The sequence below is a fragment of the Psychrobacter sp. TB15 genome (genome assembly GCF_000511655.1).
In the GTDB taxonomy this organism is placed as follows: Bacteria; Pseudomonadota; Gammaproteobacteria; order Pseudomonadales; family Moraxellaceae; genus Psychrobacter; species Psychrobacter submarinus.
Genome location: NZ_AYXN01000017.1, coordinates 1 through 57,671, shown reverse-complemented (window position 1 = coordinate 57,671; position 57,671 = coordinate 1). Strand labels below are relative to the sequence as shown.

The window sequence follows — 57,671 nt, the reverse complement described above, 5'->3', positions numbered from 1 at the left end:
CCGCGTACGTGAGCTGTTGATGTACATCTCTAAAGAGCATAGCCGCCTATTAGATCGAGCGATGCCGCTATGGGAGTGTCACGTCATCGAAGGTATTTTGCCAGAAGCTGAAGGGATGCCTGAGCGTTTCGCTTTATATTTCAAAATCCACCACTCTTTAGTCGATGGTATTGCCGCTATGCGCTTGGTACAAAAGGCTTTGTCACAATCACCCAATGAGCCGGTGACGCTACCTATCTGGTCACTCATCACCCGTCATGGCAAAAAAGCTGAAAACCTACTTCCCACTGCCCGCTCCGCTTCGCGTATCATTAAAGAGCAGCTATCGACTATCAAGCCGGTATTTACAGAACTTATCGATAACTTTAAACACAACGGCAAGCCCGATTATGTCGGTACCTTTGATGCGCCGATGAGTGTGCTCAATCAGCGTATCTCAGCCTCACGTCGTATCGCTGCGCAGTCCTATGATTTACAGCGTTTTCATACTATTGCCGATGCCTTTGGTGTCAATCAAAACGATGTGGTACTCGCGGTTTGTGCCGGCGCTATCCGTCGCTATCTACTCACTATGGAGGCGCTACCGAACAAGCCTTTGATTGCGTTTGTTCCTATGTCTCTACGTAAAGATGAGAGCGCCTCTGGTAATCAAGTCTCCTTTTTGATGGCTAATTTGGGGACACATCTTGAAGACCCCATTAAGCGGATGCAATTGATTCATGACAGTATGAATAGTGGTAAGCGCCGCTTTCGCCGCATGAACAAGGCGCAAGTTATTAACTATAGCGCCATCGCTTACGCTTGGGAGGGTCTCAACGTTCTAACGGGAATATTCCCCAAAAAACAAGCGTTTAACCTGATTATCTCTAACGTACCCGGCTCAAAAGAGCCGCTATACTGGAATGGCGCGCCGCTAAAAGCACTATATCCAGCCTCCATTTTGGTCGATGGCCAAGCGATGAATATTACTTTGGCGACTTACTTAGATAAGATTGAGTTTTGTATCACCGCGTGCAGTAAGCTGCTACCCCGCGTACAGGATATTTTACTGCTTATGGAAGAGGAGCTGAGCTTGCTTGAGAATATCTGCGAAGAGAAGCGCTTAGGCGTTCGCTACTAATTTGACGCCATCAATTCGTTAGTCATTGAGGCTAATGCTTTATCTTGAATCAATAAAAAAGCTGATCTCTATGAGGTCAGCTTTTTGCTAATAGTTTTTACTATTGGTTTTACCGCTTTGCATCAGTTATTTAAACCTAGCGCTGTTTAACTGATGTTAGTTAACTACTGTAGCGCGTCACCCCAGCAAGGGACGACCGTTTGCATGAGTGGTTTTAACAGTTTAACGTTACAGGCAAAGATGGAGCCTGAAGTCATAGAGTTATGAGCGCCAGTGTGATCGACTACTGTGCCGCGAGCTTCAGTGACAATCAGCTCGCCTGCAGCGATATCCCAAGGCTTGATAGACATCTCAAAATAGCCATCAAAACGACCGGCAGCTACGTAGCACAAATCTAGCGCCGCTGAGCCTAGACGGCGTACTTGCCCGCCCGCCTCAGAGATTTTTTGTAAGCTCTCAAAGTGCTGTTTGGCATAAGAGACGACTTCGCCGTTACGATGACGCTCTAAAGGATGGCCGGTAGTGAATAGACCGCCCTCTAAAGTTTTGCGATCGGTGACTTGCATGCGGCGGTTGTTCAAACGCGCGCCTTTGCCGCGGCTGGCTGAAAACATCTCATCACGTACTGGGTCGTAAACGACGCCATGCTCAGTGACGCCTTTGTACTGCACAGCGATAGACACGCAAAACTGCGGTACACCGTGGACAAAGTTCTTAGTGCCATCTAACGGATCGATGATCCAGCACCAGTCCGCATCTTCGCCGCGGCCGTCTTGTCTACCAAACTCTTCTCCTAAAAACGAGTGGTCAGGATAGCTGGCTTTGAGCGTGGCAATCGTTAACTCTTCGCTATAGCGGTCGATACGAGTCACTAAACCATCGAGCCCTTTTGACTCAGTGTCTAGCTCGACTTTGTGACGGTTTTGATGCGCGTATAGTATCTCTTTACCGACTTTTTCGGCAGCACGCGCTGCGATAACGACCATGGGTTCCATAAATAACCTATTTACTTGAGTGATAAAATAATATGTAAAAATTAAAGAAAAAAATACTGAAAAAAACTTAGAGATAAAAACTCTATGATAAAAGCTGCTGGAGCTGCTCGACGACTCCCATGACATCTAGACCACTATCAGCCCACTGCTCAGCTTGCGAGCCATGAGCGATAAACCGATCGGTAATCCCAATGTTGCGCAGTAAAGGCCGCTGCTGTCTAAAAGCGGCAGAGTCGTTAAGGAGATACTCATTAACCGCACTGCCGGCGCCGCCCATAAGCATATGTTCTTCTAAAGTTGCGATATGAGTCACTCCTTGCGCAAGTATTGACTCAATCAGCTCGCTATCTAAAGGTTTGACCCAGCGCATATTGACCACTTGTACTTGCAACGTATCATCGCTGCTACGGCTTTGATCAATGATACGGACTGCGGCCTCTTGCGCTGTCGCGACCATAGTACCAAAAGCCAAAATCGCAAGCTTAGTGGGCGCATTATCATCTCCGAGTACAGACTCTACCACCGCCTGCCCGACTTTGTATTGCTGCAGCGGGTACTCGATGACCGCACCAATGCCCTTTCCTCGTGGATAACGGACTGCAGCGGCACCTTTATACTCATAACAAGTGTTCAATAACTGATAACACTCGTTTTCGTCTTTTGGCGCGGCGATTATCATGTTGGGTACGCAGCGTAAAAACGCAAAATCAAAGACTCCAGCATGAGTCGCGCCATCTTCACCGACAAGTCCAGCTCTATCGATAGCAAAGGTAACATCGAGATCTTGTAGTGCCACGTCGTGTATCAGTTGATCATAGCCGCGCTGCAAAAAAGTTGAATAGATAGCGACGATCGGTTTGACGTCTTGCGTTGCCATACCCGCAGCCAAAGTGACGGCATGCTGCTCGGCAATAGCCACATCAAAAAAGCGCTCTGGGAACTGACGCGCAAAGTCAGTCATGCCTGAACCTTCCTCCATCGCCGGCGTGATAGCCAGCAGACGCTCATCGGTAGCGGCTTTATCGCACAAAAACTGCCCAAAAACTTGCGAATACTTTAAGGCAGAAGTAGCGGCACAATTAACAATAGGCGCTTGTTCAGCACTTTTTTCTTCGTTATGAGTTTGTTGGCTATTGGTGCTATTATTTTGCGTAGCATCAGTCTTAGCACTGGTTTCAACAGGCAGTTTGCTAATAGCGTGATAACCCACAGGATCCGCTTCCGCTGGCGCAAAGCCTTTGCCTTTAGTGGTATAGATATGCACCAGTACTGGACCTGACACTTGCTTGGCCAGTGATAACACACGCACCAGTTCAGGGATATTATGACCATCAAAAGGGCCAAAATAAGTAAAGCCTATCGCTTTAAATAAATTGTCTTCTATCACCGGCACGTCACGATGCTCTTTGTGGCGTTTACGGCGATCAAACCCCTGCATGTCAGGGCGCTGGCAGACGATAGGCTGGCCGGTATCAGAGATATCTACTTGATACCCCGACTCCCATAGCATGGCCAAATGCCGCGAAAACCCGCCAATCGAACAAGATATCGACATGTCATTGTCATTTAAAATCACCAACAAATCGGCATCTTGCTGCACCGCGTCGTTCATGGCTTCAAACGCCATACCGCCCGTCATCGCCCCATCACCAATCACACAAGCGACGGTCTGCTCAAGGCCTTGGTAACGCAGCGCCAAGCTCATACCTAAACCGGCCGAAATCGATGTAGAGGAATGTCCAACGCCAAAGGTGTCATATACGGACTCTACGCGCTCAGGAAACGCAGTTAGCCCATCTTTTGACCGAATACTATGTAGCTGCTCACGGCGGCCAGTCAGGACTTTATGAGCATAAGCTTGATGCCCCACATCCCAAACGATTTGATCGTGCGGCGCATCTAGCAAGTAATGCAGGACAATGGTCAGCTCGACCACGCCTAGGTTGGCACCAAAGTGTCCGCCACTTTGACCGGCCGAATACAACAAAAAAAGGCGCAGCTCATCGGCTAACGCAATCAGCTGAGCGCTACTAAAGGCATTTAAATCAGCAGGCGTATCGATACTATCGAGCAGCGGCGTCTGCGGGCGCACACGTGGGATCGCCGTATAAGTCTGCTGCAGACTGGGCAGCTGAACCGCAGACGTAGTGGCTGACGCAGATACGGACTGAGACTGTGGGGAATAAGGTGACTGCTGCATAAACCGTACGATACCTACCAATCTGCTGACAAGGCATCGCCTTACCATACTGTTATATTATATATGTTACAAGTGACTCTACGAGCGGTATAAAACATAATTAAGCGATGAAGGCGCTATCTCAGCGGCTATCGACATTGACCTAATAGACTCATTACCGTCTCGCCACGCGCTGATAGCATACCCCATTACTTTGCATTTATCGCAAGCAATGTTGACGATGCAGTAGCCTGAGCACAAAGACTTGTCACTGTATCTGTTAAAATAGTATGGCATAATAGCATTTTTTTTAATCTGTCGCTTCAATCATCGTGCATCGTCTGTGAACTTTGTGTGTTTTTCTGCTCAATCGGCATCTACCCTATATTCATTTGCAAATATTAAACAGACCCTAGTATTTTGGATAAAAGCAACAATATAGTCCTATAGACGCAACCACTTTTGAACTCTATATATTAAAATATTAGACTCTATAATATTAGACCCTATGTATTTTTATAGTCGGTGTTTATCTTATAGCAAATAATTATGGGTGCTGACATATCTCTACTTATCATTTGTGTACAGCATCATAAACAGATAAACGAACCTTAATTATAAACCCTCATTGATAATAAAGCCGTTCTTGAATGTGACGAATTTGATTATCCGATGATCGGCCTTTGCAGGACCTAAATGTCATACCAATTTATTACTAGCGCAGCCCTACCTACTCATCATGGCGATTTTGATATTCATGTCTTTGAGAATGAAGATGGTCAAGAGCATGTGATGCTGACCATAGGCTTGCCCATAGATAAGAAAAATAAGCAAGATAATACAGACGATCAGCCGATACCTCTGGTTCGTATTCATTCTGAGTGCTTAACCGGCGATGCTTTTGGCTCTTTGAAATGTGATTGTGGTCCGCAGCTTAATACCGCAATGCAGGCCATTCAAGACAATGGCTGCGGCGCTATCTTATATCTACGTCAAGAAGGCCGCGGTATCGGTTTGACCAATAAGATACGTGCTTACGCGCTACAAGATCAGGGCCATGATACTTTAGATGCCAATTTAATGTTAGGCTTGCCCGCAGATGCGCGCATTTATGATATGTGTCAGCCGATGCTTGCGCACGTCGGTGTGGATGAGGTTCATCTCATTACTAACAACCCCGATAAAGTTGCTTATCTAAGCGAAAACGGTGTCAAAGTCGCCAAGCGCATTCCGCTAGTCGTTGGTATCAATGACGCTAACGCTGACTATTTGGCAACCAAACGCGATCGCATGGGGCATCTATTCGATAAAGAGTTCAATACTGCCATTCATCTTAATAAATAAGCGCTGAGTTGGCACACACAGACCTTGAGCGTCTAAACACACTAGATACTATAGATATTCTTATGAGTCATTCAGATAACACTAGCAGTCATTCTCACCCTGAGCCTGTCACCCCTACTCACGATGATATTGCGCGAGTACGAGCGTTTTTAGTTGAGCTACAAGCGAATATCTGTCAAGCGTTAGAAGCGCAAGAGCGTAAGGGTGGCGGCACTGCTACTTTTGTTCCAGATGATTGGGAGCGTCCTGAAGGTGGCGGCGGCCGCTCTTGTATTTTGGCAGATGGTGAGGTTATCGAAAAAGCAGGCGTGATGTTCAGCCATATCCATGTGCATAATCTGCCAGCCTCAGCGACCGCGCGCCATCCTAATATTGCTGGTCGCCGTGCGCAAGCGATGGGCGTCTCCTTAGTGGTTCATCCCAAAAACCCTAATGTACCTACTAGCCACGCAAATGTGCGTCTGTTTGTCGCTGAGGCCGAAGGCGAAGATCCGATTTGGTGGTTCGGTGGCGGCTTTGATCTGACGCCGTTTTATCCGGTGCTTGCTGACTGCGTACACTGGCATCAGGTCTGTCACGATCTGTGCGCGCCTTTTGGCGATACTGTCTACCCTGACTTTAAGCAGTGGTGTGATGAGTACTTCCATCTGCGTCATCGTGATGAGCAGCGCGGTATTGGCGGGCTGTTCTATGACGATGTCAACTTTGAGAGTCGCGGCTGGGATTTTGAGAGATGCTTTGACTTTATGAAAGCCGTCGGCAACGGCTATCTCGATGGTATCTTGCCTATTTTTGAGCGGCGTCAAGACACGTCCTTTACCGATGAGCAGCGCCAATTTCAGCTCTATCGCCGCGGTCGCTACGTCGAGTATAACTTAGTCTATGATCGTGGTACGCTATTTGGCCTACAGAGCAACGGCCGTATTGAGTCTATCTTAGTGAGTATGCCGCCGCTTGCCAGTTGGCACTATCGTTTTGAGCCAAGCCCCGGCACGGCTGAGTTTGAGCTGACTGATTATTATTTGAAGCCGCGTGATTGGTTGAATTTATAGCTTTTGACGATACAATGAACGCTGCTTTTACCGACAAGTGTTTTATAAACTACTCATGGTACAGTTTATAGCGCGATGCTATTGACAGTGAATATGGTAATCAGCAATATAGTCCGCTATACGTGAAGACTCACTTTTAGGTCAGCTTTTATAGGTCAGCTTTTATAGCTGACCTTTATCGTTACAGAGCCTTTATAACGGATCAATTACACAAATACTCTACACAACTCATCGCTGCACCCTATATATTTAGGGCAATAAGTATAAAAAATAAGGGTGCTTTTATCATACTTTTAGTTTGCACTACTTTTTTTTAGTTGAGAATCACCCTTTAACAACAGCCACTATTTAGGCAAAGCATGAGATAATGCGCCTAACTTAATAGCCATTAAATAAGGAAGTTTGCATATGCTATCCCTTCACCGCAAAACCCCAATAAAATCTATCTTTGGCATCGCTTTGATGTCTGCTGCTCTAGGCCTAACTGCTTGTAGCGCACCTTTAGACCCTGATGTCAAAGCCCGTCAAGATATTATGAAAGATTATGGTGATGCGATGGGTATTATAGGCGATATGGTAAAAGCGCCAGATACCTTTGATGCAGAGCTTTTAAAAGACCAAACCTCATTTTTGGCAGAAGCGTCACAAAACCCTTGGGCACATTTTGAAAACCAAGAAGCTATTGGTAATGCGACCGAAGCCGTTTGGAGCGATAATGCAAGCTTTGTCGCTGAGTCAGAGAAATTTCAACAAGTGACCGCTGAATTGAATAACGCCGCTCAGAGCGCCACTAGCGTCGATGACTTTGCACCTGCCTTTAAAGAAGTAGGCGCTAGCTGTAAGTCATGTCATACCGACTTTAAAGTCAAAACTGACTAAGATTAAAGACTGACGATCCGTTACTGCTAAGAGCAGAAAATAAAACCGCTATATCAGCTGATATAGCGGTTTTTTATTGCCAAAAAATCTCACGCTAACGCAGCTCTTTGAAATAACGCTCTAAGCAAATTACTCTGTCTCCGCTTTTTTGGCATTATCATCATCATTAACATTGTCATCTTGCTCCTTATTTATCTGCTTAACAATAGATTTCACTGAAGGATCGCTCAAATCTATCGTACGTATAGGGAATGGAATATTGATACCGGCTGCATCCAGCGCTTTTTTGACTTCTACGATGACTTGATGAATAGAAGCGACTTTATTAGCCTGAGTGCCGTTATCAATAAACCAACGTACTGTCAGATCCATAGAAGAGCCGCCAAACCCTGTAGCAATCACGCTTGGTGTCGCTTTTTTCGATACGCTTTCAACTTTATCCAAAGCTTGTAGAATCTCAGCCTTTGCTGTTTCGATATCGTCTTCATAACCAATGCCCACCGCCACTTGTAAGCGGCGCTGCTTATAAGCGGTATTGACCGTCAATGCCGAGGTATATAGCTCCGAGTTTGGAATAACCACTTGCCTACCATCATAGGTTCTAATCGTCGTTGCACGAATCTTAATGTCTTCAACGGTGCCTTCGTAGTCCCCTGAGACGATTTGATCACCGATACGAAACGGCTCTGAGATAAGTAACAAAATACCAGATAATAAGTTTTGGAAGATGTCTTTGAAGGCAAAACCAATCGCCACCGAACCAATACCCAGCGCGCCGATTAATTTGGCTGGTGTAAATCCTGGAATAGCGACAACCATGGCGATCATAAAGCCAATAAACAGAATAAGTGCCCCGCCTATCCGCTGAAATACCTTCACCAAATTTTGATGACGCACGCGCGCGCCTAAGGTTTTATGCACGACTTTTTTGAAAATAATCGACAATAGCCAAAAAATCCCCAACACAATGAGCGCCGCTACAAAATATGGAATGCGCTCAATAAAGCCACTTGCCAAGTCTTGCGTGGTATAGACCACTTGTTGATAGACGGTCACACCATCGGTTAGCGTGTTCGATAGGCGACTCACGTCGGGGGTGGGCATAAAGGGTTGCTCCTATTGCTGTTTTAGCGCGCGTTTAAGGGGATAAATAAATAAACATCTCACTGCTGTTTTGCCAGTTATGACATCAAATCAGCTTGTACGATTTCAATCCAGTAGCCATCAACATCTTTGATAAAGGCAATGTTCTTCATGCTGCCATCTTCGGGGCGTTTTTTGAACTCAACATCGTTCTTATCAAACCAAGCGATGGCTTCATCCAAGTTCGGTACACTAAAACAAATGTGTCCAAAGCCTTGAGGGTCTTGGTTGCCATCATGATAGCTAAAGTCAGCTTTTGTCTCAGTGCCATAATTATGGGTCAGCTCTAAGATACCGCGCTGACGGAAAGCAAAGATTTCTAAATCATCACCAGCAGGCAGGTTCTCACGCTCGCTCTCAGTTAGCTTTGCCAAGAAATACAGATCAAATTCCATATCAGGGAATTTTTTGACCGCAAGCAGTGTCATACCCAACACGCCAGTATAAAACGCCAATGACTTGGCAGGATCTTTGACGCGTAGCATAGTGTGATTGAAAGTAAATCCTGTCGTTTGCGTAGAGATTGACTGGACGCCATCTGTACTGATACTGCTCGCAGGCTGTGCGATGGTTGCGTTATTATTACTAGATGGAGTAGACATAATTATCCCAATATAATTTAGAAAATGCAGTTATAAATAAGCGAATCACGATGATCGCAATTCGCTTGGCTCTTTCATCATAATAAAAAATGGCAAAATAATTGATAGGGTTTTGTAAGAATATGAACAAAGTATGTTCATGTTTAGATATATATTAGCTGTCTAAGAACCTCACCTTACCTGTCTCTAGGTCATACTCAGCACCGACAACAAGTAGCTGACCACTGTTAGTCAAGTCCTCTAGTGCACGCGATCCATGTCTGAGCTGACTCACTGACATGCGCACGTTGGCACGGATAGAGCGATCAACCAGCTCATCGGCATCGACGTCTTGACCATTGGCGGTCGCCAGCTCATGCAAGTTATAGACACTTGGGCGAATGCGATCAACGATCGATTGCAAATTAGGTGAATAGTTCTGCTCAGGATTGATCAGTGTCTCGACGCAAGCTGTGACAGCACCGCATTTTGAGTGTCCAAGGACCACCACCAACTGCGTACCGAAAGCTTCGGCGGCAAACTCAATTGAGCCAATCTGTGATGGCGCCACTACATTGCCGGCCACACGTATGACAAACAAATCCCCCAAGCCTTGATCAAAGACAATCTCAACAGGTACTCGTGCATCCGAGCAGCCCAAAATAATGGCTAATGGATTTTGATCTTTGACCAACTCTGGACGACGCTGCATATATTCATCGGTACTGGTGAGACTGTCAACGTAGCGGGCGTTACCTTGCTTCAACATCTCTAATGCTTCAGCGCCTGTTGCTAGGCGGTTCTCGGCTGTCATAAGATATCCTTAAATAACTTTTGGGTAGATATGGGTAGATAATTGGCTACGAGCACAGGCTTCAAAACCCGCTCACTTAGATCATAAAGTAGTCACTGGTAAAGACTTTATTCAACCAGTAATCGTAATAATTGTATAGCAATAAAAAAGCGATTAATAATGAAAATTTGCTTTTTATGGTTACGAGCGGTTTGCTCTTTTATTACAATGACTAACCAGCAAGCTCTTGCAATCGATACTGAACTTGCACTTATTTGCGCAGCGGGTTTGTTATAATAACCCGCACTTGACTCTCGCTATATATGCGATTGATTTGGATAATCAGGACTTTCGTTCATGACTGACTCGCCCGCGCCCACTGCTCAAACCAATAATGCTCAGACTGATAGCACTCAGACTAATAGCACAGATGCTACTGGTAAGACGCTACTGCAACTGACAGGTATCAAAAAGTCTTACGATCAGACCGAAGTTCTCAAGGACATCACGCTCGACATCAAGCATGGCGAGTTTTTGACGCTGCTTGGGCCGTCTGGTTGTGGTAAAACTACCTTGCTGCGTCTGATTGCAGGGTTTGAGCAACCAAGCGTTGGTAAGATTCAACTCGATGGTATGCAAATGGCAGGTTTGCCCGCTGATAAACGTCCGGTCAATACTGTATTTCAGCAGTACGCTTTATTTCCACATATGACAGTTGCGCAAAACGTCGCTTATGGCCTAAAGATTAAAAAAGTGCCTAAGGCGGAGATACAAACCCGCGTGCGTGAGATGTTAGCTATGGTGCAGATGGAGCATCTAGCCAATCGCCGTCCGCAAGATCTGTCTGGTGGCCAGCAGCAGCGCGTCGCTATTGCCCGCGCCGTTATCAATCGCCCTAAACTATTATTACTTGATGAACCACTCTCAGCCCTCGATCATAAGCTACGCTTGCAGATGCAATCAGAGCTCAAACGCCTGCAGCGCGAGCTTGGCATCACCTTTGTGTTTGTGACTCACGATCAAGAAGAGGCGCTGTCTATGTCGGATCGTATTGCGGTGATGAAAGACGGTAGATTCCAACAAATTGGCACCCCTATCCAAATCTATGAAACTCCGGCCAATTTATTCACCGCCAAATTCATCGGCGAGGCCAATCTCTTTGAAGCAAAAGTACACGGCGTCTATCCTGATCAGCCTGATCGCAATGGCCAGATCACCAATGGCCGTATCGAAGTTGAGGTTTGTGAAGCGCAGGATCATACAACTGATGCCCCTCATCTACGAAATCTGCGCCGTCCTGATTTTGCCAATGCCGTGCAAGTCGGTGACAAGGTCAACCTCCTACTACGACCTGAGGATCTGCGGATTTATGATCCTAAAGATGAGACTCACTCTGGATTATTGGGGCGCGTGATTGAAAGTAACTATAAAGGCAGCACGCTTGATTCGATCATTGAGCTTGAAAACGGTCATATCATTAAAGCCTCAGAGTTCTTCGATGAAGAAGATCCAAGCTTTGATTACAAAATGCATGAGGCGGTAAAAGTCTCTTGGGTCGATGGTTGGGAGTGGCTATTACCAAATGACACCTTTACTAGCGATGGTACGGCTGATGACGCGGCTTTCAATCATGCAGCCGCTGAAGCGGTGACCGCCGATACTATGAGAGGCCCTAACGCTATGCAAAAGGATATGGACTAATGGCGGGTAGTAGCTTGACTAGTAAAGGCGCTTTTCGCACGGTTACCTTATGGCTGATATGGGGCTGGCTGCTGATATTTGCGCTACTGCCCAATATCTTAGTCATTGCGGTCAGTTTTTTGACACGCGATACGAGCGATTTTATCAGCTTACCTGTCACTATTGACAGCTATCTACGCTTGCTTGACCCGCTGTATTTTGAGGTGTTTGCCCATTCGTTATGGATGGCGGGTATTACTACTGTGCTGTGCTTATTACTCGGTTATCCGTTTGCTTGGCTGGTCTCTCGTGTTCATCTGCGCTGGCAGCCGTTACTCATGCTGCTGCTGATATTACCGTTTTGGACCAACTCCTTAGTGCGGGTCTATGCGCTCAAGCTGCTACTAGCGACGAATGGCCTTATTAATAAGGCACTACTTGCCATCGGTATCATCGAGACGCCTATCAATATGCTCTACACCCAAGGCGCAGTGATCGTTGGCCTAACTTATCTCCTCTTCCCCTTTATGGTGCTGCCGTTGTACGCGGTATTTACGGACTTGCGTGATGACATGCTCTTGGCGTCACAAGATTTGGGTGCAAGCAGGCGGCAGACTTTTTGGCACATAGTATTGCCACTTACAACGCCCGGTATCATCTCCGGAGTCTTACTCGTGCTGCTACCGGCGATGGGTATGTTCTATGTCGCTGATATCTTGGGCGGATCGCGCAACCTACTCGTTGGTAACATCATCAAAAATCAATTTTTAGATGCCCGCGACTGGCCATTTGGTGCGGCGGCTAGTGTGCTATTGACGCTTGCGATGGCGGTATTACTCTTAGCTTATCGCGCTAGTAGTAAACGCATTGGCAAAACTGACTTCAATGAGGTGGCCTGATGTCTGCTAATTCTGCTAACTCAATGAGTAAAAACCAACCCTCGACAAAAACCAATAAACCGCTAAAACTAGGAAATTTGTTTGCCAAGGGCTATCTAAGCTTAATCTATCTACTGCTGTATTTACCCATTATTGTCCTAGTAGTCATGTCTTTTAATGAGTCTAAGACGGGCTACAACTGGGGCGGCTTTAGCCTAAAGTGGTACGAGTCGCTGTTTAATAATCAAGCGATGCTCGATGCTTTTTGGCACTCTATCGTCTTAGGACTCATCGCAGCGACTGTCTCTACTTTGATCGGTACTTTGACCGCTATGGCGCTACATCGCTATGATTTTCGCGGTAAAGGGCTATTAAATGGCCTATTGTTTGTACTAATGATGTCGCCTGAGATTGTCCTAGCTATCTCACTACTGGCACTGTTTTTATTGATAGGCTTACAGCTAGGCTTTGTGTCTTTACTAATAGCGCATATTACTTTTTGCCTGCCGTTCGTGGTCATTACTGTCTTTGCGCGTTTGAGCAGCTTAGATGAGCGGCTAATGGAGGCGGCGCGTGACTTGGGTGCATCTGAGTCGACGATGATCCGTACGGTACTGATTCCGGTGATTATGCCTGCGGTAATGGCGGGTTGGTTATTGGCTTTTACCTTATCACTCGATGATATGGTGGTCTCGACCTTTGTGACTGGCCCTAGCTATGAAATCCTGCCGCTGCGAATATATTCTATGGTGCGTGTCGGTCTTAAGCCTGAGGTTAATGCCGTCGGCACGCTGTTGTTAGCTGCTTCATTAGTATTAGTGATTATGTCGCAGCTCTTATTGCGTAAGCGTTAAGTTAGTAGGGTCTGTTGTAGGCTGGCGCCTTTAGACTAGCTTTAAAACCTTACAAAAGCTTCTTGGAAATTCTATTTAAAGAATTTCCCTTGCAAAGCTAAAATTGCAGTGCAATTTTTTAACGCTTCTCAGGACTAAAACCTGAGGTCAACGCTGTCGGAACGCTATTGTTAGCCGCGTCCTTGGTATTAGTGATTATCTCACAGCTATTATTACGTCGTCGCTAGAGCAGTTATTAGCTATGAGTGAACTTCAGCACTTTATCGATTATAATGAATGCACTTCATCCTCACTACCGAGCTATTTATGCTAGAGCTTCGTCATCTCAATACCTTAACCGCGCTTAGAGCCCATGGCTCGCTGGCTGCGGCCGCCGATGAGCTGCATGTCACCGCCTCTGCCGTCTCGCATCAGCTAAAAGAGCTGGAAAACTATTATGATATCAGCCTCGTTAATCGCCGCACGCGCCCGCTCACTTTCACGCCAGCAGGTAAAGTCGTGCTAGCCTTAGCGGATAATATCATGCCGCAAGTCACGCGTACCAAAAACGATCTAAAGCGCTTAGCGCATGGGCAAGCCGGTCGCCTGCGTCTGGCCTCTGAGTGCCATAGCTGTTTTGATTGGTTGATGCCGATACTCAATCACTATCGCCGCGAGTGGTCGGATGTCGAGCTTGATTTTGCCACTGGCTTTGAGCCTGAGCCGCATCATTTACTGATGGAAGGTGATATTGATTTATTGATTACTACCAGTAACTTACCGCTTGAGGGTATCAGCTATCAGCCGTTATTTGAGTATGAGAGCCGATTGGTGCTCTCACCCACTCATGATTTGGCTGAGCGAGACTTTGTAACGTCTACAGACCTGATCGATGAGACTTTGATCGCCTATCCAGTCGAAGCCAAACGCCTCGATATTATTGCTAATTTTATGACGCCAAGCGATGTGAGCTTTGCCGATATTCGCACCACGGAGCTGACCGCAATGCTCATCCAGCTGGTCGCCAGCGAGCGCGGCGTGGCAGCATTGCCTGATTGGGTAGTAAGCGAGTATGAAAAAAAAGGTTGGGTGGTCTCTCGGCCATTGGGGGACGGCGTGTATTGTCAGCTTTATGCAGCAACGCGCACGGCGAACCAAGATATGGCGTATATGCAGGGGTTTGCGAGTTTACTTGATGGGATTGTTAAGCCGGTTTAGAGCTTTATTTGTCATAACGCCCGTTATGAGAACAATATTTAGTTTTTGAAGATAGTTGCGAGTTGCAGACTAGTCCATACTCTAACTAAATATTACGTCTTTCATAGTATGATTTTTACTAAAGGCTTAGAACACGTATACATTTAAAGAAATACACAGCTGATAATTTGTTGGATTTTTTGAGCAGACAGGGGGATAAGGATTTGATGATAGACTTAGTAAAAGGACTTGAACGTAGAGTTGATACTAAAATAAATTATGAATCATTTCAAAAAAAGGGATAAAAATGAGTAACAATTTAGTTCCTTATCCAATCAAACTGACTTATACCCTCAAACAGCACTTCATAAATATAATTGGCTCGATATTTATATTTATTCTGGGTTGCTTTGTTGCTCCGATCGCTAAGCAAGAAGGAGATTGGATTATAGTTAGTATTGGATGGTTGCTCATAGGAGGTGGTAGCTTTGGTCTTTTACTTTTATCTTATATTTGGTTAGGTAAAAAGCCAATAGTAACGATTGAACAAGCTGGAATTTCTTTTTTTCATGTGTTTAAGTCAAATCAGCAACACTTAATATTATGGCGAGATATCGAAAGGTTAGATTTACACCCTTTAACTCGCGGTCATACTAATCACTGGATATTGACTATCTATCTAAAAGCAGGTAGCTCTATAGGAAAACCATTAAAACCTATGCTATACAATGGATCAATTTTAGACGAGAAGGAAGTTTTTAATCTAATCGAACTAATATTCGATCGACATACAGTATGAAATTTGAATTTTTTATAGAGTGAGGTGGTAAGACAAAAATCCGGTACACCCAAAAATATATGTTTAGCTCAAGCTAAGAATACGGTTCCCTAGTGAGGACTTGAATATTCGGTTGTACGCTATTGTTATCATCACTCCTAGTTATTTATAGTAGCTCCGTGTACACAGTAGTGTCCTTTTTAACATGAAATGGCGGTATATCCATTTCATGTTAAGTCACTGTAGACCATTAAGTATAAGACGGCCTTTAAACCACCAGGCTCCTGATCAACGTTCGATGACTTAAATTAATCTGTATACCATTGTCGTTCGCCTACTTAGCACTAGCACCGATGACTTTATGACTTGAGCCAGCGTGCCATTTGTCTTATTGGGTTTGTGTTAAGCACGGCAAATTGTACGTGTTCTAGCGAAAATCAAAAAACTCATAATGAATATTTTTGGCAGGAATACCATTTTCTTTCATTAACTCTTGTACTTTTCCTAAAAGCCCTTTTGGACCGCAAAAACTAATCTGAATCTGCTTTGGATTAACTTCACTGGCGACTTGCCGAATGGTTTCAGCCATGGCATTACTGCCACTTGGGTTGGCTACGAAATCTACTCCAGACTGTTCTGTCATCTCCTGCATACGCTCAACACTTGGAAAAACACGCGCAGGATCGAAGCAATATATCAGAGTGGCACGTTCAAAATGACCGATAGTTTTATCCTCTTGCCAAGAAATAAAGGGAGAGATTCCTACTCCGGCACCAATCCAGATTTCACGCTCTGCATTTGATATACGTTTAAAATTACCATGAGGCGCATAAATATCAGCCAACATACCCACTTTGGCTTGTTCATTTAGCTTTTTTGTATAATCACCCAATGCTCGAATCACAAAATGGATGTGTCCAGTATCAGAAGGTGCGTTAGCTATGGTAAAAGGATGCGGCTCGTGCAAACCTGGTTCTTTAAGAGAGATAAAGGCAAATTGACCAGCCTTAAATTGAAACCCTTTACGGACTGGCTCAAACTCCAAGTGTACCGCCGCTTTGCCCTGGGATATAGCGACTAACTTATACTCTCCGGCTTTGGCAATGAATGGGTACAATATCATCTTGTACAATGCTGCAATCACGCCTACAGAACAAAGTAGTGCTAACCAAATACCTGCTGGACTAGTCAGTGTGATGGGAGACTCAAAGCTCAGCCAATGTAGTATAACGATTAAAAAAAGTGGGCCTGAGAACTTATGCAACCAACGCCAGTTGCCATACGGGATTTTGCGATTCAGCGCCAGTAGTATAATCAGACCTAACGCGACAAGGCTGAGTTGACGCATCAAACGCGTCCAATATTTGGACAACTCCAAAATGGGCGCAAGATCCCAAGCGTCTAGCTTGGCTTTGAAGACAAAATGATAGACAGCGAAAATAAGTGCCCATATAGCAATCCACTTATGCGCTTCATAAACCCTGTCCAGACCGCCAAAGAGCCTTTCAATACCGTGCCAACGGCTAGCGAGTATGCATGAGCTTGCCATGCACGCTAAAGCCGAAGCACCCATTATCAAACTGACTGTTGCTGATGTGATCCACGTTTCAGAGGAAATTTGCATGAGTACAGTGATTGAAGTGATCAGTACGACACTACCGATCACTTGCCATGACTTTAAAGCCATAAGAATCTCCCGAAAAATTATTTTATTGCCGTTAAGAAAGCTTGATTTAACAAGTAGGTATTTATTGAGAAGTATGGCTAATAATACAGCCTGATTCTTAAATAATTCTTAAGTGGTGTATATGGCACGACGTAGGCTACCGGTTCGCTGCACAATGATTTACCTGTTTTAACGTCCTAAGCTCACCTTAAGATTTGTTTGTTGTAATAGCGATAAGGCAGATGATGTGATATCTCGTCTGCTTACGATATCTTGCTGATTTTCAGTGTTTAGCAGCGGGTGTTGTCAATAAACAAACAAATGATTAAGGAGTGACAACCATGAGCCAAAAAGACATCATTAATTGGGACGACTCTTCTGCACATGTACCGAACATGCCTAAAGCGAGGCAAGTAAAAGTTTGGGACCTATTAGTAAGAGTGACTCATTGGACAGTCGCAGCTGGTATTATTGCTAATCTGTTTTTTACCGAAGATGGTGGTGAGTGGCATGAGTATGTCGGCTATACCGTTTTGGGACTGGTGGTCATACGTTTACTTTGGGGTCTGGTTGGCACGCGCTATGCACGCTTTACTGGCTTTTTCCCCACACCAAAACGACTCAAACGGCATGTATCAGATTTAAGCGTTCGACGCGTTGATGAGCAGAATCTTGGTCATAACCCCTTGGCCGCACTGATGATGTTATCGTTATGGGCTGTGACTATAGGGTTAGGACTAACCGGTTATCTGATGGAAGCAGGGCTGTTTGGTGATAAAGAGGTGCTTGAAGAGATTCATGAGTTATTAGCAAACAGCTTATATCTACTGGTTCCTCTACATATCATCGCAGCGATTGCCATGAGTTACTGGCAACGCCAAAACCTCATTAAATCAATGATAACGGGCAAAAAAACGGTGACAGACAAGCCGACTACTATGAAATAAGTCAAGCGATGGAGCACTTATGGCACGCATATTATTGATAGAAGACGACAGCACCATCGCTGATGGAATTGTCCTTGGCTTAAAAAGTCATGGCATGATGGTGGATTGGTTTGGTGATGCCAAGCAAGGTGAGATGGCGCTGCAAGATGGCATGTTTGATGCGGTACTGCTGGATTTGACCTTGCCAAAAGGTGATGGCATGACCGTCCTAAAAAACTGGCGGGAAAAACACATAGATACGCCAGTATTGATTATCACCGCTCGCGATGCGATTGCCAATCGTGTGGCAGGACTCAATGCCGGCGCTGATGATTATTTGGTGAAGCCATTTGCATTAGATGAGGTGATTGCCCGTCTACAAGCATTGATGAGACGCAGCCAAGGTCGGTGTCAACCTGAAGTCCGTTATGGCGAAGTGGCCTATCAGCCTCAGAATCAGCAAGTCTCTTATCAAGGCAAAATGGTAGAATTAACCATCAAAGAAGTGGCAATCTTAGAGCAAATGCTGACCCACCCTAAGCAAATCCACAGCCGCGCAAGCTTAGAAGACAAGCTATATGGGTGGCAACAAGATATCGAAAGCAATGCCATTGAAGTACACATTCATCATTTACGTAAAAAACTGGGCAATGATTTTATCTTGACCAAACGCGGTATTGGCTACTATCTCAATCCAGTCCATAACCACCATTAACCACCGTTAGGCATTCAACGGTCTGTTTTTGGTGCCTCCACTTTGTCTGCTACTTGGTGAGCCTATGAAAAGTATTCAGCAACGGCTATTAACATCGCTACTGATTGGTTTACCTTTGCTGTGGGTGCTTACCTCAAGCTTTATTGCGTGGAAGCTTTGGCACGAAATCAATGAGATGAATGACACCCAAATCACTCAAGTTGCCCGTTATTTAATAGGGGTCGCCCCCAAAGAAGAGGACGATAAAGACCATCATAGGCAAAGGGATGATAACAAAAAGCACACGCCCAAAATCTATGCGTTAAAAAGTAAGCAGCTATCAGGTGATCTTGGTGAGGCTGAGGATGACTATATGGGCTTTGCCATTTGGGATAAAAAAGGCCGTCTATTAATGGCTGATGAAAATGGTCAATCATTTGCTTTTTTGCCAGACCAGCATGGGTTTTTAGAAGAGCATGATTCTGCCTATCAGCGCCTCAACCCTTTTAGTAAGCGCTGGCGTTTATTTTACGTCCATGATGATCATGACTATGAAGGTCGGGTCATTGCCGTCGGACAGAACCTCAAATCTCGCCGAGAGATGATTACTGATGCCATGTCCGTGCAAGTGCTGCCGATGTTGATTGGGCTATTTGCATTTATGGGTTTGGTGGTGTGGCTGATCCGGCGGGGGTTTATGCCGTTAACTCAGATTAGTAGTGCGCTTGAACAGCGTCAACCGCAAGATGATAGCCCCATCACAGCGGACGTGCCCAAAGAGATCCAACCGTTAGTGAGCGCCTTAAATGTCTTGTTTGTAAAAGTCGCGGATACCCTAGCACGTGAGCAGCGCTTTACCGCCGATGCCTCACATGAGCTTAGAAGCCCGCTTGCGGCGTTAAAGCTACAAGCTGATTTGTTACAGCAGCAGATATTGCAGTTATCTGGCGTAGAAGACGATAATCAGCTGTTCTATCATGCCCAAAACATTAGCAATGGCATTGAGCGGGCCACTCATTTGGTCGATCAACTGCTGATTTTAGCCAAAATAGAACCGCAACAACAATTACCTCCTGAGCAATTAGAAAGTCCGGATTGGTTGATGCTAACGGATATTGTACTCAGTGATGTCAATCGGCTGGCTCGTGAAAAGCACATGCAATTAAAACGCACTGTGAACTGTGACAATCCTGCTGATATTCTACCCATCCTTATCAATCCAATTTTATTCAAACTGCTCATCCGTAACCTGTTGGACAATGCCATTCGCTATTGTCCCGAGGGCGCTTTGATTGAACTTCAGCTCGACACCAATGCTATTAGAGTGGTCGATAATGGCAGTGGCGTCGAGCCAGAACAACTGACGCGCTTAAGCGAGCGCTTTTATCGCCCAGCAGGTCAAAGCCAATTAGGTAGCGGTCTTGGGCTATCCATTGCCAATCGAATAGCAGAGCTGCACGGTCTGACGTTAGAGTTTGCTAACCGCTCTCAACCAGAAACTGGCTTTATCGTCACGATAAGACATAAAAAAGCGATATCAAGCATCTGATAAAACGATAAAAATTAATCGGCGTGGGCTTAAGGTTGAGTTAATATTTACCCCGTATGCTAGTTGTATTCCCTAATAATATAGACGGAGTACAATCTTATGAGCCTACCTCTATTAAAACCCTTATTATTGACTGTTGGTGCAACCTCATTAGTGTTTTTTGGTGGCGTTATCGCCTTATCTGTCCAGTCGCCCAGCGCTGATGACGCACTATCAGCTGCGAATGCCATGAGTCAAAATACTGACATTACCTCTATATCCTCTGATTTATCGTCCTTTAAAGCCGTGGCAAACCCTCTCACGCAATCCCCATTTGCCAATCCATCACCTCTGGCGGCACTCACAGCCACGCAAGCAACTGCGCTTGCGCAGCAAGACGCGCCCAATTCAGTATTGCAGGCTTCACCCGAGCTCGTCAATTATAACGGCACCGTCGCTTATGAGGTGCTATTAGACAGCGGCGCTACTTATATTGATGCCAGTGTCGGCACTGTACTGAATCCGGTTGCGACCAATGACTATCGTGCTGAGAGATTTGACGATGACGATTATGAAGATAAGCACCACGATGATGATAAACGTAAAGAGGATAAACATCGCAAAGCACACGATAAAAAATACTATAAAGAGAATGATCGCCTAATCGCCATGAGCTATCAGCAACATGATGAGGAGGAATACGATGACTAATACCAAATCACATTCGACACCAGCCGTCAAAAAAACGGCTAAAAAAGCAGATCCTTTTGCCGCTCTTAAAAGCAGCATTATGATGGTCTCGATTGCAGGTACTATGGCAGGATGGCTGGTACTACTCAATCAAGAACAAAAAACTGCCCCTGTGAGCACTGCCATTATAAGCACTGCTGTTGCTGAGTCTGATGAAAGGGCAGTCACGCCAACGCCCATCGCTGATATCAATCAATTGCGACAGGTCAATGCAGTCGCACCTGTTGAGGTAATAAGGGTTGTCGCTCGTACGCGATCTTCTCAATAAATAAGAAAAACCACAGATTATTTAGTTTGAATGTTTAGTCAAGGGAGGGCTTTGAATGCACACAAATATGTCCAATCAAACAACACCGCAACTGGCAACGATTAAACTGTTTGCCATGGGTTGTCACATTCAAATTAGCTTAAATACCACAAGACTGAGCGCGCAACCTTCACAAATGAGAATAGACCAACAAGTCGCTTTTTTGACAAACGATATTCAGCAGCGCTTAGCTGACTGGGAACATATCTTCAGTCGTTTTGATGACAGCAGTGAGCTTATGAGACTGAATAACCGTGGCGACCAATGGTCTGAGGTGAGTTCAGAATTATTTGAGGTGTTGCAGCGTGCCATTCACTTTGTCTCAAAGACTCAAGGCTTAGTAACACCAACGTTATTGCACCCTCTATGGGACGCAGGCTATAAGCATTCATTTGAGACCTTGCCCAAAATGTCTGTGCCATCATTACCTGTTACTAGCGTAAGCACCCCTACAAACGTGCAAGACACGACAAGTGCTAACCATGCCAATCAGCAGATAGAAGGTATTCAGCTTCGCCAGTTAGCTGACAGACAACATCAAGTATATCTGCCAGCTGGCATGGCACTGGATTTGAATGGATATGTCAAAGGGTGGTGCGCCATGCAGTTGGCGGAAAATATTAGCCGAGTTCATGACTGGCATATTCCCTGCTTAGTCGATATGGGTGGGGATATCGCGATTGGTGTTCCAAAAAACCCAACAGATAAACCGGTGTCTTGGGGAGTGGCTGTTGCCAAGCCGTATTTTGCCAATAGTGAGCACGTTCACAATGATGAAGATGTGGCGATCCTCAAGCTCAGCTCTGGGGCTGTCGCCACATCTGGGCAAGATTATCGTCGCTGGTTGCACGACGGCCGCTGGCAACATCATTTGATCCATCCGCATGACTTGCGTCCAGTAACAAGTGACGTCCTAACTGCAACGGTACTGGCGAAAGATGCGATGACGGCGGAGGTATACGCCAAATACTGCGTGCTTCTTGGTGTTAAAGCAGCCGTGGCGTGGCTCAACAAACACCATATTGCGGCGTTGTTAATAGATAGGGATAACAAAGTGATGGTGACTTCTGCCATGCGTCCAAACCTGCTTGCTAGTTAATTTATCACGCGACATGCGCTAGATATCAATACATTAAGTAAAGCCATTCATAGGAGCATAGTCATGCATACAGACCATCCTACCAGCAGTCATACTGCTTCCAATACTAATGTTCTCACTCAGGCTCTATGGGTTGGCTTAACGTTAAGCATTGCTATCGGAGTTGGTGGTTATGCGTCGTTAACTTGGGGAGAGACGGTATCTCAGCTACTGACCAGCACAGATAAACACTTTTGGTATTTATCACGGGCAAGCGGTGTTATCGCTTATACGTTATTTTGGTTGGCAGTCATTTTTGGCTTGTTGTTAAGCACTCGTTTAGGCAAGCGCTTTAATGCAGCGCGGGTATTTGTCTTACATCAGTATCTAAGCCTGATTGCCGTAGGCTTTGCCGCGTTTCATGCTGGTATCTTATTAGCAGATAATTTCTTAAATCTGAACTTATGGCAGGTGCTAATGCCTTTTGGTTTTCAGACTGAGCGTGTGGGCGTGGCCTTGGGGCAGTTGGGGTTTTGGTTCTTATTTATCTGTGCGTTTAGTTTTTATATTAAGCAGTATATTGGTCAATCAGCATGGCGCTGGCTACACTTTTTGACCTTTATGGCGTATATGTTCATCAGTATTCATGTGTTTATGGTGGGCTCAGACAGTCGCGCGCTGCCTTTGTTATTATTTTATGCCGGCAGTCAAACAATAGTCTTTTTACTAATAACCTATCGAATAATCGCTTTAAAGCAAGCAAGGTAACTATGTGGAAATTGGTGTGTCATTATAGGCTACACTGACATATTCTAATTTATGTCTAAATCGTTTGAGGGTATCTATGCTATGCATCATTCTATTCACGACGAAGCTCATCTAAGCAATCGCAATCATTGGCTTAGGGCAGCAGTACTTGGTGCCAATGATGGACTGATTTCAACCGCGAGTCTATTAGTCGGTGTCGCTGCAGCAAGTGCAAATAGTCAAACACTGCTATTGACAGGGATGGCCGCGTTAACCGCAGGTGCTCTATCGATGGCAGCTGGTGAGTATATTTCAGTATCGTCTCAAGCTGATACCGAAAAAGCGGATCTGGATAAAGAGTTGCATGAACTGACTCATAATGCTGAGCGCGAGCTATTTGAGCTCACCAAAATTTATGAGAAACGTGGACTGGATCATGTCTTAGCGCATCAAGTTGCCATAGCTTTGACTGAGCATGATGCACTAGAGGCGCATGCCCGAGATGAGATTGGTTTGACAGATCTGAGTCAAGCTAAGCCGATTCATGCGTCAGTTGCTTCTGGATTGTCATTCATTGCGGGCGCCATATTACCGATTATTGGTATTTTACTTTTGCCAGCACAAACACTGGTTTGGTCACTCGCGACTTTAACGATAGTAGGCTTAGCGCTACTTGGCATAATATCAGCGCGCTTGGGCGGTGCCCCTGTTATTCCTGCTACGTCTAGAGTTGTGATATGGGGTGTGCTCGCTATGGTCGCAACATCATTGATTGGTCGGTTGTTTGGGGTGGCAGCATTATAGGGGCCTCATAAAACTGGTCAGTAAATAAGGGTATACCCTAAATAGAACCATCTAATATTTTATGCATAGCTTAAGTATTATGACGTGTGATTATAGGTGTTAATAATAAATGTAGTTATCAACTTATCAAAGTATTAGACTCAATGTTTCTGCCTTCATAAATGGTTGCTTTTTTGAATAAGAAGCTGGCAAATGTACAAGTTGTTGTCAGTGACAGCAGCATTGATACCAGCGTATGGCTAAAAAAGTGATCGCCAAAACTCATTTTATACAGCCCCATCGTCCAGCCTAAAACAGTCACTACTGTAAATATCCTATAGCGATATTTGTGTAGACTAGGTAAAAAAGCCAGGCCATATAAAGAGAACCCTGCACTGGCATGGGCGGCTGGGAAGCATTTGGAATCGGTTTTAGCGGTTATGTTTTGCCAAATATTCAGATAAGGTAAGTCCCCACCAAACAGCGTTAAATGATTGGGGCAACTGACATGAGTGACACTCTTTAATAGGGCAACAGTAGAAGGTACGACGATAAGAATAATCAGTAGGTAGCTTATTTCACGTACTGAAAAGGGAACCATAAATTGATTGATACTTCTATTCTTGATGATAGAAACATTATTCGAAGGCTGTCTGTATTTAATAATTAACACAGTGATTAAGTAGAGGGCTAGCAAAATCAATAATGCTTTAGGAGCATCATAAAAGATGAAAGCATAAGGCTGTGCGCCCTTTTGTATAAGCCATTGCCCATTAGTATAAAAAAGCTCGCTGATGTGAATATCAAACTGGCTATGTTCAAAGATTAACGCTGTAATGATCGTTAAGCAAAGCAGCTTAAGCCACATCCAATCAGATGAGTTATTTTCCAATGCCATTGAAATACCTTTCAATATATTAATTTGCAAAACCTCAAGTGCTATTCGCTATAAGACGTTAAATAATGCCATCAGCCATAAAACAAACAATAGCAATAACGCCAAAAACTGAGCAGCAGAACCGACATCTTTAGCTATTTTAGCGAGCGGATGTTGTTCTGTAGAAGTATGGTCAACGCAGGCTTCGATACCTGTATTGAATAGCTCGACGATAAGCGATAGAAACGAAACTATTAACAGCAGCATTTTTATATAGATAGCAAAAGGCATAAATATTAAAACGATAAGTAGTAAAAAGTTAAGCCAAATAACTTGCCTAAAGGCCGCTTCATATTTATAAGCCGCTTTAAAACCATCTATCGAGTAGCCCGTCGCTTTTAAAATACGAGACAGCCCCTTTTTACCTTTAACTTCACTCGCAAAGCTATCAGCTACCAGTAGAGAGCCAGTTGTTTCTTTAAGTTTATAATCAAAATCTGCGGCTTCATTATCGAGAATAGTAGGTTTGCGAGTACTCATGTTGATTGCTTAATAGTCATTAAAGTTAGAGGGTATGGCAAGCTTTGGGAATAAAATAAAAAGTGCAATCACCGATATAATTCTTGTTGTAATGATCCCAGTGTAGGAGGGCACTGGTTAGCACTTAGGTATCATTATAAGATTGGTATCGTTAAGAAAGCGTTAAGATAAAACCCTGAAATTAAATTTATACCGTTGCTTAAGTAGGGCAATTGCGGGTTTTAGACTTTTGATATAGCGTCTTTACTAAGCTTAATACCTAAATACTGGACAAACCAAAAAGCAGTAACTAACACCTGTGCTATTGAGGTGTCGGCTACTGCTTTGACTAAAGCTATATAATTGGGCTTATCGTTCGATAGCCTTAACGATAATAAATACTAAAGCTGCTGCCCCCAGTTTTATTGGCTTGATGGGTTAATTCCCAATCCATATGCGTCATAATACGCTGCACGATACTAAGTCCTAAGCCCGACCCTTCAACCTTATTACTAAATGCCTTATCTGTGCTCGAATTGTCATCCGTTTTGCCATCCGTATTGCTATGCTCTAAACGCTCAAAGCGCTCATACAGCAGCGGCATCATACTCTCAGGAATACCAAGACCCGTATCAGTAACGACTATTTTGTCACTATCGATAGTTATGATGACTTCGCCATCATCTGTGTATTGAAAGGCATTTTTAATGAGGTTACCTAGCGCCATTTTTAGCAGTTCAGGACGCACGTTTGTAAAATACACTTGTTCAGCGATTATTGTACAAGTGACTGACTTATATTTGAGTAGATAGTTTAAGCGCTGCGCCTCATTTATAGCAATACTATTAATAGAGGTTTGCGGGGCATCCAGTTTTTCAGGGGCACGAGAGAGTAGTAATAAGGCGCTGATAATCTCAGTGGTCTCCTTTGCAGTCGTGTTGATACGGTTAGTAAATTCGCTTAAATAGCTGTCGTGCGCTAATTGGGAGGCTAATACCTCGGATGCGCCCATTATTATGGTTAAAGGGGTACGCAATTCATGGCTGACATCGCCTGTGAATAATTGCTCACGCTTTAGATACTGCTCAAGGTTATTATTTTTCTCATCAATCGCTTGTGCTAACACCCCAACTTCTGAGGGTAGGTGGGTTAATTCGGTTAAATTTTGATTATCGGTCTCTACCGCTTTTTTTAGATCTAATAAAGGCTTGATGATTTGCTTAGAGGATAAATAAGAGAATAGCGCAGCGATTAGTAAGCTCAAAAGGACCGCAATTTTTAGTGCATCAGCAAATATATCTTCTAGATTCTCAAAGATTGCTAAAACAGGATAATTCTCCATCGCCATTTCAGACCCTTCTAAGTAGGTCAAAATATAGTTTTGCTCATTTTGTGGATAAGCAAAAAAATGCAGATTAGTTTCAGTTTTACCCGCTTTATTATTTACGGTTACTCGCATTTCTTGAACGGTTCCGTTGGCTATTGTTTTTAAATTCTCAGGCGCACTATCATAACGATAAATTTTAATACCCGGATTTGCTGTATAAACAGCCTGTTCACCATATTTTTCTTGACTGATTTGTAGCTGCTGTAAAAGTCGCCCTTTCACTAAGTCCTGTTCAATTCGCATCTCAGCATACATAAAAATGCTGACGAAAGCCGTGCAAAGCAATAAAGCGAATACAAAATAGGAGATTCGAAACTTATTGGCGATTGAGTCTATAGTGAACATGGCAGACGCTTATTTAGTGTAAGGCAATAGATAGCGTAAGAAAAAATATAGATATGACTGCTTATAATAGACTCTAATCTGTAAATCGTATTGTGAAATTTTAGACTTTATCAGGGTTGATAATCTGATAGCCAACGCCCGCTATGGTCATGATCATCGGCTCAATAAACGGTTTATCAACTTGAGCGCGCACACTATGCATATGCGTACGTAAAGCATCGCTGTGAGGTATATCTTCACCCCATAATTTTTCCTCAAGCTCATTCTTATTGACGACTCGAGGTGCGGCGCTCATCAGGGTATTCAGTATTTTAAACCCTGTTGGCGTGAGCTTGAGTGATTTACCCTCACGAGTAACCGTGTGCTCATCGGTATTTAAAGACAGTTTGCCAACGGTAATATTATGTTGAAAATGATCGTCTTGATGCCGACGAATCAAAGCTTTAATACGGGATTCTAATTCGACGAGCGAAAAAGGCTTGACCAAATAATCATCAGCGCCACTATCAAAACCTGTGACTTTATCCAGAATCGTATCACGTGCCGTCAGCATGAGCACAGGTGTTTTATTATGCAATTCCTCTCGAAGCGCCTTGCACAATTTGGTGCCATCCATGCCAGGCAACATCACATCTAGTAAGATAACGTCATAACGATTATTTGAAGCTAGCGTTAAGCCACTAATGCCATTATGAGCATTGTCTAACTCAAAGCCTTTAGTCTCAAAAAAAGCGTAAATGTTGGCGACGATATCGGGATTGTCTTCAATAATAAGTATTTTATACATAATGGCTACTACTCTATAAAAAGCGTGAGGCGGATAAAAAATAATTTAATGGGTATACTGGAAAAAAGTAGGTTTTGATAGCATCTCGTCGGTGGTAATACCGAAAAATTGAAGTAAAGTTGGGGTAATAAAATCGTGTGATACTGGCTTATCAAGCATAAGGCTGTTTTTATCAATACTATTATTAGTAGGCGACCAAATAATGACAGGCACCTGCTTTTGCGCAGCGGGTGCTATAGAGTAAGGCAGGCCGTGCAAGTAGATATTATTCTCACCTAAACTCTCACCATGATCGCTAATATATACCATTACCACATCATAATCGGGCTCGTAAGTTTTTAGCGTATCAATCACGTTATTCAAGAAGTAATCGGTATAACGAATCGCATTGTCATAGCCGTTAATAACTGATTGGTCATCGCACTTGGATAGCTCATTGGTCATACAGACGGGTTTATATTCTTCAAAAGCCTTAGGATAACGCTTGTAGTAAGCGGGACCATGATTGCCCATTTGATGTAATAAAATCAGTGTATCTTTAGCAGAAGCGCCTGTTTTTACAAGCTTATCAAAACCATCAAGCATACCGATATCGCGACATTCATCATCGCAATTTGGATTGATATCGCTCGTTTTGTAGTCTTCAAAAGTCACTCGATCCGCCACGCCTTTAGAGCTTGAATTATTATCGCGCCAAATAACGTTTACGCCTTGTTTATTGAGCGTATCTAGCACGTTTTCATTATAGTCTGCTTCATCCGGATTATAGTCTGAACGATTAGCATAACTGAACATACAAGGCACTGAGTAAGCTGTAGAAGTACCGCAAGAGGTGGCATTTTTGAAGCTATAAATATTAGATTGCTTGGCAAGTAGTGGCATCGTATCGCGCTTATAACCATTTAAGCTAATATGGTCAGCGCGCACTGTTTCACCAACGACAAATACCATGAGTTTTGGTTTTGCTGTACTACCATTAGCAGCGTTACGTTTGGCATCAGTTGCGTGCAGTATCATCGTATCAGGACGGCGTAGCTCATCAATATAATCAGTACCGAGTTTGATGACTGAATAAATAGGAGTAATAGGATTGGTATAACTACGCACCATTTTATGCTGACGAAAAAAGGTGGCGTATTGATCACCAAAGGGCAATAAGCAAACGCCTACTAAGGCAATAGCCGCTATCAAAGTAGCTGTCTTTTGTAGTATCGAGCGTCGTAAGGAAGTAGGTTTTATTTTTAATTTGCTAATAATAACAGCAGGTACAACACCTAATATTAGCAGCCGAATAAAAAAGCTTAGCGACATCAGTTCCATCGCTTCTGCTTGATCAGTCTGTAAGCTATTAATTAGCATATTAGTATCAAATATGGTGCCGTAAGCATCGGTAAAATACCCGCACACAGCTGCTATCAGCACTAAAGCAATCAGCACTGGTTTGGCAATGGGTCGATAGCATAGCAACTGAACGATTAGCCACATCAAGCTAAATAATAAGCCTGAGAGAGACACTATAAAGCCAATGTTTGTGCTAAGTGGATAAACACTTAACACTTGCGTAAAAAAGCCAATATTGGCAGTAGCTATTAAATAAAGCACGACAATGATAATCAGAAAGCTAAGATTAATCTTGCGATCAAAAATTTTGCTTGCAAAGCTTTTTTTCGTATTAGCTTGATTACTAATAGTGCTAAGTGCTTGAGAGGGTAACATAAACGGGATTCTCAACAGGATCGTAAGGAATATGATTCCTTACGATAGCAAGTAGCCTGTTAAGAAGACGTTAAGGGGATTGAATAGGAGTTTGTGTTTTAGTGCTACTATTGAAATTTTTCAGGTATGTAGGATCAAAACCCCATTATTAACCACATCACCTAAGAAGAGTGAGTTTGAAAAACGTTATTATGATCTTTTAACCCTGTCAGGCAGCGATGCCTGACTCAAGTAAATCAACCTTCGATATAGTCGGGGCGTTTTACTGCCATGTACACTGACCTGCTATAAATAATGTAGGCTATTGTTATCACTAGCCTACACCCTAAGATTCAAGTCCTCACTAGGGTACCGAATCAGTGAAAGTACCTAATTGGTTCCTTATGGGTATACCCCAACAGAACCAGCTATTTCACCCCAAAAACCTATTAACATACTACTTAAAACAGACTGGTACAATGGAACCACTTATAACAGACCATTGAACGATTAATATCTATCAACACCTACAAAACTAGCTTAAAGAAATAAAACCCAAGCGCGGTTGCCAGCAGTGTCAATCCAACGTGCAGACCGATCAATCCTAGCCCTGCCAATACTTTACCCGCACTAATAAAAGTAAATACCTCAGCACTAAAGGTACTAAAGGTCGTCAATCCACCCAAAAACCCAGTAATCACAAACAGTCTGATATTAGGCGATAAATCGCTACCCATACGCTCAAACCAGACGAGCGCAAGGCCAATCAGCAGGCCGCCCAAGACATTTGCGCCAAGCGTACCAAGCGGTATCCAGTGATGCAGTGGATTAAAGCGCGCTAAATAGCCACGTAAACACGCGCCTAATGCTGCTCCTAAGCCTATTGCTAGCCACTGCATAGATTATCCTTAATTTATATGGCTTTTGAACGTTATACTGCAGGCAACAGTGCTGGTAATTCTGTCAACGGCCAACGCGGGATACAGCTCACTGCCAGATCATCCGTTTGTCCAGCGTTTAGGCGCTCAAATCCAGCATAAGCAATCATTGCGCCATTATCTGTACAAAGTGCTGGCGGTGCGTAATGTACAGTCGCATTAATTTTCGTCAGCTCAGTCTCTAGCGTCTCGCGCAGATGTGTGTTGGCACTGACGCCGCCCGCGATAACGAGTCTGGTCATATTCGCTTGTTTAAGCGCTTTGACGCATTTTTTTACTAGCGTATCGACCATCGCGTGTTGGAAGCTTGCGGCAATATCGGCGCGTACTTGCGGATCGCTATCAGCGCTATTGCCTGAGCCACCGGACTGCGGGGTATCTTTAATCAGATTATGCACTGCTGTTTTCATACCACTAAACGAAAAATCAAGACCGCGATGCAGCATTGGCCGTGGTAGCTCATAGGCGTTTGGGTTACCCATTTCGGCAAGCTTGGCAATATTTGGACCACCAGGATAAGGCAAGCCTAACATCTTAGCGGCTTTATCAAAGCACTCCCCTGCCGCATCATCGATGGACTCGCCTAGTATCTCATACTCGCCGATGCCTTTAGCCGCGATCAGCTGGGTATGGCCACCTGAGACGAGCAAAGAGACAAACGGAAACGGCGGCGGATTAGCGCCCATCAAAGGCGCAAGCAGATGACCTTCCATATGGTGCACGCCGATAGCCGGAATACCTAAGCCAAACGCCAAGCTACGACCAAACAGCGCGCCCGTCATCAGCGCACCGATAAGGCCTGGGCCTTTGGTATAGGCGATAGCATCAATGTCGTTTTTACTCATATCACACTGCGCTAGCAGCTCATCGAGTAGTGGCACTAATTTGCGAATATGGTCGCGACTCGCCAGCTCAGGCACCACGCCGCCATAGACAGCATGCAGCTCAATTTGTGAGTACAATACTTGCCCAACTAGGCCCTTATTAGCGCTGTTAATCTGCTCGCTATCAAAGATCGCCAGACCCGTCTCGTCACAAGAAGTCTCTAACCCTAATACTTTCATGCTATCGCCTTTATCTTACTATCTTTATCTTACTATGGGGTCGCTGCGTTATTACCCTGTATGTGCTAATAACAGACCCTAACCCTAAAGCCAAAAAGCCGCCATTGTTAGCACACAATGACGGCTCGTTTAACAAATTTCAAGAGCGAATAACGACTATCAGCTGGCTTCGGCAATCATATATTCAACAGCAGCTTTGATTTGATCTTCGGTCACGCCATTATAAGCCTGCGCTGGCATTTGATTAAAGCCTTCCGCTGAATGAGTGGTCAGAGTCTCTACGCCTTTTTCGATACGCGGTGCCCAAGCCTCAGCGTCACCGAATTTTGGTGCATTGAGCAAGCCGGTAGCGTGACAGGCCATGCATTGCTTGTTATAGAGCTCAGCGCCAACGTTGACGGCTAAATCCTCAGAGGCTGCAGGCTCTTCTACCGCTGCCACCTCAGCTTCAGCATCACCAGCATCAACTTCTGCCGTCTCAGTCGTCTCGACAACCATAGGCTCAGTTTCTGCAAACTCCATATCTTCTGCTTCAGGAGCATTGGCACGAGCAATCTCAGCAGCCTGCTCGGCTCGCTCTGGCGCTGTTACTGCTTCATGACCATCGCTACAAGCGCTAAGACTAACGCCCAAGCTGACCACTAGAGTCGTCCACAATGCTGTGTTTAGTGCCGTTTTTCTCATTCCAACATCCTCACTAAAATTGATATAAAAACCGATAAAGCTTACTGAATTGTTGCAATTATCATAGCATAAATTCGGTTAAAGCCGTTATCGTCATAAGGTTTTTTATCGGCATTTTTGTGACTTAGTGAGTATTACTTTATAAGGCAAATAAGAAACTTTATAAGATAAATAACCAAATTAGACGGTATTGATCTGTAAATACTTCAGGTAACGTAACTCTAGGTGCTCTAATAACGCAGAATTTGTCTTTTTATAATCAGTCGCTGAGTGACGATAAGCACACCAAAAGCCTTGACTTTATTGATGATTTTAGGTAGAATTACCGCCCTTGTACTTCTGTGCAAACTTATCCTAGTTTGAGCTGATGCGCGAATTTTGAGATATTAGCGCTAAATACTAATACACAGCCAAACTAATGCCTTTGTATCTCATCCCTATAAGGAGTCTTCATGCCTGCAGTTAAGGTCAAAGAAAACGAACCCGTTGATATCGCTATCCGTCGTTTTAAACGTGCTTGCGAAAAAGCTGGCGTATTGTCAGATGTACGTAAGCGTGAGTTTTATGAAAAGCCAACGCAAGAGCGCAAGCGCAAAAAAGCCGCTGCGGTAAAGCGTTATAAGAAAAAGCTGCAACGCGACACTATTCGTACCACGCGTATGTACTAATTGCTAGCTATCAGTTAGCCGTACATCAGTAGTCGTACATCAGCGCCACTGTTATCAATAGATATCAGTGGCGTTTTTTGTGCTACACTTTTTATTATTCATCTTATTACCTATCGAAATTTATATTACAACACCAAAAAGCACCCTATAAACAAGGATTAGCCACCATTATGAGCTCTATTAAGCAAAAGCTAGCAGATACTATTGTCACCTCTATGAAAGCCCGCGAGCTTGAGCGCGTCAAAGTCATGCGCAATGTACAATCTGTCGTCAAGCAAATCGAAATCGACCGTAAAGTGGAGCTAGATGATGCGGGCGTTCTAGAGATACTACAAAAGCAGCTCAAACAGCGTCAAGAGTCATTGGCTATTTTTACCGCGAATGGCCGTGATGACTTGGCGAGTAAAGAGCAGTTCGAGATTGACATTATCAATGAGTTTATGCCAAAACAGATGGATGATGACGAGCTTGCCGCCTTAGTCAACCAAGAGATTAGCGATCAAGGCGCTACCTCCATGCGCGATATGGGGAGCGTCATGGGCGCTATGAAAACCAAAACCGCAGGCCGCGCCGATCCCGCGGTTATCTCAAGACTGGTCAAAGAAGCGCTGCAAGGCTAGACCTGCACCGATTGCACGCGCTCGGTTTATAGCGAACTTCGTCCCTCCTAACCGCCTAAGGCTTAAAGTCTTGGGCGGTTTTTACTTCGCTGATTTCTTTTTTGATACTGGCTAATAACGGACTACGACCAGAAGAGTTTGGCATTTTCTCAGCCAGTTGCTTAGCTTGCGTCAAAGACGTCAATGCCGAATCATAACGTCCATTCCAGAGCTGATCATGACTGCGGTAGCGCAGAGCATTAATCGTCGCAATCGCTTTGATAGCCGCTGAGCTTGAGGTTTTAGCGAGTTTTTCGTTAGCCAATTGCAAGCTTTGCCAAGCATAGCGGTCACTGGCTTGCTCTTGGGTTAACGGCTTAAGTAGAGCTTGCGCTTGTAGTGGCTGATTATTACTGGTGAGGGCTTCTGCTAAGTATAGCCGCAAATCACGGCGCTCCGGATAAAGGCGCTGCTGCGCGCTTAAAACTTCTACGGCTCGCTGCCATTTGTTTTGTTCACTGAGCACTTGGCTATAGGTGATAGATAATAATGGCTCTAGTATCTGCAGCTGACTTGCTGGTAGCGCTGACAGCTCCTTCATTAGCTGCTCGGCATCATCGAAACGTTGCTGCTGACTGTACCAGTACATCAAGGCAAGCTTAGCGCCAGGACTGCTGACCACGGCGGTAGTCAGCGCCGTTTCTGAGGTATGCTGGCCCATGACTTGCACGCGCCAATATAACAAATCAAACAACGCTTGATGGCGCTGCTGCTGCGTCAAAGATAAAGGCGCATACTGCTGAGCACGGGCTTGCGACTCGCTTAAGCGCTCATTACTCAAAGGATGTGAGCGCACAAAGCTTGGTAAATAGCGGTTTTCGACTTGATTGAGCTGACTCTTTTGGTTCATCGTCGCAAAAAATCTCGGCATAGCGCGTGGATCGTAGCCTGCCTGCGTCATGATCTGCATGCCCACCCGGTCCGCTTCGCGCTCATTACTACGGCTAAAGGCCATGCTGCTATTCATAGTCGCCGTCTGCGAGCCCATCATCACTGCTGCTGCCGCATCGCCATCGACTGCGGAGGCAGCTATCGCCGCGAGCATACCGCCGATTTGCATCAGTAGCGCTTTTTTGCGCGCGTCTGCACCGCTCTCATAATGGCGCTGACTGATATGCGCCACTTCGTGAGCAACGACGCTTGCCAATTCGTCCATACTATCCGCCGCGAGTATAGTACCGGTATTAATACCGATAACCCCGCCGGGTGCGGCAAAGGCATTGATACTTGGGTTATCAATAATCACTAAAGCCAACGGCGCTTGCTGACGAGCTTGAGCGTTGAGTCGCCAAGTCATCGCCTTCATCGTCTCTTGAATCCAAGGGTCGTGCTCCATCTTGGCCTGGCCATTGATGTTTTGTAGCGACCATTCACCAATGCGCTTATTTTGATATTGATCAGCAAAGCTCAGCGCCTGCCCTTGCAAATTGGGCAAATCAAGCTCATCGGACGGCTGCTGCCAAGGGCTAAAAGCTGAGGTGGACACTGTTGGCGTGGCAAGCGGCTCAAGGCGACTTAGCGTTACGCTCGCCCCATAACTGACACTACTGAGCAGCAGTGCCAGCACGAGTACACTTGGCGTTGATGGTCGATAAATAAACTTCAAATGAGTATCCTATTATTTAAGCAACACAGGCAAATACCGAACGCTGATATAGTTGAATCACTTTAAAACCGATGCAGTGCAGCTGGGATTCATCTTGTCAATGAGAGCTGCGCAACATCGAAACAGCGTAGACACAGCACGCAAGGAAAATGAATACCAGTTGCACGTTAATATTTAGCGTATCGACTTTATTTCGCACTGACTATAGTAGGGTTCTTGGCTGTTTTGACTATATAAGCTTGAGGGTATAACGTCAATTGTTGGCTCAGACTGACTACTAATATCTCAGCAAGCGTCACGGTTAAGTAACATTATTGTGCCATGCTAAAACATCAAACACTGTGATGATAATATTCAACTGCTCTTCTAGCCTAGCAGTTTGTTATAATAAGCATTTATCGTTCAAGGTTTGATTTATGTCAGCTGCGTCTAAAACTACGGTATCTGCCCCTTATTTTATAACGCTCTCATCGAGCTTGTCTGCCAATGAGCAGCAAGTTATCGCTGATTTGTTAGCGCTATTACCGGCTTCTTATATCAGCGAGATAAGGTCACACTTGGATAATAAAACGAGAATAGAAGCGGACTCTGCCCTTCTCATAAAAGGTTACGTTGATGGTCGCGGTTTGGCTTGTCCGATGCCATTATTAAAGACAAAAGTGGCTTTGCGTGATGTCGCTATCGGTGAGTCTTTATATGTTGTTGCCACTGATCCCAACTCGCAAGCAGACATCACTGCCTTTTGTCGGCAATCGCAAACGGCTAATACAGAGACGCTCCAGCTGTTAGTTAATACGGTAACCGATAGCCGCAATGATGAAGCGGTTACTGCTACTGATGAAGCTAGGCATAACAAAGCCGCGCAGCAAGCCGATACAATATTTCACTTCATCATTACCAAAACCGATAGCAACTAACGACAGCTATCCTTTACAATTACTATAATTATTCTACTTTGCATACTTGTTTATTTATTTGCCTATTTACTTGATTAAGGTCAAAGATATGACTACTTCTTCCACTGATTCTGCGACAAAAAAATCGTCACCACCAAAAAAACCTCGCAGTAATGATAAAGTGACTACTGAGCAAAATGCTGCTCGCACAGCAGCGTTAGAAGCGGCAGCAAAACGACCGCCGTACGACGCTAGTGCCTTAGAAAAAACCAGCACTCGCGATTTAGTACCGGCCATGCCGACTCACTTGACGGCTCCTGGGGTAAACCTAGGCGCTTATATTAATACTGTGCACCAAATTCCTATTTTGACCCCAACGCAAGAACAAGAGCTTGCACACCGCTACTATGATGAAGGTGATGTCGAAGCCGCGCGGTTACTCGTGATGTCGCATCTGCGCTTTGTGATACATATCGCGCGTAGCTACTCAGGCTATGGTTTGCCGCAAGCGGATCTGATTCAAGAAGGCAATCTGGGCTTGATGAAAGCGGTCAAGCGCTTCGATCCGAATAAGGGCGTGCGCTTAGTCTCTTTTGCCGTGCATTGGATCAAAGCTGAGATTCACGAGTTTGTGATTCGTAACTGGCGCATTGTCAAAGTGGCGACCACCAAAGCGCATCGTAAGTTATTTTTTAACCTACGTAGCCTAAAAAAGACCAACAATCAGCTGACTTTAGAAGAGGCAGATGCGATTGCGAACGATCTCAACGTCACTCGCAAGCAAGTGCTAGAGATGGAGTCGCGCCTGACCTCTTATGACGCCTCTTTTGAGACCCAATCGAGCGATGATGACGACGGGCGTTACGCGCCGCAGCTGTTCTTAGAGGACGGTATAGATCCAGCTGAGATGGTAGAAGAGTCTGATTGGGAAGCCAATAATTCATCCGCGTTGATTGAAGCAATGGGGACGCTAGATGATCGCTCTCGTGATATCGTTGAGCAGCGCTGGCTTACTGAGCAAAAATCCACCTTGCACGAATTGGCGGCGGTCTACTCTATATCGGCTGAGCGTGTGCGTCAGATCGAAAAGAACGCGATGGACAAAATCCGTGAGGCCATGACTATTGAGAGTGTGATTTTGCCTGACGATATTCAATAATGATTGTGTTTATACAGTGATGATTGTACGAGTGGCTTGATTTTATTATATAGTTAATCCACGTTAAAAACGATACAGTGCGGTTGGGATGAATTTTTTGCAGCCTCTGTCCGCAACGACACAGCACGTCAGGAAAATTTATATCAACTGCACGAATATATTAGCGTATCGGTTTTATTTAGAACTGACTATAGGTACAGCTATTTTTATAAAAATTAAGAGTTTATAAATGATCAATTGGATAGGTATTGCTGCCGTTAATATGGCTATCGCGGTTGCTCTAGGCGCGTTTGGCGCTCATGGACTCAAAAACTTGGTTGATGAGCAGCAGCTTGCTTGGTGGCATACCGCGACACTTTATTTGTTTATTCATGCGCTCGGACTGCTATTGGTTGGCATATTACTGCGCCTTAATTATGCCACTCAAGCGACGGCGTGGTTGTTACAGCTCGGAGTAATAGTATTTGCTGGTAGTCTCTACGCTATGACCTTAGGCGCACCGCGTTGGTTTGGCGCTATTACCCCGATCGGCGGAGTGCTGATGATAGCAGGTTGGTTGTGGCTTGCCATAACAGCTTTTCGTCTCGGCAAACCACTTTAATCATAGATTCGATATTAAATAAAATGGATACGTTAGATAACTAGGGAGCCCACTTTATGAGTACCATCACTGTCAACGGTAAGACCTTACAGACTACGCATCAAACCGTGCAGTTAGTAGTGAATGAGCTTGGCTTAAGTCAAGGGCGCTATGCGGTAGAAGTCGATGGAGACCTAGTGCCTAAAAGCGAGTTGGCACAAATGCGCGTGGTGGAAGGAATGACTATCGAAGTGGTACAAGCGGTCGGTGGTGGCTAAAATTCTTTATGTCCATAGATAGAGCTAAATGCCTATAAATCAAACTGGTAATTTTTAAACCTAAAAGACCTCAATCGTTTCATCGGTTGAGGTCTTTTTTGGGTTTTACGTTGATTAGCGCTACTGATTTTGCGCTACAAATTTAGTGAATTATCATCTTCTCTCTATTCTTCTTATTGGCTTTCCTTATTGTCAATATTGTTAACATTGTGAATGTTGTCACGCTAAATACAGCTGATTGACTGGCTCGGTATAGGCATAGCTAAGTTTTGGTATTATGTTTATTATCAGCTATGCGTACCACCAAACCAGTCAAAGCGTTTATGCTTGTACTATAAACCTATCTCAATAGGTAAGCTCATGGCTACATCGCTGAGGCAGCATCAGCAGCTTCGCTATTGTTATAGCTGTTGTCACGTCCAGTCGCGCGAGTCTTTTTGTCTTGTTGGCGGGTCTTATATTTACGTACTTGCCGCTCAAGCTTATCTGACATCTCGTTGATGGCTTTATACATGTCGTCATCTTGCGCCTGTACGAACATCTCTTGACCTGAGACTCGCATGATAGCTTCGGCTTTGTGGCTCTTTTTGCCGCCATCACTAGCGCCGCTATTGTCTAAAGACAAAATCACCTGAATGCTCTGAATCTGATCGAAATGACGCTCAATTTTTTCTAATTTTTCGCGGACTGCGGTATTCATGGCATCGGTAACACTGATATGGTGACCACTAATAGATACGTTCATATACTTGTCCTTATATTTATTACCACTTATAGTGAACTGATAGTACGGTAAACTAACCGGTATCAGCTGGAGCCATCGAACTGTCAAAAACTGATGTTAAAAGCTAATCTTAAAGAGCAATGACGATATAACCAATAGTGCATTCTATATAAAGTGTCGCTTTTTCAAATCTCCTTTTGTCAAAACTCATTATCGGTATCTACTGACACCTTAGAATGCCTTTGAATTCGTCTTTTAAACAGCTCCAAATCTTCGATCTTTAAAAGCTAAATGTCCTTCAGTTTTTGCTGTTGATGCCCTTCTAATTTGTCACGAATACCTAAGAGTAGCAAGACGCTATACTGTAATAAAATGTAAAGTTAACTGCTATATATTGCTAAAATCTATATAATCAAAAAATTTTATTTTTATTCCTAGCAACTATCATACCTTTTAAGCGACTATTCATTGACGCGCCTAGCACCACTGAAATCAGTATTTTTGTTTGCGCTGAGTGGAAGAACCGATCCCCATAGCTTCGCGATACTTAGCTACCGTACGTCTAGCGATGTCGATACCTTCTGCATGCAAGTGCTGCTGCAGGCGACTATCGGAGAGCGGTTTTTTTGGTGCTTCATTGGCGATGAGCTGTTTGATCATAGCGCTAATAGCGGTCGATGAGACATCGCCTTCACGGCTACTCACATGCGATGAGAAAAAGTACTTGAGTGAAAATAGACCTTGCGGGGTCAAGATGGATTTACTGGTGGTTAAACGGGAGACTGTAGACTCATGTAGTTCTACCTCTTCAGCGATATCCTTTAAGATCAAAGGCTGCATAGCAGAAGCGCCATGACGTAAAAACTCTTGCTGACGTCTGACAATACTCGTCGCCACCTTTAACAGGTTTTGGTTACGCTCCTCAATACTGCGAATAAACAGCTTGGCATCGCTGAGGTTTTCACGTAGATATTGATTGTCTGAGCTATCATCACCGCGTTTGACTAGATTGGCGTAGTCTTCATTTATACGCAGTTTCGGTAGTGTCTCTGGATTAAGACTGACCTGCCAGCGCTCATCGCTGACTGCTCTATCTGCTTCGAGCGCCGCTGAACGATGACGACGAATGGGAGTAACTAAGACATCTGGAATATCATAACTCTCAGGAGCCTGCTCATAACTGGACTGGCTACTTTGAAAGGCCAGACCCGGCGCAGGATTGAGCTGACGCAGTAAACTTAGCGCTGGGGTGATCTGTGCGGCTTTTAGGCCAGTCGCCTGAGTTAGCGCTTTAATATTGTTGCTCACTAAATGCTCGCTGGCAGATAGCAGAGCTTGCGCTTCGGCCAAATGCTCTGTATTGCGATCAAGTTTGCTAAGCTGAATGGCCAAGCATTCACTCAGATTACGCGCCCCTACCCCTAAGGGGTCACAAGACTGAATGACTCTAAGCATGACGGTTATTTCATCGTACTCTATTGGCTCTGGCCACTGATAAAAGCTTGCCATAGTGGCAAAACTCTGCAGCAAGTCATCGATATCTAAGCGGATAAAGCCCATCTCATCCATCGCATCGATGAGATAATCGGCGATCATAGTGTCGGTGTCTGATAAGCGTTTAAAATTGAGCTGCCAACGTATATAGTCTTGAATACTGGCGTTGGTTGTGCCTTGATAGCGCTCTAAATCATCAAAATCGATAGGGCTAGAGGCAGCTTGATCTGAGGGCGTTGCCGTAAAACTCGTCGTCTCAACAGTATGCTGGTCAGCGTAGGCGCTATCATAAGTAGGGTCAGCCATCGTCTCATTATCGATATCCATCGCGCTACCGTCGATATGGGCTTGCTGCAATTTATCGAAGCTGTCTACACTGTCTTGACTATCGTAACTGTCATAACCGTCATAGCTATCATCATTATCGTTAGTGCCACTGTTCCACATCTCAAGCGTTAACGGATCTTCAGCCATTTCTAGATCGCTGCTATCTTCGTCATAGCGCTCTTCTTCATCCTCAATACGCTCAAGTAGTGGGTTACTCTCAAGCTTGGCTTGCACCTCTTGTGCTAACTCAAGGCTTGAGAGCTGCAAGAGCTTGATAGCTTGCTGCATCTGCGGGGTAAGCTTTTGTGAGGTATTTAGCGTAGCGCCTAAGCCAAATGACATACTCATGAGCAGTTTATTGCACTCCAGTACTGATGTGGTTTTGATTCATAATCACGGTTGATAGCGACTTATCACTCTAATGGGTCATGACGATAGCATTTTTCATAGTCCTATTGCTATGATAATTTATAACATATATAGCGTTATAGTCCTTTTTATCGCTAAAAATAATATCTATTACTATTAAACGAGAAGCTCTATGAATAAAGTATTAAACGTCGCGGCGCTACAAATGAACAGTCAGCAAGATATCGAAGCCAATCTTAGCACTATTAAGGCTGGTATTGAGGAAGCGAGCACTCAAGGCGCGCAGCTGATCGTTTTGCCTGAGAACTGTTGTAGCATGGGTCGTCAGTTTGCCACTGCCGAGCGTTTCGAGTCGCTATCAGCGACGCTTGCTAGCTACGCGCGCGAGCACAACGTGCACCTGTTAGCCGGCTCGCTACCTTGCCCGTTTCGTCCGGATGGCGCGCTAGTTCCTGATGGTCGTCTACGTCAAGTCAGTCAACTGTTTGCGCCCGATGGTAGCCGGCTTGCTCGCTATGACAAAATTCATCTATTCACCGCCACAGTCGCCGATAAGCAAGGCAGCTATAACGAAGCGGCAACGTTTGAGCCGGGCACGCAAACTGTCGTCACCCCTATCGAAGTCGCAGGTGAGAGCTATCAGCTAGGAATGATGGTGTGCTTTGATTTGCGCTTCCCCGCGCTTGCTCAACGTTTGCGTCAAGCCGGTGCTGAGCTGCTAAGCGCGCCGTCTGCCTTTACTTATCTGACCGGACAAGCGCATTGGGAGCTACTGCTACGCGCGCGAGCGCTAGATAGTCAGTGCTTAGTCATAGGCGCGGCACAAGGCGGCGAGCATCATTATAAGGACGGGCAGGCGCGCCAGACTTGGGGACATAGTGCCATTACCGCCTTTGATGGCACGATAGTCGACAGCTACGAGAGCAGCGAGATGAAAACTGAGGATAAGCACAAGGATTACGCTTTAGTTTTCGCTAGTTTTGATAAGTCAACGCAGCAGCAAGGGCGCGAGAAGATGCCTATTTTTCAGTGTCATCGCTTGGCTTAATAGTATTTATAAGAATTGGGTGTAAATTTAATTGAAATAAAAACGTCATATTATCACGTGAAACTGGGATGAATTTTATGCAGCATCGAACGATAACAGCACGCCAGTAAAATTTATACTAGTCCCACGATCATAACTTATATATTAAACGCAGTTCATTTTTAATCTGACTATCACTCACTATCGTTTTGAGTAAGAGAGGCGCGCGGATGGGCGCGATCATAGACTTGGGTAAGCTTAGCAAAGTCTACATGGGTATAGATCTGAGTGGTGCTAATATCGCTATGACCGAGCATCTCTTGTACCGCGCGCAAATCACCACTGCCGGAGAGCATATGCGAGGCAAAGCAGTGACGCAGCAGGTGCGGGTAGAGGTTTTGTGCGATACCGGCGCGTTTGGCTGCTACTTTTAAACGCTGCTGTACGGCGCGAGTAGAGAGCCGCGTACCGAGCTTTTCACTAATAAATAAAGCGCTGTCTTGCCCCTCTACCCAAAGGTTACGATGCGGTAAGTAGCGCTTAATCGCTTCAGCTGCCTTATTACCAATTGGCACTAAACGCGTTTTGTTGCCTTTACCGGTCACTCGAACGCGCAAATCAGACAAATCGATATCTATCATATCGAGCGCCACCAGCTCGCCTACCCGTAAGCCACTGCTGTAGAGCAGCTCAAACATTGCTTTATCTCGCAGCCACAATCTCGCCTGCTCTGGCGTATCAGGCAGTTCTTGCTCTAAAAGCTGAGTGAGCAGATCAACATCAGCAATCGAAGGCAACGGCCGCGGACTGCGCTTGAGCTGATAGCCAGTCGTCGGGTTGATACGCGCTATGTCCTCTTCGATAAGCCAACTATAAAAATGACGGATCGCCGAGAGCTCTTGCTGCACGCTGGCTAGCGCAAGCTTATCTTCATCAAGACGCTGAGAGATATGCTGAGCTAATTGGCGCTTATCACAGCGCGTCCAACTCAGACGCTTACCGCGCAGATACAACGCTAACTGCTGAACGCCAGCGAGATAAGCTGTCAAAGTATGCTCAGAGTGATTGCGTACTGACAAGGTATTTAGCCAACGATGCACTGGCGTCAATAGCTCACGTAACACCGCATCGGTCTCTATATCCGTTGCCGGATTGACATAATCTTTGACGCTCATAGCTTTTCTCTTGATTGCTCTCTTAGTTGGTATCTTAAATACTCTCTTAGCTAGCCGTATTTAGCTTGGCGAATTAGGCTTGAGACCCGCTTGCGCCATAATACCATCGGGACTGAATACCCCTTCATATACAAAGGCAGTAGGACCGGTCATCATTACCGAATAGCCTGGCTGCCATTTGACAATCATACTACCGCCGTAGAGCTGCGCGCGGATATCCTCGCCTTCATCGAGCCAGCCTTCACGGATACCGATAGCGACTGCCGCACAAGCGCCAGTGCCGCAAGCTTGCGTCTCGCCCACTCCGCGCTCATACACCCGCAGACGGATATGACGCTGATTCATCACTTGCATAAAGCCGACATTGACCCGATCCGGAAACGCTCGGTGCGACTCAATGGCTTTGCCTAAAGTGGCCACTTCCGCATCTAGCACATCGTCGACCTTGATAACTGCATGCGGATTGCCCATATTAGCAACATAAAGCTGTACTGGTGTACCGGCGACATCGAGATGATAGGCGTTTTGGATTTTGGTGGTGGCTTTTGGGGTAAACGGAATCTCATCCGGCTCAAATTTAGGCTTACCCATATCGACCTCGACCCAACCATAACGATCAGTGGTCAAAGAGATGACGCCGCTCGCCGTCTCAACCCGCAAGCGCTGCTTAAATGACAGCTTACGTGCTTGCACAAAACGCGCGAAACAGCGCGCGCCATTGCCGCATTGCTCAACTTCAGTGCCATCGGTATTGAAGATGCGATAGCTAAAATCAACATCCGGGCGCATTGGCGGCTCAACGACTAGCAGCTGATCAAAGCCTATACCTAAGTGCCGATCGCCCAATAACTCTACCAACTCTTTGGTCAAATCTAAGCGCTGAGTCACCAAATCGATAACCATAAAATCGTTACCTAGCCCATGCATCTTTGTAAACTCTATCAACATATCCTTGTGTCCTATTCTGTTTTTATATGTCGGTTATATTAGCACGCTACCCTGCACAATGATAACTATCAGCGCGTGATGAATGGTAGAGACCGTCATGAAATACTCGTCATAAAATAGTCACCATAAAAAACCCACTGTCATCATGACAATGGGCTTTTAAAATAAATTTACTAAATCACTAGGAGCTTTTTAGCTCAGACTTTTACCATGGACATAGGGGCCGGCTAGTCATTTCGCTATTGATCTTGCCAACGCATCTCATCGCGGTATAAGTCTTCGATCGTCTCACGCTTACGAATCAACTGCTGCTGACTCTGTGCCACCATAACCTCGCTAGCACGCGGACGCGAATTGTAATTACTACTCATAGTAAAGCCGTAAGCGCCAGCACCAGTGATAGCCAAGATATCGCCTTCGGCAAGCGCCAATACACGATCCTTAGCCAAAAAATCACCTGTCTCACAAATAGCGCCAACAATATCCCAAGCCTTTGTATCGTCAGCTTGCATACCACCGTTAGGTAACTGCTGAGGAATCACTGCCATCTCTGCTTGATACAGCGCTGGGCGGATCAAATCATTCATCGCCGCGTCAACGATAGCAAAGTTTTTGTGCTCGGTCGGTTTAAGAACATCAACGCGAGTGAGTAGCACGCCAGCATTAGCAACCATACTGCGCCCCGGCTCAAAGAATACTTTGAGACCCAGCTCAGTGAGTTTCGGCAATAGCGCGTCGGCAAAATCAGCGATGGACACTGGCGACTCATCAATGTAGCGCACGCCTAGTCCACCGCCCAAGTCCACATGCTTGAGCGTAATACCTTGATCCGCTAAAGCCTGCACCAGCTCAATCACTTTGTCCAGTGCGGCTACAAAGGGCGCAACTTCGGTGAGCTGCGAGCCGATATGACAATCAATACCAACGATCTCAATATGTGACATCGCCGCGGCCTGCGCATAAACGTCAAGCGCCTGTTCATGAGCGATGCCAAACTTATTATCTTTTAGCCCCGTTGAGATATAAGGATGAGTCTTAGCATCGACGTCAGGATTGACCCGTAGGGATATCGGCGCTGGTGTATCTAGCTGGTCGGCTACTTCATTAATTAACGACAGCTCGCTGATGGACTCGACATTAAAGCAGCCAATACCTTGCTGCAGAGCAAATTCGATATCGCTGTATGTCTTGCCTACGCCTGAATAGACGACGCGACCCGCTTGGCCGCCTGCTGCTAACACGCGCATCAGCTCGCCGCGGGATACGATATCGAAGCCAGCACCAGCCTGCGCCAAGATGCCTAATACGGCCAAATTAGAATTGGCCTTTACCGCGTAGCATATTTGGTGCTCAAGGCTGGCAAAGCTATCGCTATAGGCTTGATAAACATCCAAGATCGCCTGCTTGGAGTAGACATAACAAGGCGTATCGTACTGCTTAGCCAAACCGCTCACGCTAACGTCCTCAATATACAGCTCGTTATTGCGATAGCTCAGCGCTGGCAGATGGGCGCTTAAAGCTTGAGGATCGATATACAACCCGTGCTCAGTTTGTACGGTAATCGCTTGGCTATCTGCCACAGTTGCCTGTCTTTGCGGCTCAGAGTTACTCATAGTCCTCTCTTTCATTCATTCAGGTTTTCAAAGGAAATTATCACATTATTAAACTTGCAGCATCGCTTAGCAATCAATCAATAATCATTTGCATCATCGCTTGGCTCAGGCAGCACTTGCTGCTCCTCAAGATAGCGTGTGCGCTTATACTCGTCATCATCTACTCCAGCAAATGCAGCATCTTGCGGCTGACTGGTACTGTCTAATACCTCAGCGCTGGTGATGAGCCCTTGCTCAGTATCTGCCAAGTATAGCGGGCCTTTTTGCCCGCAGCCGCTCAAACTCAGAGCCACTAGAGTAACCGCCATAGCAGTAAGTTTTGAAAATATAAAATTCGGTTTTAGAGTTTTCATAAGTGGTAAGCCATTAACCATGCATCACTGATTGCGCTAAAACTGCTTGCGCAAAATTCACAATCAGCTATTGATATTTTAACGCTAAATAATCCTGCTCGCTAACCGTACCATACCAGCCAGTATCGAGCATCAAATAGGCCTGTAATCATAGCATTAATTGGCAGCGATTGACTGTGTTTAGCGATAATTTTAGTTGCAATATTGACCTATCATTATTCTTTATAAATGCTACATTTAATGGGGCGTGTTGTACGTTCGGTTGTGGCACGCGCGGAGACTATTTTTTAGACACTCAGTGTACAGCTGTAACTAATACTTGACGGATGCTTGTCTTAAACCTTATAGTTATTGTGGTATAACGCTTAACCGCAAGTGTGGTAATTGTTCTAAAATATGCTACCTTGTCTTTAGCTTTAGCATTTTATTTTGCTTTAATCATTCAAATGGTTTAAATGATTGAACCCCTACTTATTATATGATTTATTATTCCTACCCATAATCCAACACCCACAACCCAACAGCCATAATCTAAGGATAGAGCATGAATGACAGCGTCAACCCCTCCGCTTCTAGCGATGAGAACTCGGACAACTCAGTATTAACCAATCCCACTTTAGTCCTCAACTGTGGCTCCTCTTCTATTAAGTACGCTTTGATCAGCGAGGATGAATCGACTCGTATCACGGGACTGGCCGAAAATTTAGGTCTCGATACCGCTCGTATCAAACATACCGCGTTAAATGGTGAAAAGCTTGAAATTGCTATTCCAGGTGGCCGTCATAAACTTGCCTTACAAAAAGTGCTTGAGCTCCTCGAGCAGTATCACTTTATCGCTGTCGGTCATCGCGGCGTCCATGGCGGGCGTGAATACTCAGAAGCGGTCAAAGTGAACGATCATGTGTTATCGGAAGTGAAACGTCTCAAGTCGTTAGCACCTTTGCATAACCCAGCTAATGCTCTAGGCATCGAAGCGGTACAAGCGATCTATCCTGATATTCCGCAAGTCGTGGTCTTTGATACTGCCTTTCACCAGACTATGCCGCCTGTGGCTTATCGTTATCCGATTCCAAAAGCGCTATATGAAGAAGAAAAAATCCGCCGTTACGGCTTTCATGGTACCTCGCACGCTTACGTTTCAGAACGTGCCAGCCAGCTCACCGAAGCTAATGGCCCGCAAGGCTGGTTGACTGCGCATCTAGGGAATGGCTGCTCAGCGACTGCCGTTTATGATGGCAAAAGTCTAGATACCAGTATGGGACTGACGCCGCTTGAGGGGCTGATGATGGGCACGCGTAGTGGTGATGTCGATCCAAGCCTACATATCCACCTAAAGCGTCAACTTGGTATGAGCTTGGAAGATGTAGATAAAATGCTCAATAGCGAAAGTGGCCTATTAGGTATCTCGGGTCTGTCTAACGACCTACGCACCGTCGAGCAAGCAGCTAACGAAGGTCATAAAGATGCCGAGCTGGCAATCGAGATGTTCGCTTATCGCGTTGGTAAGTATTTGGCGAGCCTCAGCTGCGCGCTACCTGAGTTTACCGGTATTGTCTTTACCGGCGGGATCGGCGAGAACTCAGCGACCACGCGCGCGCGTATCCTAAACGTGATGCGTCACTTCGGTATCGCGTTCGATGCAGACAAAAACAAATCGCTCGTTGGCGGCGCAGAAGGGCGCTTTGAGAGTGACGATAGCAGTATTGAGCTGTGGGTCATCCCAACTGACGAAGAGTGTCAAATCGCTAAAGAAACCCGTCAAACCTTGGGTCTAGACTAAAGGGTTAATAAAAAAGCGCTGTCGCTGTATAAGCATGGCGCTTTTTTTGACTGCGCAAACGGGTCTATTATTAGCTCAGTCTTTTATTAAGCCAGTTACTTGCTAGACTAGTCGCTTATTAGCAACAATAATAGCCGCCCATCATACATTCTCAGTCTTTAAAAATATAACAAACCGTAGGATACACTATGCAAACTATTTTATTGGTTCCTATCAGTCGCGGTATCGGCGTGACTTCAGCCGCTCTTGGCCTCATTCGCGCGCTTGATTATAACGGTATCAAAGCCGGCTTTATGAAGCCGTTTTTGCAAGACGATACGCTCGATAAACAAAACAGCTTGGACAGCTCAAGCGCCCTTATCATGCATGCGTTTGGCCTAACGCCGCCCAAATCTATCAACCGTCAGCGCGTTGAGCGCATGATCGGCGATGGTAATCTTGACGAGCTAATGGAAGAGGTTATTGGCAATTATCACAGTATTGATGGCGAGCCTGATGTGGTTATCTGTGAAGGCTTAGTGCCAACCACCGAAGCCTCTTACGCTTCTCAAATTAACCAAGCCATCGCCCATGCTTTAGACGCGAAGATTATCTTTGTCAGCACTGTCGACACCAGCAATCCTGCTTATCTAGCAGACAAGCTTGACGTGCACGCGCGCGAGTTTGGCGGTATCGCTCATGAACGTACGCTTGGCACTATCTTAATGCGCGTGCATGACGTGCCTAATACCTTTGAGACTCAGCCTGTCGCTCCTGGTGAGGCGGTAGTGAGCTTAGATGAAAACTTCATCCAAGAGGTGCAGCGCCTATCACCGCATTTTCATAGCGAGCGCTTCCGTCTCATCGGTGTCGTGCCATTTAGTGACTCGCTCTCCGTGCCGCGCACTTGGGATATCGCCGCTGAGCTTGATGCCACTTGGCTCAACGTCGGCGACGCCAAATCGCGCCGTATCAATGATATTAGCCTGACCGCACGCTCCGTTTCGCGCGTTGATGAGGTCTTTAAGCGCGGTACGCTCATTGTGGTGCCAGGCGACCGTGATGATCTACTGCTAGCAGCAGGCCTAGCTTGTATCAACGGCGTACCACTAGCAGGTCTAGTACTGACAGGCGGTGTAGTCCCTAACGAGACCGTAGCTGAGCTTTGGCAGTCGGCGCTGAAGACTGGCATTCCTGTCATGAGCGTCGAGACCGATAGCTTTGAGACGGTACAAAACCTACTACACATGAGTTCTGAGATACCAAGCGATGATACCGAGCGCGCAACCGATGTCGCTCGTTATGTTGCAGCACACTTAGATCTCAGCTGGATAAAAGAATACTTTAGCGGTGATTATGTCGCCCGTCTCTCGCCTGCTGCGTTTCGCCATCAAGTGGTCAAAAAAGCACAAAACGCCAAAAAACGCATCGTACTGCCAGAAGGCGCTGAGCCGCGTACCGTCGAAGCCGCCTGTATCTGTCAAAGCCGCGGTATCGCCGATTGTGTGCTGTTAGCGCAGCGTAGCGAAGTCGAACAAGTCGCCAAAAACCGTGATTTAGTATTGCCTGAGGGGCTTGAAATCATCGACCCTGCTAGTCTTGATATGAGCAAGTATATTGATGCAGTAGTTGAGCGCCGTAAAGGTAAAACGACCAGCGAGGTCGCTGCTGAGTATCTACAAGATACAGTCTATCTAGGCACGACCATGCTACAACTAGACGAAGTCGACGGCCTAGTGTCTGGCGCGATTCATACCACTGCCAACACCGTACGTCCCGCGTTTCAGCTGATCAAAACTGCGCCGCAATATTCCTTAGTATCGTCAGTATTCTTTATGCTGCTGCCTGAGCAAGTCGTCGTCTACGGTGATTGCGCTATTAACCCCGATCCAACTGCTGAGGAGCTGGCTGAGATTGCTATTCAATCGGCGCAGTCTGCTGCCGCCTTCGGTATCGACCCAAAAGTGGCGATGATCAGCTACTCGACCGGCTCGTCTGGTACTGGCGCTGATGTCGAAAAAGTCATTGCAGCGACGAAAATCGTCCGCGAGCGTGCCCCAGATCTAGCCGTTGATGGCCCATTACAATATGACGCTGCCTCTGTAATGAGTGTCGGTAAACAAAAAGCGCCAGACTCCAAAGTCGCCGGTCAAGCCAACGTCTTTATCTTCCCTGATCTCAATACCGGTAACACCACCTATAAAGCGGTGCAGCGTAGCGCCAACGTCATCAGTGTCGGTCCTATGCTCCAAGGCCTTAATAAGCCGGTCAATGACTTATCGCGCGGCGCTCTAGTCGATGATATTGTCTACACTATTGCTCTCACGGCTATTCAGGCTTATAGTGATTTGATTTAAAAGTATTTAAATCATTAGGGCGTGTTGAACATTCGACCTTGGCACTGACAGAGACTATTTTTTAGGCGATTTGCAGATAAAAATGGTAAGTTTAGTTGTTCTAAGCGTCTATTTTTATCAATAAAGCGGCAAAAAATAGTCCTGTCCCTATTGTTGTAGTGAGGGCTGATGCTAAAATCGCCCTAGTCGTTGGGAAAATCTAGCCAATGCAATAAGCATTACCTGCAATTTTCACTTAGACTAGAACTATTTTAGCGATCAGCAGTGCGCATTTGTGAATGTTCAACACGCCCTATTAGTTTTAAACAAAAGCGCTTAGCATCATTATGTTGAGCGCTTTTTTGATAGAGCTGATGATACCTGCTGATTAAGCAGAAATATCTATCGACAAACGTTATAATGATGCTATGACTAAACCTTTCCCTACTGCCATTCGCGCCTACTTGGGCGGCTCGTTCAATCCAGTACATAACGCTCATATTGAAATGGCGATGCAAGTCTACCACTCGCTTGCGCCGCTTACGGCCGAGCGAAACTGTGAGCTACAAGTGTCGTTATTACCCAACGCGCGTTCGCCTTTTAAATCACAAAGCCTAGCACCTAAGCATCGATTGGCTATGCTAAAACTCGCGGTGCAAGATACGCCCATACGCGTCGATGAGCTTGAGATTTGGCAACCCCCACCTGTCTATACTATCGATAGTGTGCGGACTTTACGTCAGCGCCATCCGCAAGATGTCTTGATATTTATTATGGGTATGGATAGTGCTCGTAGTTTAGATAAATGGAAACAGGGCTTACAGTTGACGGACTACGTTCATCTTTGGGTGTTTGATCGTAGTGCCGACAATGCCAGCTCCAATGCTAACCCTACAGACCCTAACTTACCGCATAAACCTTTTGATAATAGTAAAACCTTAAGTGATAAGCAGCGAGCTTTGCTCATCAATGAGCTACCTAATTCGCTACCGGCGCAAGTGGTTGACTCTATCAGCGAGCTGGTTACAACTTCTATTGACAGCTTAGCAGCCCAAAACTTAGCAAATAAAGGCTTGAAAACCTTACGCAAAGGACGCATTTATATAGACTCACGACCCGTACAGAAAGTATCTAGTACAAAGATTCGTAACCAACTCCTGACTTATTATACCGCCCCTATTATAAAAGATGGCTTGCTTAATCACTGCGAGTATCTATCCAAACACTTACATCCTGCAGTTTATGACTATATTGTGCAGCATAAGCTATATTCCGCAGACTAATTCCGTTAAAATCACCTTATTATAGTCGTCACCACTTATTTATGGCCGATGACGATTCACTTTTTATAGCGAATGACGATTAAAGAGATACAAATTTATGAGCAACACTATGACTAACGAACGTTTAGAAGAATGCTTAACGCTAGTAACCTCCGCTTTGGACGGTATGAAAGCCAAAAACATCACCGTACTTGATGTTGAGGATTTAACAGACGTCATGGAGCATATGGTTATCGCTGAGGGCACCTCCAAGCGCCATGTTCGCGCGTTGGCTGACAGCTTAGGCGCTGATGCTAAGCAAGCAGGCTTTATGCCATTAGGCCGCGAAGGTGGCACTGATTCTGACTGGACGCTGATCGACTTGGGCGCTGTCGTTGTGCACATGATGACGCCAGCTGCGCGCGAGTTCTATGACTTAGAAGGCCTGTGGTCATCGCCTGAGAGCTTAGCAGAATTAGTTGCCACGCCGCGTGAGAAAAAAGCCGGTCGCCGTAACTAAACGCAAAAAACTGACTAGCGCACTTAATAAACAGACTGGATAAAATATCCGGTCTTTTTTTATGTCATTGATAACTGGCGCTTTATATAAGCAACAAAGTTAATCAAACACAAAACCATTACACTTTGCGATACTATAGCCTTATTCACGTGACGATCTGCTAGGACATTCAATGAACGCCGCCAATACAGACTCTACTTCTCAAAACTCTCAAAGCGCAGCACATGACTTTAATCAACCGCTACCCCTACATATCGCCACTTTAATCGATGTGCGCGCAGGCAAAGCCATGCCCTTCGCCCGTGAGCAAATGAGCGCTATCGATAAAGCACCGATCAAAGCGCCCGTTGCGGTCAATTTTATGGGCCTTACAACTGATGAACAAGCCGACCGTAAGCATCATGGTGGCCCGCTAAAAGCGATGCATCAACTGCCGCCTGCGACTTACGAGCAGATTAACGATGAGTTTGATCTAAACGTGCGCGTGGGTACACTGGGCGAAAACATTATCACTCAAGCGGTCAATGACTTACCAGAGATGACGGAAGCTACGGTTTGTATCGGCGATGTCTATCAATATGGTGAAATCGAAGACACTGAAAGCGTGCAATTACGTATCGTACAACCGCGCCGTCCTTGCTATAAAATCAACGACCAAATTGGGCAGTTTAAAACCAAGCAACTCCCAAATATCGCGTCTTGGGTCAGTAAACAAGGTATCGCGGGCTGGTATTTTGAAGTAGTACGCGATGGCACAATTGATGCGGATTTACCGGTCTATTTGGTAGAGCGTCCCTATCCGTTTGCCACGCTAGAGGCGCTATGGCAACTGGCTAATTCAAAAGAAAAACATGATGCTGAAGTGATTGAGCCTTGGCTAGCTATTGAGTGTTTGGAGGAGAGTTGGAAAACAGTGCTGCAAAAAAAGATTAAAAAGAGCTGAGAGATCGCTTAACCTATTAAACTAAAAGGCTTTTATGATCCACGCTAAGTTTAAAATAATTGTGCTTATTCTTAATACTTTTATGTGTCTAAGGGGCAACTCATGAGCCCAACAAAGACAGAAAATATCAGCTATCTACAAGCCATAGCCATCAGCGTCGGCGCGATTATCGGCTGGGGCGCTTATGTGATGCCGGGCGATTTATTCTTACCCGAGTCGCAGCTACTGGGCTCATCCGTCGCCATTCTTGTCGGTACTCTAGCGATCTATATGGTCGCGCGCGCTTATATTAATCTGCTGACCCAAACCCCAGAGCATGAGTCCGGCGGTATCTATTGGATCGAAAAATATATCAATCGCAAACATGCCTACGTCTATGGCTGGGGTGTGGCAATAGGCTATATCTCCATCGTCGCGCTCAATATCTCTGCCGTGGCGCTCTTATTGAGATATCTGTTGCCTAGTAGCTTACAGATCGGCTATTTGTATAGCATTGCTGGCTGGGAGGTCTACGCCAGCGAGGTATTTGTGTGTAGCGCGGCGATTATTTTATTTAGCTATATTAACCTCAGGGGCGTACAAGTCAGTGCCAAGATTCAATTATATATCGCCCTGTTTATGATTGTCTCGGTCACCGCGCTGTTCTTTGGCTCACTGTGGGCCGTGCCAATGACACAGACCTTTTTGCCAACGGACATGCCCAGCAGCTCTATTACCAGCCTCGTTTGGCTACCGATTCTCGCCGTGATGCCATGGGCGTACGTGGGCTTTGAGACCACGCCGCAGATCTCCAAAGCCATTAGCGACTCTAAGACTAAAACCAAAAGTATTATTCTCATCTCCCTTATCGCGGGCGTATTGTTCTACTTTTTGATCAACTACTTCACGGCGCTAAATATGAGCTTTGATTACCAAGCGATTCAGAATAGTGGCTGGGCGACAGGCGAAGGGATAGAGAACCGTATTGGCAGCATTGGCATTGGGCTACTATCGATCGCCATGATCGGCTCGATACTTAGCGGTATTAATGGCTTTATCTTATCTTCCGTCAAGCTTTTAGAATCCATGGGTGAGTCGTCCTTATTACCAAGCGTGTTCACGGATAAGCGCCAGCGTTTTAGTAAGACCAAAGCGGTGACCATCATCGCCATCGTTTGCTTATTTTCGCCGTGGCTCGGTCGCAACTACTTGCTCGATATCGTCAGTATGGCATCATTAGGCATTACCGTTGGCTTCGCTTATGTCACCATGGCTGATCTACTCAACGAGCGCCGAAAGAACCAAGCAGGTATTCTAAATTATTTATCAGTGCTGATTAGTATGGTCTTTATATCCTTGCTACTGCTGCCCTTCTCGCCTGCGGCACTGTCGTTAAACGCTTATATCTTATTAGCGGTATTTATCGTTTTGGGGGCGATTGGTTATAGAAAAATTGTTTATGCGGGTAGTGATAGTAGTAATTAAATATCCCCTTTTATACAGAGCAATTCATGGTTAATAATATCTCCTTTTCAAAATTAGTATCAGCATCAACCTTAGGATTAGCCCTATCCTTAGTCAGCTGCGTAACGACGAACAATGTCCAACCTGTTATCACTGAACCTTTTATTATCGATAGCGAGACCTATCAAGCCACAGGTAAAAGCGAGCGCATTAAAACGATTGTGCTGCACTATACCGTCAGCGACAACGCGCGCTCCATCAAGCTATTAACTCGCGGCAAAGTCAGCGCGCATTACCTCGTTATGGATAAGAATGACAATAAGATATATAGTCTTGTGCCAGAGAGCGAGCGCGCTTGGCACGCCGGCGACGGCGGTTTTGCCGGTCGAACGATCCTGAATGACACGTCTATCGGTATTGAGATCGTCAATAAAGGTATCAAACCTCAATATCGAAACGCCCTCAAAAATAGCGAGCTTGACTATCATCCTTACTCTCATTTCGTCGAATTTGATGAGCTACAAATCAAAAAAGTCGCGCAATTGGTGCAAGATATTGCGCAGCGGTATGACATCTCCCCCAAAAACATCATCGGTCACGCGGACCTTGCCCCCTCGCGCAAGATTGACCCAGGTGCTAAGTTCCCTTGGCAGCGACTGTACAGCGAGTACGGTATTGGCGCTTGGTATGATGAGGCTGATAAGCAATATTTTATGCAGCAAGTTCAGCTAGCTACCCCAACGATACGGGAGGTCAAGCAGGCCTTTCGTGATTATGGCTATCAGATGAATACTACAGATGTGTGGGATAAAGAGAGCCGCAATGTCATTTATGCCTTTCAGTTGCATTTCCGGCCGCTAAAGCCAACAGGCATTATGGATATCGAGACCTATGCTATCCTAAAAGCACTCAATAAAAAGTATGTGGGACGTGACGATTTTTACTAGCCTGAGTGATCAACTATTAATCACGGACACTCAAACCATAACAATAACGAAAAAGGACATCTTATGAGCACCCTATTTAGCGTCAATTTAAACAAACTCGCCTTAATCCGCAACTCGCGTGGCACCGACTACCCTAATCTATTGTACTTTGTAAAAAAGCTGATTGATCTAGGAGTTAAAGGCTTTACCGTGCACCCACGGCCCGATGAGCGCCATATCCGCTATCAAGATGTTTATGATATCAGTGAGTATCTCAAAGATTATCAAGATATCGAATTTAATATCGAAGGCAATCCGAATGAACAATTTTTAAAACTCATTCGCGAGGTCAAACCGCATCAATGCACCCTCGTACCCGATAGTGAAGACCAGCTGACCTCTGACCACGGCTTTGATATTATCAAATATAGCGACATGCTGTCCAAACTCAGCCATGAGCTTGAAGGCTTTGGCACACGCTGCGCCGTATTTATCGACCCTGATATCGAGCAAATAAAAGCGGTCATCGCTAGCGACGTACAAACGATAGAGATGTACACCGAAGAATGGGCGCGCGCTTATGAAGATAAGAAGGATAACGACAGCAGTAATAACGACAGTAACTTTGCTGCAGTCAAACAGCGCTTTGACGATTGTATTAACCTCGCTAGCGAAAACGGTATGCGCGTCAACGCCGGACACGATTTAAATTTAAACAATTTAGCCGATTTGCTAAGCCTTGGTGATATCGCGGAGGTGTCGATTGGTCATGCCTTTACTATTGAATCGCTAGAGCAAGGCATGGATAACGTCGTGCGTCAGTATTTGCAGATTTGTGGATAGAACGTTTTGATAAAACAGGTACGTTATGAGCTTACGTATTCACGCGCTGTTTCATACCGATTATGCGGATCTAAGCTTTATCAAACAGTGGGCGCGCGCGCATAATCATCCGATCACCGTTAGTCGCTCCTACGATAACGACAACCTGCCAACGCTAGATAGCTTTGATTGGCTCATCGTGATGGGTGGGCCAATGAGCGTTCATGATGAGGATAAATATTCTTGGCTCATTAAAGAAAAGCGGCTGATAAAACAAGCCGTTGATGCCGGTAAAACAGTCATTGGCATTTGCTTAGGTGCGCAAATCATCGCGCATTGTTTGGGCGCTGAGGTGAAACCGTCTGGAATCAAAGAGATTGGCTGGTTACCGATGCAATTGACCGAAGCAGGTCAAGCGCATCCATTATTACAAGATCTACCCAAAGACTTTACGGTGTTTCACTGGCACGGCGAAGGTTTTGACTGTCCCAAAGGCGCAAGCATTATTGCGGAGACGCAGGCTTGGGCAAATCAAGGCTTTATCTATCAAACGCCAAAACATAAACAGCGTGGCACTTGGGTACTCGCTTGGCAATGTCACTTTGAAGCCACCAAAGAGAGCTTACCTAAAATGGTCTCCAATGGTAATGCGGCTATTCAAAGTGGACTGAAAGACTATCCCGAAACGGTACAAGCACCGGATGAGATATTAGTGCTAGGCGATAAATATATTGAAGAGAATAACGCCAGACTTGCCACTATGTTTAATCGAATAGCAGCGTCAGCAAATAAATAGTATAAGGAGTCAGTCATGAGTCATTCACAGCAAGATGAGCAGCAAAAACTTGAAGAGTATCTAGAAGCAAAGGCTAAAGAGGAGAAGGAAAGTCAGCAGCAACAAGACGCTGAGTCGCTGTCTGAATATGAGGCTTGTGTGCTTAGGGAAAGTGCTCGGGTAAAGGAGTTGATGGCTGAGGCTCGGAACAAAGCTCAAGATAAATAATGGGGCTGTAGTAGATAAGCACTATGCTAGACTACTTTTATGAAGATAACCCGTTGTAAACTAAGTAAAAAAGTACAGCGAAGGCTGTTAGAGTTTTTTACAGCTGAAGTGACTGCTAGAACAGCCGCAGATTTGCTTGATATTCAGCCTAACACTGCTGCACTTTTTTATCATAAAATAAGACTTGTGATAGATTACCATCTCTCATTACAAGCTGATGAGCTTTTTGATGGCGAAGTCGAATTAGATGAAAGTTACTTTGGTGGCGTACGCAAAGGCAAAAGAGGTCGCGGGGCTGCTGGTAAAACCGCTGTATTTGGTATTCTAAAACGAAACGGTAAGGTTTATACCATTGTCGTAGCAGACACCAAACAAACCACCCTAATGCCTGTCATCAAGCGTAACATCAAGCCTGACAGCTTTGTTTATACGGATAGCTATCGAAGTTATAATGCATTAGATGTGAGCGAATTCAAACATTTCAGAGTCAATCACTCTAAAGAGTTTACTTGTGGTAAAAACAATCACATCAATGGCATTGAGAACTTTTGGAA

At 45.2% G+C, this 57,671-nt stretch carries 56 protein-coding genes (1 of these 56 running past the window's edge); 34 read left to right on the top strand and 22 right to left on the bottom strand.

The genetic code is table 11. The annotated features are described in order from the left end of the window. On the top strand, positions 1–1,120 hold the 3' portion of the coding sequence (locus W234_RS0104270) for a WS/DGAT/MGAT family O-acyltransferase (RefSeq protein ID WP_025645081.1). 275 nt of this gene lie to the left of the window's left edge; 1,120 of the gene's 1,395 nt are visible here — the last part of the coding sequence; the start codon falls outside the window, past its left edge; the stop codon is at positions 1,118–1,120. Between the two features lie 164 nt (positions 1,121–1,284). Here the strand turns inward: W234_RS0104270 and W234_RS0104265 are convergent, their stop codons facing one another. Beyond that, positions 1,285–2,115, bottom strand: coding sequence for an inositol monophosphatase family protein (locus tag W234_RS0104265; RefSeq protein WP_025645079.1), 831 nt, complete (start codon positions 2,113–2,115; stop codon positions 1,285–1,287). A gap of 82 nt (positions 2,116–2,197) precedes the next feature. Next, positions 2,198–4,315, bottom strand: coding sequence for a 1-deoxy-D-xylulose-5-phosphate synthase (gene dxs / locus W234_RS0104260; protein WP_025645077.1), 2,118 nt, complete (start codon positions 4,313–4,315; stop codon positions 2,198–2,200). A 675-nt stretch (positions 4,316–4,990) separates the two neighbouring features. Here dxs and ribA point away from each other — a divergent pair. From ribA to W234_RS0104245, 3 genes are all read left to right on the top strand, one after another. Next, on the top strand, positions 4,991–5,638 hold the full coding sequence (ribA, locus tag W234_RS0104255; protein ID WP_025645075.1) for a GTP cyclohydrolase II: 648 nt from the start codon (positions 4,991–4,993) through the stop codon (positions 5,636–5,638). A 62-nt stretch (positions 5,639–5,700) separates the two neighbouring features. Then, positions 5,701–6,690, top strand: coding sequence for an oxygen-dependent coproporphyrinogen oxidase (hemF, locus tag W234_RS0104250; RefSeq protein WP_025645073.1), 990 nt, complete (start codon positions 5,701–5,703; stop codon positions 6,688–6,690). A gap of 408 nt (positions 6,691–7,098) precedes the next feature. Continuing rightward, entirely contained in the window at positions 7,099–7,569 is a 471-nt protein-coding gene (locus W234_RS0104245) for a c-type cytochrome (RefSeq protein WP_025645071.1), read from the top strand. 129 nt (positions 7,570–7,698) lie between these two features. Here W234_RS0104245 and W234_RS0104240 read toward each other — a convergent pair whose 3' ends face one another. The 3 genes from W234_RS0104240 to W234_RS0104230 form a co-directional block, all read right to left on the bottom strand. Next, positions 7,699–8,673 (bottom strand): mechanosensitive ion channel family protein, encoded by a 975-nt coding sequence (locus tag W234_RS0104240; protein WP_025645069.1) that lies wholly within the window; start codon positions 8,671–8,673, stop codon positions 7,699–7,701. 77 nt (positions 8,674–8,750) lie between these two features. After that, the gene (gene gloA / locus W234_RS0104235; RefSeq protein WP_025645067.1) at positions 8,751–9,314 is read right to left on the bottom strand and encodes a lactoylglutathione lyase; all 564 of its coding nucleotides are present in this window, start codon (positions 9,312–9,314) and stop codon (positions 8,751–8,753) included. A gap of 154 nt (positions 9,315–9,468) precedes the next feature. Next, entirely contained in the window at positions 9,469–10,107 is a 639-nt protein-coding gene (locus W234_RS0104230; protein ID WP_025645065.1) for a carbonic anhydrase, read from the bottom strand. Between the two features lie 336 nt (positions 10,108–10,443). On the opposite strand from W234_RS0104230, the gene potA reads away from it, so the two are divergent. From potA to W234_RS0104205, 5 genes are all read left to right on the top strand, one after another. Further along, positions 10,444–11,787 (top strand): spermidine/putrescine ABC transporter ATP-binding protein PotA, encoded by a 1,344-nt coding sequence (gene potA / locus W234_RS0104225; protein WP_025645063.1) that lies wholly within the window; start codon positions 10,444–10,446, stop codon positions 11,785–11,787. Further along, positions 11,787–12,665: a spermidine/putrescine ABC transporter permease PotB gene (gene potB / locus W234_RS0104220; protein ID WP_025645061.1), complete on the top strand. Its 879-nt coding sequence runs from the start codon at positions 11,787–11,789 to the stop codon at positions 12,663–12,665. The genes potA and potB overlap by 1 nt, the downstream gene beginning before the upstream one ends. After that, positions 12,665–13,498, top strand: coding sequence for a spermidine/putrescine ABC transporter permease PotC (gene potC, locus W234_RS0104215; RefSeq protein ID WP_025645059.1), 834 nt, complete (start codon positions 12,665–12,667; stop codon positions 13,496–13,498). The genes potB and potC overlap by 1 nt, the downstream gene beginning before the upstream one ends. A 306-nt stretch (positions 13,499–13,804) precedes the next feature. Further along, positions 13,805–14,695 (top strand): LysR family transcriptional regulator, encoded by an 891-nt coding sequence (locus W234_RS0104210; RefSeq protein ID WP_025645057.1) that lies wholly within the window; start codon positions 13,805–13,807, stop codon positions 14,693–14,695. 286 nt (positions 14,696–14,981) lie between these two features. Next, complete coding sequence (locus tag W234_RS0104205) at positions 14,982–15,473, top strand: hypothetical protein (RefSeq protein ID WP_025645055.1); 492 nt, start codon at positions 14,982–14,984, stop codon at positions 15,471–15,473. Positions 15,474–15,879: 406 nt separating this feature from the next. Here the strand turns inward: W234_RS0104205 and W234_RS0104200 are convergent, their stop codons facing one another. Continuing rightward, positions 15,880–17,139 (bottom strand): ferric reductase-like transmembrane domain-containing protein, encoded by a 1,260-nt coding sequence (locus W234_RS0104200; protein WP_020444588.1) that lies wholly within the window; start codon positions 17,137–17,139, stop codon positions 15,880–15,882. Positions 17,140–17,459: 320 nt separating this feature from the next. Between W234_RS0104200 and W234_RS0104195 the strand changes: the two genes are divergently transcribed. From W234_RS0104195 to W234_RS0104185, 3 genes are all read left to right on the top strand, one after another. Continuing rightward, positions 17,460–18,065 (top strand): cytochrome b/b6 domain-containing protein, encoded by a 606-nt coding sequence (locus tag W234_RS0104195; RefSeq protein WP_020444589.1) that lies wholly within the window; start codon positions 17,460–17,462, stop codon positions 18,063–18,065. Positions 18,066–18,084: 19 nt separating this feature from the next. Continuing rightward, positions 18,085–18,759 (top strand): response regulator, encoded by a 675-nt coding sequence (locus W234_RS0104190; RefSeq protein WP_020444568.1) that lies wholly within the window; start codon positions 18,085–18,087, stop codon positions 18,757–18,759. Between the two features lie 64 nt (positions 18,760–18,823). After that, positions 18,824–20,287, top strand: a complete 1,464-nt coding sequence (locus tag W234_RS0104185) for an ATP-binding protein (RefSeq protein WP_011959972.1) — start codon at positions 18,824–18,826, stop codon at positions 20,285–20,287. Between the two features lie 450 nt (positions 20,288–20,737). On the opposite strand, the gene W234_RS14935 is transcribed toward W234_RS0104185, so the two are convergent. After that, a complete protein-coding gene (locus tag W234_RS14935; protein ID WP_372862388.1) occupies positions 20,738–20,884 on the bottom strand; it encodes a pilus assembly protein TadG-related protein in 147 nt (48 codons plus the stop codon). Between the two features lie 85 nt (positions 20,885–20,969). Between W234_RS14935 and W234_RS0104175 the strand changes: the two genes are divergently transcribed. From W234_RS0104175 to W234_RS0104160, 4 genes are all read left to right on the top strand, one after another. Next, positions 20,970–21,284, top strand: a complete 315-nt coding sequence (locus tag W234_RS0104175; RefSeq protein ID WP_020444569.1) for a hypothetical protein — start codon at positions 20,970–20,972, stop codon at positions 21,282–21,284. Between the two features lie 67 nt (positions 21,285–21,351). Beyond that, positions 21,352–22,422, top strand: coding sequence for an FAD:protein FMN transferase (locus tag W234_RS0104170; RefSeq protein WP_227501911.1), 1,071 nt, complete (start codon positions 21,352–21,354; stop codon positions 22,420–22,422). Positions 22,423–22,485: 63 nt separating this feature from the next. Continuing rightward, entirely contained in the window at positions 22,486–23,169 is a 684-nt protein-coding gene (locus tag W234_RS0104165; RefSeq protein WP_011959976.1) for a hypothetical protein, read from the top strand. Positions 23,170–23,250: 81 nt separating this feature from the next. Further along, positions 23,251–23,952, top strand: a complete 702-nt coding sequence (locus tag W234_RS0104160; protein WP_011959977.1) for a VIT family protein — start codon at positions 23,251–23,253, stop codon at positions 23,950–23,952. Positions 23,953–24,070: 118 nt separating this feature from the next. Here W234_RS0104160 and W234_RS0104155 read toward each other — a convergent pair whose 3' ends face one another. The 8 genes from W234_RS0104155 to W234_RS0104120 form a co-directional block, all read right to left on the bottom strand. Continuing rightward, complete coding sequence (locus W234_RS0104155; protein WP_037058916.1) at positions 24,071–24,829, bottom strand: PAP2 family lipid A phosphatase; 759 nt, start codon at positions 24,827–24,829, stop codon at positions 24,071–24,073. A gap of 48 nt (positions 24,830–24,877) precedes the next feature. Continuing rightward, a complete protein-coding gene (locus tag W234_RS0104150) occupies positions 24,878–25,348 on the bottom strand; it encodes a diacylglycerol kinase (RefSeq protein ID WP_025645042.1) in 471 nt (156 codons plus the stop codon). Positions 25,349–25,712: 364 nt separating this feature from the next. After that, positions 25,713–27,059: a sensor histidine kinase gene (locus W234_RS0104145; protein ID WP_025645040.1), complete on the bottom strand. Its 1,347-nt coding sequence runs from the start codon at positions 27,057–27,059 to the stop codon at positions 25,713–25,715. A 100-nt stretch (positions 27,060–27,159) separates the two neighbouring features. Beyond that, entirely contained in the window at positions 27,160–27,846 is a 687-nt protein-coding gene (locus W234_RS0104140) for a response regulator transcription factor (RefSeq protein ID WP_025645038.1), read from the bottom strand. A 45-nt stretch (positions 27,847–27,891) separates the two neighbouring features. Further along, on the bottom strand, positions 27,892–29,562 hold the full coding sequence (locus tag W234_RS0104135) for a phosphoethanolamine transferase (protein WP_037058915.1): 1,671 nt from the start codon (positions 29,560–29,562) through the stop codon (positions 27,892–27,894). Positions 29,563–30,068: 506 nt separating this feature from the next. Next, positions 30,069–30,440: a CrcB family protein gene (locus W234_RS0104130; protein WP_025645034.1), complete on the bottom strand. Its 372-nt coding sequence runs from the start codon at positions 30,438–30,440 to the stop codon at positions 30,069–30,071. A gap of 32 nt (positions 30,441–30,472) precedes the next feature. Next, positions 30,473–31,543: a tRNA (adenosine(37)-N6)-threonylcarbamoyltransferase complex transferase subunit TsaD gene (tsaD, locus tag W234_RS0104125; RefSeq protein WP_025645025.1), complete on the bottom strand. Its 1,071-nt coding sequence runs from the start codon at positions 31,541–31,543 to the stop codon at positions 30,473–30,475. A gap of 159 nt (positions 31,544–31,702) precedes the next feature. Beyond that, entirely contained in the window at positions 31,703–32,227 is a 525-nt protein-coding gene (locus W234_RS0104120) for a c-type cytochrome (protein ID WP_025645023.1), read from the bottom strand. 452 nt (positions 32,228–32,679) lie between these two features. On the opposite strand from W234_RS0104120, the gene rpsU reads away from it, so the two are divergent. Next, positions 32,680–32,895, top strand: a complete 216-nt coding sequence (rpsU, locus tag W234_RS0104115; protein ID WP_025645021.1) for a 30S ribosomal protein S21 — start codon at positions 32,680–32,682, stop codon at positions 32,893–32,895. Positions 32,896–33,065: 170 nt separating this feature from the next. Continuing rightward, complete coding sequence (locus tag W234_RS0104110; RefSeq protein WP_025645019.1) at positions 33,066–33,515, top strand: GatB/YqeY domain-containing protein; 450 nt, start codon at positions 33,066–33,068, stop codon at positions 33,513–33,515. A gap of 55 nt (positions 33,516–33,570) precedes the next feature. Here the strand turns inward: W234_RS0104110 and W234_RS13640 are convergent, their stop codons facing one another. Next, positions 33,571–35,160 carry a M48 family metalloprotease gene (locus tag W234_RS13640; protein WP_037058912.1) on the bottom strand — a complete coding sequence of 530 codons (1,590 nt, stop codon included), beginning with the start codon at positions 35,158–35,160 and terminating at the stop codon, positions 33,571–33,573. A gap of 416 nt (positions 35,161–35,576) precedes the next feature. Between W234_RS13640 and W234_RS0104100 the strand changes: the two genes are divergently transcribed. From W234_RS0104100 to thiS, 4 genes are all read left to right on the top strand, one after another. Further along, complete coding sequence (locus tag W234_RS0104100) at positions 35,577–36,077, top strand: sulfurtransferase TusA family protein (protein WP_025645017.1); 501 nt, start codon at positions 35,577–35,579, stop codon at positions 36,075–36,077. Between the two features lie 274 nt (positions 36,078–36,351). Further along, positions 36,352–37,215: an RNA polymerase sigma factor RpoH gene (gene rpoH / locus W234_RS0104095; RefSeq protein WP_037058941.1), complete on the top strand. Its 864-nt coding sequence runs from the start codon at positions 36,352–36,354 to the stop codon at positions 37,213–37,215. Positions 37,216–37,444: 229 nt separating this feature from the next. Continuing rightward, positions 37,445–37,816, top strand: a complete 372-nt coding sequence (locus W234_RS0104090; RefSeq protein WP_025645013.1) for a DUF423 domain-containing protein — start codon at positions 37,445–37,447, stop codon at positions 37,814–37,816. A gap of 56 nt (positions 37,817–37,872) precedes the next feature. After that, on the top strand, positions 37,873–38,073 hold the full coding sequence (gene thiS / locus W234_RS0104085) for a sulfur carrier protein ThiS (RefSeq protein WP_025645011.1): 201 nt from the start codon (positions 37,873–37,875) through the stop codon (positions 38,071–38,073). 364 nt (positions 38,074–38,437) lie between these two features. On the opposite strand, the gene hpf is transcribed toward thiS, so the two are convergent. Both hpf and rpoN read right to left on the bottom strand, forming a co-directional pair. Beyond that, positions 38,438–38,818, bottom strand: a complete 381-nt coding sequence (gene hpf, locus W234_RS0104080) for a ribosome hibernation-promoting factor, HPF/YfiA family (protein ID WP_025645009.1) — start codon at positions 38,816–38,818, stop codon at positions 38,438–38,440. Between the two features lie 471 nt (positions 38,819–39,289). Beyond that, positions 39,290–40,960 carry an RNA polymerase factor sigma-54 gene (gene rpoN, locus W234_RS0104075; RefSeq protein ID WP_413771571.1) on the bottom strand — a complete coding sequence of 557 codons (1,671 nt, stop codon included), beginning with the start codon at positions 40,958–40,960 and terminating at the stop codon, positions 39,290–39,292. A 199-nt stretch (positions 40,961–41,159) separates the two neighbouring features. On the opposite strand from rpoN, the gene W234_RS0104070 reads away from it, so the two are divergent. Then, the gene (locus tag W234_RS0104070) at positions 41,160–42,035 is read left to right on the top strand and encodes a carbon-nitrogen hydrolase family protein (protein ID WP_025645005.1); all 876 of its coding nucleotides are present in this window, start codon (positions 41,160–41,162) and stop codon (positions 42,033–42,035) included. Between the two features lie 173 nt (positions 42,036–42,208). On the opposite strand, the gene W234_RS0104065 is transcribed toward W234_RS0104070, so the two are convergent. The 4 genes from W234_RS0104065 to lptM form a co-directional block, all read right to left on the bottom strand. Beyond that, positions 42,209–43,189: a tyrosine recombinase XerC gene (locus W234_RS0104065; RefSeq protein ID WP_025645003.1), complete on the bottom strand. Its 981-nt coding sequence runs from the start codon at positions 43,187–43,189 to the stop codon at positions 42,209–42,211. A gap of 60 nt (positions 43,190–43,249) precedes the next feature. Next, on the bottom strand, positions 43,250–44,137 hold the full coding sequence (dapF, locus tag W234_RS0104060) for a diaminopimelate epimerase (RefSeq protein ID WP_025645001.1): 888 nt from the start codon (positions 44,135–44,137) through the stop codon (positions 43,250–43,252). A gap of 239 nt (positions 44,138–44,376) precedes the next feature. Beyond that, entirely contained in the window at positions 44,377–45,750 is a 1,374-nt protein-coding gene (lysA, locus tag W234_RS0104055; RefSeq protein WP_025644999.1) for a diaminopimelate decarboxylase, read from the bottom strand. A 77-nt stretch (positions 45,751–45,827) separates the two neighbouring features. Then, entirely contained in the window at positions 45,828–46,103 is a 276-nt protein-coding gene (gene lptM, locus W234_RS0104050) for an LPS translocon maturation chaperone LptM (RefSeq protein WP_025644997.1), read from the bottom strand. A 544-nt stretch (positions 46,104–46,647) separates the two neighbouring features. Here lptM and W234_RS0104045 point away from each other — a divergent pair. From W234_RS0104045 to W234_RS0103995, 11 genes are all read left to right on the top strand, one after another. Continuing rightward, a complete protein-coding gene (locus W234_RS0104045) occupies positions 46,648–47,883 on the top strand; it encodes an acetate/propionate family kinase (protein WP_025644995.1) in 1,236 nt (411 codons plus the stop codon). Positions 47,884–48,071: 188 nt separating this feature from the next. Further along, positions 48,072–50,219 (top strand): phosphate acetyltransferase, encoded by a 2,148-nt coding sequence (gene pta, locus W234_RS0104040; protein WP_025644993.1) that lies wholly within the window; start codon positions 48,072–48,074, stop codon positions 50,217–50,219. A 407-nt stretch (positions 50,220–50,626) separates the two neighbouring features. Further along, on the top strand, positions 50,627–51,481 hold the full coding sequence (locus W234_RS13635; RefSeq protein WP_037058909.1) for a nicotinate-nicotinamide nucleotide adenylyltransferase: 855 nt from the start codon (positions 50,627–50,629) through the stop codon (positions 51,479–51,481). Between the two features lie 97 nt (positions 51,482–51,578). Then, the gene (gene rsfS, locus W234_RS0104030; RefSeq protein ID WP_037058907.1) at positions 51,579–51,980 is read left to right on the top strand and encodes a ribosome silencing factor; all 402 of its coding nucleotides are present in this window, start codon (positions 51,579–51,581) and stop codon (positions 51,978–51,980) included. Between the two features lie 172 nt (positions 51,981–52,152). Then, positions 52,153–52,923: an MOSC domain-containing protein gene (locus tag W234_RS0104025; RefSeq protein ID WP_025644989.1), complete on the top strand. Its 771-nt coding sequence runs from the start codon at positions 52,153–52,155 to the stop codon at positions 52,921–52,923. A 102-nt stretch (positions 52,924–53,025) separates the two neighbouring features. Beyond that, entirely contained in the window at positions 53,026–54,387 is a 1,362-nt protein-coding gene (locus W234_RS0104020; protein ID WP_025644987.1) for an APC family permease, read from the top strand. A 26-nt stretch (positions 54,388–54,413) separates the two neighbouring features. Further along, positions 54,414–55,313 carry an N-acetylmuramoyl-L-alanine amidase gene (locus W234_RS0104015; protein WP_025644984.1) on the top strand — a complete coding sequence of 300 codons (900 nt, stop codon included), beginning with the start codon at positions 54,414–54,416 and terminating at the stop codon, positions 55,311–55,313. A 63-nt stretch (positions 55,314–55,376) separates the two neighbouring features. Beyond that, positions 55,377–56,135 (top strand): pyridoxine 5'-phosphate synthase, encoded by a 759-nt coding sequence (locus W234_RS0104010; RefSeq protein ID WP_025644982.1) that lies wholly within the window; start codon positions 55,377–55,379, stop codon positions 56,133–56,135. Positions 56,136–56,160: 25 nt separating this feature from the next. After that, positions 56,161–56,910 (top strand): type 1 glutamine amidotransferase, encoded by a 750-nt coding sequence (locus W234_RS0104005; RefSeq protein WP_025644980.1) that lies wholly within the window; start codon positions 56,161–56,163, stop codon positions 56,908–56,910. Between the two features lie 15 nt (positions 56,911–56,925). After that, positions 56,926–57,117: a hypothetical protein gene (locus tag W234_RS0104000; protein WP_025644978.1), complete on the top strand. Its 192-nt coding sequence runs from the start codon at positions 56,926–56,928 to the stop codon at positions 57,115–57,117. A gap of 39 nt (positions 57,118–57,156) precedes the next feature. Next, positions 57,157–57,671 (top strand): IS1595 family transposase (locus W234_RS0103995; protein ID WP_025644138.1); only part of this gene is annotated, 515 nt, incomplete at its 3' end.

What these genes read in the sequence shown, in the direction of transcription:
- W234_RS0104265 (WP_025645079.1), bottom strand. Translation starts at nt 2,115, where the DNA reads ATGGAACCCATGGTCGTTATCGCAGCGCGTGCTGCCGAAAAAGTCGGT.
- dxs (WP_025645077.1), bottom strand. Translation starts at nt 4,315, where the DNA reads ATGCAGCAGTCACCTTATTCCCCACAGTCTCAGTCCGTATCTGCGTCA.
- ribA (WP_025645075.1), top strand. Translation starts at nt 4,991, where the DNA reads ATGTCATACCAATTTATTACTAGCGCAGCCCTACCTACTCATCATGGC.
- hemF (WP_025645073.1), top strand. Translation starts at nt 5,701, where the DNA reads ATGAGTCATTCAGATAACACTAGCAGTCATTCTCACCCTGAGCCTGTC.
- W234_RS0104245 (WP_025645071.1), top strand. Translation starts at nt 7,099, where the DNA reads ATGCTATCCCTTCACCGCAAAACCCCAATAAAATCTATCTTTGGCATC.
- W234_RS0104240 (WP_025645069.1), bottom strand. Translation starts at nt 8,673, where the DNA reads ATGCCCACCCCCGACGTGAGTCGCCTATCGAACACGCTAACCGATGGT.
- gloA (WP_025645067.1), bottom strand. Translation starts at nt 9,314, where the DNA reads ATGTCTACTCCATCTAGTAATAATAACGCAACCATCGCACAGCCTGCG.
- W234_RS0104230 (WP_025645065.1), bottom strand. Translation starts at nt 10,107, where the DNA reads ATGACAGCCGAGAACCGCCTAGCAACAGGCGCTGAAGCATTAGAGATG.
- potA (WP_025645063.1), top strand. Translation starts at nt 10,444, where the DNA reads ATGACTGACTCGCCCGCGCCCACTGCTCAAACCAATAATGCTCAGACT.
- potB (WP_025645061.1), top strand. Translation starts at nt 11,787, where the DNA reads ATGGCGGGTAGTAGCTTGACTAGTAAAGGCGCTTTTCGCACGGTTACC.
- potC (WP_025645059.1), top strand. Translation starts at nt 12,665, where the DNA reads ATGTCTGCTAATTCTGCTAACTCAATGAGTAAAAACCAACCCTCGACA.
- W234_RS0104210 (WP_025645057.1), top strand. Translation starts at nt 13,805, where the DNA reads ATGCTAGAGCTTCGTCATCTCAATACCTTAACCGCGCTTAGAGCCCAT.
- W234_RS0104205 (WP_025645055.1), top strand. Translation starts at nt 14,982, where the DNA reads ATGAGTAACAATTTAGTTCCTTATCCAATCAAACTGACTTATACCCTC.
- W234_RS0104200 (WP_020444588.1), bottom strand. Translation starts at nt 17,139, where the DNA reads ATGGCTTTAAAGTCATGGCAAGTGATCGGTAGTGTCGTACTGATCACT.
- W234_RS0104195 (WP_020444589.1), top strand. Translation starts at nt 17,460, where the DNA reads ATGAGCCAAAAAGACATCATTAATTGGGACGACTCTTCTGCACATGTA.
- W234_RS0104190 (WP_020444568.1), top strand. Translation starts at nt 18,085, where the DNA reads ATGGCACGCATATTATTGATAGAAGACGACAGCACCATCGCTGATGGA.
- W234_RS0104185 (WP_011959972.1), top strand. Translation starts at nt 18,824, where the DNA reads ATGAAAAGTATTCAGCAACGGCTATTAACATCGCTACTGATTGGTTTA.
- W234_RS14935 (WP_372862388.1), bottom strand. Translation starts at nt 20,884, where the DNA reads ATGTTTATCCTCTTTACGTTTATCATCATCGTGGTGCTTATCTTCATA.
- W234_RS0104175 (WP_020444569.1), top strand. Translation starts at nt 20,970, where the DNA reads ATGACTAATACCAAATCACATTCGACACCAGCCGTCAAAAAAACGGCT.
- W234_RS0104170 (WP_227501911.1), top strand. Translation starts at nt 21,352, where the DNA reads ATGTCCAATCAAACAACACCGCAACTGGCAACGATTAAACTGTTTGCC.
- W234_RS0104165 (WP_011959976.1), top strand. Translation starts at nt 22,486, where the DNA reads ATGCATACAGACCATCCTACCAGCAGTCATACTGCTTCCAATACTAAT.
- W234_RS0104160 (WP_011959977.1), top strand. Translation starts at nt 23,251, where the DNA reads ATGCATCATTCTATTCACGACGAAGCTCATCTAAGCAATCGCAATCAT.
- W234_RS0104155 (WP_037058916.1), bottom strand. Translation starts at nt 24,829, where the DNA reads ATGGCATTGGAAAATAACTCATCTGATTGGATGTGGCTTAAGCTGCTT.
- W234_RS0104150 (WP_025645042.1), bottom strand. Translation starts at nt 25,348, where the DNA reads ATGAGTACTCGCAAACCTACTATTCTCGATAATGAAGCCGCAGATTTT.
- W234_RS0104145 (WP_025645040.1), bottom strand. Translation starts at nt 27,059, where the DNA reads ATGTTCACTATAGACTCAATCGCCAATAAGTTTCGAATCTCCTATTTT.
- W234_RS0104140 (WP_025645038.1), bottom strand. Translation starts at nt 27,846, where the DNA reads ATGTATAAAATACTTATTATTGAAGACAATCCCGATATCGTCGCCAAC.
- W234_RS0104135 (WP_037058915.1), bottom strand. Translation starts at nt 29,562, where the DNA reads ATGTTACCCTCTCAAGCACTTAGCACTATTAGTAATCAAGCTAATACG.
- W234_RS0104130 (WP_025645034.1), bottom strand. Translation starts at nt 30,440, where the DNA reads ATGCAGTGGCTAGCAATAGGCTTAGGAGCAGCATTAGGCGCGTGTTTA.
- tsaD (WP_025645025.1), bottom strand. Translation starts at nt 31,543, where the DNA reads ATGAAAGTATTAGGGTTAGAGACTTCTTGTGACGAGACGGGTCTGGCG.
- W234_RS0104120 (WP_025645023.1), bottom strand. Translation starts at nt 32,227, where the DNA reads ATGAGAAAAACGGCACTAAACACAGCATTGTGGACGACTCTAGTGGTC.
- rpsU (WP_025645021.1), top strand. Translation starts at nt 32,680, where the DNA reads ATGCCTGCAGTTAAGGTCAAAGAAAACGAACCCGTTGATATCGCTATC.
- W234_RS0104110 (WP_025645019.1), top strand. Translation starts at nt 33,066, where the DNA reads ATGAGCTCTATTAAGCAAAAGCTAGCAGATACTATTGTCACCTCTATG.
- W234_RS0104100 (WP_025645017.1), top strand. Translation starts at nt 35,577, where the DNA reads ATGTCAGCTGCGTCTAAAACTACGGTATCTGCCCCTTATTTTATAACG.
- rpoH (WP_037058941.1), top strand. Translation starts at nt 36,352, where the DNA reads ATGCCGACTCACTTGACGGCTCCTGGGGTAAACCTAGGCGCTTATATT.
- W234_RS0104090 (WP_025645013.1), top strand. Translation starts at nt 37,445, where the DNA reads ATGATCAATTGGATAGGTATTGCTGCCGTTAATATGGCTATCGCGGTT.
- thiS (WP_025645011.1), top strand. Translation starts at nt 37,873, where the DNA reads ATGAGTACCATCACTGTCAACGGTAAGACCTTACAGACTACGCATCAA.
- hpf (WP_025645009.1), bottom strand. Translation starts at nt 38,818, where the DNA reads ATGAACGTATCTATTAGTGGTCACCATATCAGTGTTACCGATGCCATG.
- rpoN (WP_413771571.1), bottom strand. Translation starts at nt 40,960, where the DNA reads ATGTCATTTGGCTTAGGCGCTACGCTAAATACCTCACAAAAGCTTACC.
- W234_RS0104070 (WP_025645005.1), top strand. Translation starts at nt 41,160, where the DNA reads ATGAATAAAGTATTAAACGTCGCGGCGCTACAAATGAACAGTCAGCAA.
- W234_RS0104065 (WP_025645003.1), bottom strand. Translation starts at nt 43,189, where the DNA reads ATGAGCGTCAAAGATTATGTCAATCCGGCAACGGATATAGAGACCGAT.
- dapF (WP_025645001.1), bottom strand. Translation starts at nt 44,137, where the DNA reads ATGTTGATAGAGTTTACAAAGATGCATGGGCTAGGTAACGATTTTATG.
- lysA (WP_025644999.1), bottom strand. Translation starts at nt 45,750, where the DNA reads ATGAGTAACTCTGAGCCGCAAAGACAGGCAACTGTGGCAGATAGCCAA.
- lptM (WP_025644997.1), bottom strand. Translation starts at nt 46,103, where the DNA reads ATGAAAACTCTAAAACCGAATTTTATATTTTCAAAACTTACTGCTATG.
- W234_RS0104045 (WP_025644995.1), top strand. Translation starts at nt 46,648, where the DNA reads ATGAATGACAGCGTCAACCCCTCCGCTTCTAGCGATGAGAACTCGGAC.
- pta (WP_025644993.1), top strand. Translation starts at nt 48,072, where the DNA reads ATGCAAACTATTTTATTGGTTCCTATCAGTCGCGGTATCGGCGTGACT.
- W234_RS13635 (WP_037058909.1), top strand. Translation starts at nt 50,627, where the DNA reads ATGACTAAACCTTTCCCTACTGCCATTCGCGCCTACTTGGGCGGCTCG.
- rsfS (WP_037058907.1), top strand. Translation starts at nt 51,579, where the DNA reads ATGAGCAACACTATGACTAACGAACGTTTAGAAGAATGCTTAACGCTA.
- W234_RS0104025 (WP_025644989.1), top strand. Translation starts at nt 52,153, where the DNA reads ATGAACGCCGCCAATACAGACTCTACTTCTCAAAACTCTCAAAGCGCA.
- W234_RS0104020 (WP_025644987.1), top strand. Translation starts at nt 53,026, where the DNA reads ATGAGCCCAACAAAGACAGAAAATATCAGCTATCTACAAGCCATAGCC.
- W234_RS0104015 (WP_025644984.1), top strand. Translation starts at nt 54,414, where the DNA reads ATGGTTAATAATATCTCCTTTTCAAAATTAGTATCAGCATCAACCTTA.
- W234_RS0104010 (WP_025644982.1), top strand. Translation starts at nt 55,377, where the DNA reads ATGAGCACCCTATTTAGCGTCAATTTAAACAAACTCGCCTTAATCCGC.
- W234_RS0104005 (WP_025644980.1), top strand. Translation starts at nt 56,161, where the DNA reads ATGAGCTTACGTATTCACGCGCTGTTTCATACCGATTATGCGGATCTA.
- W234_RS0104000 (WP_025644978.1), top strand. Translation starts at nt 56,926, where the DNA reads ATGAGTCATTCACAGCAAGATGAGCAGCAAAAACTTGAAGAGTATCTA.